Annotated in this window: 53 protein-coding genes and 3 pseudogenes (2 of these 56 cut by a window edge); 15 read left to right on the top strand and 41 right to left on the bottom strand. The window is 28.7% G+C overall.

Translation table 11 applies throughout. The features are described 5' to 3' along the window. From NNC19_RS06220 to NNC19_RS06180, 9 genes are all read right to left on the bottom strand, one after another. Positions 1-637, bottom strand: the 5' portion of a protein-coding gene (locus NNC19_RS06220) for a WYL domain-containing protein (RefSeq protein WP_310937761.1). The gene continues 353 nt to the left of window position 1, outside the view; the window shows 637 of its 990 coding nt (coding positions 1-637); its start codon is at positions 635-637; its stop codon lies off the left edge, out of view. Next, the gene (locus NNC19_RS06215; protein WP_310937760.1) at positions 621-1,907 is read right to left on the bottom strand and encodes a WYL domain-containing protein; all 1,287 of its coding nucleotides are present in this window, start codon (positions 1,905-1,907) and stop codon (positions 621-623) included. Before NNC19_RS06215 ends, NNC19_RS06220 begins: the two co-directional genes overlap by 17 nt. 19 nt (positions 1,908-1,926) lie before the next feature. Then, positions 1,927-3,150 (bottom strand): RtcB family protein, encoded by a 1,224-nt coding sequence (locus NNC19_RS06210; protein ID WP_310937759.1) that lies wholly within the window; start codon positions 3,148-3,150, stop codon positions 1,927-1,929. Positions 3,151-3,193: 43 nt separating this feature from the next. Then, on the bottom strand, positions 3,194-4,654 hold the full coding sequence (locus tag NNC19_RS06205) for a TROVE domain-containing protein (RefSeq protein ID WP_310937758.1): 1,461 nt from the start codon (positions 4,652-4,654) through the stop codon (positions 3,194-3,196). A 390-nt stretch (positions 4,655-5,044) separates the two neighbouring features. Further along, on the bottom strand, positions 5,045-5,758 hold the full coding sequence (locus NNC19_RS06200; RefSeq protein ID WP_310937757.1) for a 4Fe-4S double cluster binding domain-containing protein: 714 nt from the start codon (positions 5,756-5,758) through the stop codon (positions 5,045-5,047). A 17-nt stretch (positions 5,759-5,775) separates the two neighbouring features. Continuing rightward, entirely contained in the window at positions 5,776-6,162 is a 387-nt protein-coding gene (locus tag NNC19_RS06195) for a VOC family protein (protein WP_310937756.1), read from the bottom strand. 29 nt (positions 6,163-6,191) lie between these two features. Further along, complete coding sequence (locus NNC19_RS06190; RefSeq protein ID WP_310937755.1) at positions 6,192-6,830, bottom strand: hypothetical protein; 639 nt, start codon at positions 6,828-6,830, stop codon at positions 6,192-6,194. A 339-nt stretch (positions 6,831-7,169) separates the two neighbouring features. Continuing rightward, on the bottom strand, positions 7,170-8,807 hold the full coding sequence (locus tag NNC19_RS06185) for a hypothetical protein (protein ID WP_310937754.1): 1,638 nt from the start codon (positions 8,805-8,807) through the stop codon (positions 7,170-7,172). Positions 8,808-9,323: 516 nt separating this feature from the next. After that, a complete protein-coding gene (locus NNC19_RS06180; RefSeq protein ID WP_310937753.1) occupies positions 9,324-10,229 on the bottom strand; it encodes an AraC family transcriptional regulator in 906 nt (301 codons plus the stop codon). A gap of 146 nt (positions 10,230-10,375) precedes the next feature. Between NNC19_RS06180 and NNC19_RS06175 the strand changes: the two genes are divergently transcribed. Next, a complete protein-coding gene (locus NNC19_RS06175; RefSeq protein ID WP_310937779.1) occupies positions 10,376-11,278 on the top strand; it encodes an EamA family transporter in 903 nt (300 codons plus the stop codon). Positions 11,279-11,325: 47 nt separating this feature from the next. On the opposite strand, the gene NNC19_RS06170 is transcribed toward NNC19_RS06175, so the two are convergent. From NNC19_RS06170 to NNC19_RS06150, 5 genes are all read right to left on the bottom strand, one after another. Continuing rightward, positions 11,326-11,880: a MarR family transcriptional regulator gene (locus NNC19_RS06170; protein ID WP_310937752.1), complete on the bottom strand. Its 555-nt coding sequence runs from the start codon at positions 11,878-11,880 to the stop codon at positions 11,326-11,328. Between the two features lie 96 nt (positions 11,881-11,976). Further along, positions 11,977-13,260 (bottom strand): acyl-CoA thioester hydrolase/BAAT C-terminal domain-containing protein, encoded by a 1,284-nt coding sequence (locus NNC19_RS06165; RefSeq protein WP_310937751.1) that lies wholly within the window; start codon positions 13,258-13,260, stop codon positions 11,977-11,979. Positions 13,261-13,457: 197 nt separating this feature from the next. Then, a complete protein-coding gene (locus tag NNC19_RS06160; protein ID WP_310937750.1) occupies positions 13,458-14,087 on the bottom strand; it encodes a DedA family protein in 630 nt (209 codons plus the stop codon). A gap of 166 nt (positions 14,088-14,253) precedes the next feature. Next, the gene (locus NNC19_RS06155; protein ID WP_310937749.1) at positions 14,254-14,760 is read right to left on the bottom strand and encodes a GNAT family N-acetyltransferase; all 507 of its coding nucleotides are present in this window, start codon (positions 14,758-14,760) and stop codon (positions 14,254-14,256) included. A gap of 662 nt (positions 14,761-15,422) precedes the next feature. Continuing rightward, positions 15,423-16,463 carry an aminotransferase class I/II-fold pyridoxal phosphate-dependent enzyme gene (locus NNC19_RS06150; protein WP_310937748.1) on the bottom strand — a complete coding sequence of 347 codons (1,041 nt, stop codon included), beginning with the start codon at positions 16,461-16,463 and terminating at the stop codon, positions 15,423-15,425. A 187-nt stretch (positions 16,464-16,650) separates the two neighbouring features. On the opposite strand from NNC19_RS06150, the gene NNC19_RS06145 reads away from it, so the two are divergent. From NNC19_RS06145 to NNC19_RS23495, 5 genes and pseudogenes are all read left to right on the top strand, one after another. Beyond that, a complete protein-coding gene (locus NNC19_RS06145) occupies positions 16,651-17,202 on the top strand; it encodes an XRE family transcriptional regulator (RefSeq protein ID WP_310937747.1) in 552 nt (183 codons plus the stop codon). A 724-nt stretch (positions 17,203-17,926) separates the two neighbouring features. Further along, a pseudogene (locus NNC19_RS06140) lies at positions 17,927-18,223 on the top strand (transposase); the annotation flags it as partial. A 53-nt stretch (positions 18,224-18,276) separates the two neighbouring features. Next, a complete protein-coding gene (locus NNC19_RS06135; protein WP_310937746.1) occupies positions 18,277-18,405 on the top strand; it encodes a hypothetical protein in 129 nt (42 codons plus the stop codon). Beyond that, positions 18,395-19,228: a hypothetical protein gene (locus tag NNC19_RS06130; protein WP_310937745.1), complete on the top strand. Its 834-nt coding sequence runs from the start codon at positions 18,395-18,397 to the stop codon at positions 19,226-19,228. Before NNC19_RS06135 ends, NNC19_RS06130 begins: the two co-directional genes overlap by 11 nt. Positions 19,229-19,272: 44 nt before the next feature. Next, positions 19,273-19,374 carry a putative holin-like toxin gene (locus NNC19_RS23495; RefSeq protein ID WP_396136400.1) on the top strand — a complete coding sequence of 34 codons (102 nt, stop codon included), beginning with the start codon at positions 19,273-19,275 and terminating at the stop codon, positions 19,372-19,374. Between the two features lie 189 nt (positions 19,375-19,563). On the opposite strand, the gene NNC19_RS06125 is transcribed toward NNC19_RS23495, so the two are convergent. The 6 genes and pseudogenes from NNC19_RS06125 to NNC19_RS06100 form a co-directional block, all read right to left on the bottom strand. Then, positions 19,564-20,604 (bottom strand): LD-carboxypeptidase, encoded by a 1,041-nt coding sequence (locus NNC19_RS06125; protein ID WP_310937744.1) that lies wholly within the window; start codon positions 20,602-20,604, stop codon positions 19,564-19,566. 131 nt (positions 20,605-20,735) lie between these two features. Then, positions 20,736-21,422 (bottom strand): thioesterase domain-containing protein, encoded by a 687-nt coding sequence (locus tag NNC19_RS06120; RefSeq protein WP_310937743.1) that lies wholly within the window; start codon positions 21,420-21,422, stop codon positions 20,736-20,738. Positions 21,423-21,527: 105 nt separating this feature from the next. Further along, positions 21,528-21,856: pseudogene (locus NNC19_RS06115) on the bottom strand (GNAT family N-acetyltransferase); the annotation flags it as partial. A 76-nt stretch (positions 21,857-21,932) separates the two neighbouring features. Continuing rightward, entirely contained in the window at positions 21,933-22,172 is a 240-nt protein-coding gene (locus NNC19_RS06110; protein WP_310937742.1) for a CDGSH iron-sulfur domain-containing protein, read from the bottom strand. Between the two features lie 138 nt (positions 22,173-22,310). Further along, a complete protein-coding gene (locus NNC19_RS06105) occupies positions 22,311-23,165 on the bottom strand; it encodes a transporter substrate-binding domain-containing protein (RefSeq protein WP_310937741.1) in 855 nt (284 codons plus the stop codon). A gap of 274 nt (positions 23,166-23,439) precedes the next feature. Beyond that, positions 23,440-23,763 (bottom strand): thioredoxin family protein, encoded by a 324-nt coding sequence (locus NNC19_RS06100; protein ID WP_310937740.1) that lies wholly within the window; start codon positions 23,761-23,763, stop codon positions 23,440-23,442. A gap of 226 nt (positions 23,764-23,989) precedes the next feature. Between NNC19_RS06100 and NNC19_RS06095 the strand changes: the two genes are divergently transcribed. After that, on the top strand, positions 23,990-24,766 hold the full coding sequence (locus tag NNC19_RS06095) for an MBL fold metallo-hydrolase (RefSeq protein ID WP_310937739.1): 777 nt from the start codon (positions 23,990-23,992) through the stop codon (positions 24,764-24,766). Positions 24,767-24,885: 119 nt separating this feature from the next. Next, positions 24,886-25,776 (top strand): phosphatidylserine decarboxylase, encoded by an 891-nt coding sequence (locus NNC19_RS06090; protein ID WP_310937738.1) that lies wholly within the window; start codon positions 24,886-24,888, stop codon positions 25,774-25,776. 222 nt (positions 25,777-25,998) lie between these two features. Here the strand turns inward: NNC19_RS06090 and NNC19_RS06085 are convergent, their stop codons facing one another. Then, on the bottom strand, positions 25,999-27,318 hold the full coding sequence (locus NNC19_RS06085; RefSeq protein WP_310937737.1) for a 6-phospho-alpha-glucosidase: 1,320 nt from the start codon (positions 27,316-27,318) through the stop codon (positions 25,999-26,001). Between the two features lie 60 nt (positions 27,319-27,378). Further along, complete coding sequence (locus tag NNC19_RS06080; RefSeq protein ID WP_310937736.1) at positions 27,379-28,098, bottom strand: GntR family transcriptional regulator; 720 nt, start codon at positions 28,096-28,098, stop codon at positions 27,379-27,381. A gap of 240 nt (positions 28,099-28,338) precedes the next feature. Between NNC19_RS06080 and NNC19_RS06075 the strand changes: the two genes are divergently transcribed. Further along, entirely contained in the window at positions 28,339-29,115 is a 777-nt protein-coding gene (locus NNC19_RS06075; protein ID WP_310937735.1) for an MBL fold metallo-hydrolase, read from the top strand. A gap of 51 nt (positions 29,116-29,166) precedes the next feature. On the opposite strand, the gene NNC19_RS06070 is transcribed toward NNC19_RS06075, so the two are convergent. The 4 genes from NNC19_RS06070 to NNC19_RS06055 all read right to left on the bottom strand — a co-directional run bounded on the left by NNC19_RS06070 (position 29,167) and on the right by NNC19_RS06055 (position 32,343). Continuing rightward, positions 29,167-29,586: an Lrp/AsnC family transcriptional regulator gene (locus NNC19_RS06070; RefSeq protein WP_310937734.1), complete on the bottom strand. Its 420-nt coding sequence runs from the start codon at positions 29,584-29,586 to the stop codon at positions 29,167-29,169. A gap of 133 nt (positions 29,587-29,719) precedes the next feature. Further along, positions 29,720-30,451 (bottom strand): GTP pyrophosphokinase family protein, encoded by a 732-nt coding sequence (locus tag NNC19_RS06065; RefSeq protein WP_310937733.1) that lies wholly within the window; start codon positions 30,449-30,451, stop codon positions 29,720-29,722. Positions 30,452-30,643: 192 nt separating this feature from the next. After that, positions 30,644-31,672, bottom strand: a complete 1,029-nt coding sequence (locus NNC19_RS06060) for a HAMP domain-containing sensor histidine kinase (RefSeq protein WP_310937732.1) — start codon at positions 31,670-31,672, stop codon at positions 30,644-30,646. Then, positions 31,669-32,343 (bottom strand): response regulator transcription factor, encoded by a 675-nt coding sequence (locus NNC19_RS06055; RefSeq protein ID WP_310937731.1) that lies wholly within the window; start codon positions 32,341-32,343, stop codon positions 31,669-31,671. The genes NNC19_RS06060 and NNC19_RS06055 overlap by 4 nt, the downstream gene beginning before the upstream one ends. Positions 32,344-32,510: 167 nt before the next feature. Between NNC19_RS06055 and NNC19_RS06050 the strand changes: the two genes are divergently transcribed. The 3 genes from NNC19_RS06050 (at position 32,511) to NNC19_RS06040 (ending at position 39,912) form a co-directional block, all read left to right on the top strand. Continuing rightward, positions 32,511-34,874: an ATP-binding cassette domain-containing protein gene (locus NNC19_RS06050; protein ID WP_310937730.1), complete on the top strand. Its 2,364-nt coding sequence runs from the start codon at positions 32,511-32,513 to the stop codon at positions 34,872-34,874. A gap of 166 nt (positions 34,875-35,040) precedes the next feature. Then, entirely contained in the window at positions 35,041-37,401 is a 2,361-nt protein-coding gene (locus NNC19_RS06045) for an ATP-binding cassette domain-containing protein (RefSeq protein ID WP_310937729.1), read from the top strand. A gap of 171 nt (positions 37,402-37,572) precedes the next feature. Next, on the top strand, positions 37,573-39,912 hold the full coding sequence (locus NNC19_RS06040; RefSeq protein WP_310937728.1) for an ATP-binding cassette domain-containing protein: 2,340 nt from the start codon (positions 37,573-37,575) through the stop codon (positions 39,910-39,912). A 52-nt stretch (positions 39,913-39,964) separates the two neighbouring features. On the opposite strand, the gene NNC19_RS06035 is transcribed toward NNC19_RS06040, so the two are convergent. From NNC19_RS06035 to NNC19_RS06025, 3 genes are all read right to left on the bottom strand, one after another. Further along, on the bottom strand, positions 39,965-41,728 hold the full coding sequence (locus NNC19_RS06035) for an ABC transporter ATP-binding protein (protein WP_310937727.1): 1,764 nt from the start codon (positions 41,726-41,728) through the stop codon (positions 39,965-39,967). After that, positions 41,721-43,454, bottom strand: a complete 1,734-nt coding sequence (locus NNC19_RS06030) for an ABC transporter ATP-binding protein (RefSeq protein ID WP_310937726.1) — start codon at positions 43,452-43,454, stop codon at positions 41,721-41,723. Before NNC19_RS06030 ends, NNC19_RS06035 begins: the two co-directional genes overlap by 8 nt. A gap of 94 nt (positions 43,455-43,548) precedes the next feature. Next, positions 43,549-44,991, bottom strand: coding sequence for an FAD-dependent oxidoreductase (locus NNC19_RS06025; protein WP_310937725.1), 1,443 nt, complete (start codon positions 44,989-44,991; stop codon positions 43,549-43,551). 154 nt (positions 44,992-45,145) lie between these two features. Between NNC19_RS06025 and NNC19_RS06020 the strand changes: the two genes are divergently transcribed. Continuing rightward, on the top strand, positions 45,146-45,712 hold the full coding sequence (locus NNC19_RS06020; RefSeq protein ID WP_310937724.1) for a DUF6512 family protein: 567 nt from the start codon (positions 45,146-45,148) through the stop codon (positions 45,710-45,712). Between the two features lie 60 nt (positions 45,713-45,772). On the opposite strand, the gene NNC19_RS06015 is transcribed toward NNC19_RS06020, so the two are convergent. The 3 genes from NNC19_RS06015 to NNC19_RS06005 all read right to left on the bottom strand — a co-directional run bounded on the left by NNC19_RS06015 (position 45,773) and on the right by NNC19_RS06005 (position 47,526). Continuing rightward, the gene (locus NNC19_RS06015) at positions 45,773-46,453 is read right to left on the bottom strand and encodes a LiaF transmembrane domain-containing protein (protein ID WP_310937723.1); all 681 of its coding nucleotides are present in this window, start codon (positions 46,451-46,453) and stop codon (positions 45,773-45,775) included. Positions 46,454-46,508: 55 nt separating this feature from the next. Continuing rightward, positions 46,509-47,114 (bottom strand): hypothetical protein, encoded by a 606-nt coding sequence (locus NNC19_RS06010; RefSeq protein ID WP_310937722.1) that lies wholly within the window; start codon positions 47,112-47,114, stop codon positions 46,509-46,511. 214 nt (positions 47,115-47,328) lie between these two features. Beyond that, on the bottom strand, positions 47,329-47,526 hold the full coding sequence (locus NNC19_RS06005) for a hypothetical protein (RefSeq protein ID WP_310937721.1): 198 nt from the start codon (positions 47,524-47,526) through the stop codon (positions 47,329-47,331). A 274-nt stretch (positions 47,527-47,800) separates the two neighbouring features. Here NNC19_RS06005 and NNC19_RS06000 point away from each other — a divergent pair, with 274 nt between their 5' ends. Further along, positions 47,801-47,977 (top strand): DUF6440 family protein, encoded by a 177-nt coding sequence (locus tag NNC19_RS06000; RefSeq protein ID WP_310937720.1) that lies wholly within the window; start codon positions 47,801-47,803, stop codon positions 47,975-47,977. A 72-nt stretch (positions 47,978-48,049) separates the two neighbouring features. Here NNC19_RS06000 and NNC19_RS05995 read toward each other — a convergent pair whose 3' ends face one another. The 5 genes from NNC19_RS05995 to NNC19_RS05975 form a co-directional block, all read right to left on the bottom strand. Then, the gene (locus NNC19_RS05995; RefSeq protein ID WP_310937719.1) at positions 48,050-48,517 is read right to left on the bottom strand and encodes a glyoxalase superfamily protein; all 468 of its coding nucleotides are present in this window, start codon (positions 48,515-48,517) and stop codon (positions 48,050-48,052) included. Between the two features lie 208 nt (positions 48,518-48,725). Then, the gene (locus tag NNC19_RS05990; protein WP_310937718.1) at positions 48,726-50,438 is read right to left on the bottom strand and encodes an NADH-dependent [FeFe] hydrogenase, group A6; all 1,713 of its coding nucleotides are present in this window, start codon (positions 50,436-50,438) and stop codon (positions 48,726-48,728) included. 9 nt (positions 50,439-50,447) lie between these two features. Further along, positions 50,448-52,325, bottom strand: a complete 1,878-nt coding sequence (locus NNC19_RS05985) for an NADH-ubiquinone oxidoreductase-F iron-sulfur binding region domain-containing protein (RefSeq protein ID WP_310937717.1) — start codon at positions 52,323-52,325, stop codon at positions 50,448-50,450. Beyond that, positions 52,312-52,800: an NADH-quinone oxidoreductase subunit NuoE gene (gene nuoE / locus NNC19_RS05980; RefSeq protein WP_310937716.1), complete on the bottom strand. Its 489-nt coding sequence runs from the start codon at positions 52,798-52,800 to the stop codon at positions 52,312-52,314. Before nuoE ends, NNC19_RS05985 begins: the two co-directional genes overlap by 14 nt. A gap of 136 nt (positions 52,801-52,936) precedes the next feature. Next, the gene (locus NNC19_RS05975; protein WP_310937715.1) at positions 52,937-53,872 is read right to left on the bottom strand and encodes a LysR family transcriptional regulator; all 936 of its coding nucleotides are present in this window, start codon (positions 53,870-53,872) and stop codon (positions 52,937-52,939) included. Positions 53,873-54,036: 164 nt separating this feature from the next. On the opposite strand from NNC19_RS05975, the gene ilvD reads away from it, so the two are divergent. Continuing rightward, positions 54,037-55,731, top strand: coding sequence for a dihydroxy-acid dehydratase (gene ilvD / locus NNC19_RS05970; protein WP_310937714.1), 1,695 nt, complete (start codon positions 54,037-54,039; stop codon positions 55,729-55,731). Positions 55,732-55,765: 34 nt separating this feature from the next. Here the strand turns inward: ilvD and NNC19_RS05965 are convergent, their stop codons facing one another. The 4 genes and pseudogenes from NNC19_RS05965 to NNC19_RS05950 form a co-directional block, all read right to left on the bottom strand. Further along, the gene (locus NNC19_RS05965) at positions 55,766-55,993 is read right to left on the bottom strand and encodes a hypothetical protein (protein ID WP_310937713.1); all 228 of its coding nucleotides are present in this window, start codon (positions 55,991-55,993) and stop codon (positions 55,766-55,768) included. Positions 55,994-56,069: 76 nt separating this feature from the next. Then, positions 56,070-56,834 (bottom strand): annotated as a pseudogene (locus NNC19_RS05960) (ATP-binding cassette domain-containing protein); the annotation flags it as partial. Next, a complete protein-coding gene (locus NNC19_RS05955) occupies positions 56,835-57,530 on the bottom strand; it encodes a GTP-binding protein (protein WP_310937711.1) in 696 nt (231 codons plus the stop codon). A gap of 91 nt (positions 57,531-57,621) precedes the next feature. Next, positions 57,622-57,671 carry the end of a polysaccharide deacetylase family protein gene (locus NNC19_RS05950; protein WP_310937710.1) on the bottom strand. Its footprint extends 925 nt past the window's final position, so only the last 50 of its 975 coding nucleotides appear in the window; its start codon lies off the right edge, out of view; its stop codon occupies positions 57,622-57,624.

Raw genomic sequence — 57,671 nt, 5'->3', positions numbered from 1 at the left:
TTGGTCTATCTTCATCTATAGAATATACAGATAACCTAAAACTTTCATCTCTTAAAGAATACTCAAGTCTTAAAGGTATAGCTAACTTATCCTTATATTCATTTCCATGCTTATCTTTATTGGTATATCTTATTGGACAATCATTTATGATGCCTTGAACAACTTTAAAAAATAATTCTTTAATATTCTTAAAATCCTCTTCTTCATTTACAAACCTATTAGTTCTTTCTATAGTTTCATTTTTTACAGCTTGTACATCAGCTAACTCTTTTTCTAGTTTTAATACTAAATCTTCTCCTAAAAACTCTCTTGTCATCTTTTCTTGTAGCATTCCTTTTAACCATTGTTTTTCTAAATTCGAAAACCTTACTGCTAAAGGGATTTCTTTATTTTCATTTAAAACTGGATAATACTTTTCATTTATCTTCTTAAGGATATTTAGATTTTCTTCACTACTATACTGATTTAAGATTAATCCCTCAAAAGTTATAAAATCCTTACCTATTAACTTTTCATCGTAAGCTTCCTCATCTATAATTTTTAATATTTCCTCTTGGGTTAATCCATCTTTTGATAAATTCAATAACTTAAAAACTAAATTAAAATATCTATTTTTATACTCATGAAATAACTCCATAGTTTTTAAGCATCTCCTTCCAGTCTGATTCTATTTTTCTTCTTATATAGCTTGGCTCTAAAACTTCAATTCTACCACAATAACTTCTTATCCAAGGCGTCATTTCACTACAATCATTGACTTCCTTTGAGAATATAAAACTATTCTCATCTTCCTCAAGTTTGTATTCAATAAGCTCTCTTTTTATTTTTTCTATAATATACATTTCATCTTCATTCTCTATTTTAACCTTAAACTTTAAAATTTGAGGACGGCTTTCTCCATTTAAATGAACGGAAGACCAGCTTTTTCCCATGGAAAATTTATATTTCTCTAATAGTCCATCTTTTTTATATTTTTCGTTTAAAATCTTTACATCATGTATTCTATCAAGCCTTGAAAGAAAACATCTTTTATTATGAAAAGCTACTAGATAAAATCTTCCACATTCTATGTCATAACGCAGTTTATAAGGTATAACTATCTCTTGGTTATACCTTATTTTTCTATTTTTAGGCTGATTATACTCTATTTTTACTTTTTTATTTTCATTTATGGCTTTCATAAGTTTCCATAGTATTTCTTCTTCTATAATTGGGTGAAAATGAAGCTTTTGATATTGAAAAACATCATCATAATTTTCCTTTATATCTCTGTGAAATTTCATATATTGCTTTAGAGTATCCTCAAAATAATATCCGCTAACATTAGGAAAAAGTATATTTTTATATAAAGAAGTAATTAAGTATAGCTTTTTTATTTCCTCTTCATTTAAATCTTTTAAAATATCCTTAGATATTGTATATTCCTTTGATCTCCCTTTTTTTTCAAAGGCGACAAGTCCCATAGAATCTGAAAGTTCTTTTAATTTTCTCTCTATGGTCTTGCTGCTTATTTGGTCATAATCTAAAACTCCATTCTCCACCAAAAATTCTTCTAATTCATTAAAACTTATTTTCTTATCATGATAATTTAAGGCTAAAAGTATGTAATAATAAAGTTTAAAATCAGTTTTTGTGAAGCTCTTATTTAAATAGGTGCTAATTAAAAAGTTATTAGTATTTGAAATAGAATCATAACTTAAACTTAAAAGTTTAGTCTTTCCTTCCCTGTCAAATTTAATAAAATCCTTTTCTATGTACTGCTGTATTCTTCTTATCTCATAGCTTACTTTTCTTGAACTTCCTCGATTTTTGTTTTCATAATCCTCTCTTGAAAAGCATCCATATAAAAATACATCTCTTAATATAGATCTTATAAGATCGTAATGCTTTATAAAATCTGCAAACAAATTAGCACCTCCATTAAATTTATCCTTGAGCTTTAAAATTATATATTGGTTTTATTATACCAAGAATTTCGACAGAATCCTTAATATTTTCTATAATTTCTTCAATTGGTTTATAAACCATAGGTGCTTCATCTAACGTATCCTCAGTAACTGATGTAGAATAGATACCTTCCATAGACTTTTTGAATTCTTCATAATTTATATTTTTCTTAGCTTTCGTTCTACTCATTAATCTTCCAGCCCCATGAGGTGCAGAATAATTCCAATCTTCATTACCTTTTCCTATGCAGACAAGACTTCCATCTCTCATATTTATAGGAATAAGTAATTTCTCTCCTTCATAAGCTGAAACGCTACCTTTTCTTATAATGTTATCATCAAAATTAATATAATTATGTATTGTATTAAACCATTCAAAATCTTTTACACTTTTACCTAATAGTTTATTTAAAATAATATCTGCCATAACACTTCTATTTAAAGTGGCATACTCTTGGCATATATTCATATCATGAAGATAATCTTCTCTATACTTTCCAGTTAAGAAACATAATGATCTTGGATATGATGGCATTAATTCATCATATTGCTGTTTTAAATTCTTTAATTCTTTTTCTATTTCTTTTCTTCTTCCTTGAGATTTAAATTCCTTAATAATTTCTTCTCTTTTAATGTAGTATTCCTCTTTACCTGAACATAAATCTATAGCTAAATTTTGATACAAATCTGCAACTTGTGTTCCTAAATTTCTGCTTCCAGAATGGATTACTAAGTACAAATTTTCCTCTTCATCTTTGTCTACTTCAATAAAATGATTTCCTCCACCTAATGTTCCTATGCTCTTTTCAATTCTTTTCGTATTTTTTAAGCTTCTAAAACATCTTAATTCTTGTAATTTTTCAAATTTAACTTTTCTTCCTTCATGTGTGTTTTTGCCTGAAGGTATGTACTTATTTATAATTTTATCTAAATATTCTAAATCTATTTGGATTTTACCAATATTTATAGTTAACATTCCACACCCTATATCTACACCAACTATATTTGGTATTACCTTATCTCCTAAATCTGCTGTAAATCCAATAACACAACCTGACCCTTTATGTGTATCTGGCATTATTCTTACCTTTGCACCTTCTACAAAAGGTTGATTGCAAAGCTCTAGTAATTGGTCAATTGCTTCTCCTTCTATATTATCTGTAAATACTTTTGCTGTATTATATTTTCCTTGTATTATTTTCATTTGTATCCCTCCATAAGTGAAAATCCTAATCCATGATTTGAACTTACTCAGCCAGTGAACATGAGTCAAGTTCTCTAAAATAGTAATTTTCTATTGTATTTCTTAAATTACCTACACCATCTTCAACTATAGATATAAATTCTAATATTTTTTCATTCCAACCTGCTATTATATTAACTCTATCTCCAGCAAATTGTTGTGTTCCATATCCTTGCATATCTATTGCATGTACCCAAACATTTGAATTTATCTTCTTTTTATATTCTTCAATATAACTTTGACAAGTTCTCTTATATCCATAATTTATTTCATTGTCTGATAATAGTATTATTCTATCTACATATATATTGTTACTTAGTAAATATCTTATTGGTAGTGTTATATCTGTACCACCACCAGTAATAGGTATGGATAAAGCATTTGATATAATACCATTTCTGCTAGCCATTGGTCTTAGTTTAAATCTAGTATCAAAGGTACTTGTTACAGCATCTTCACATATATAATTAGCTATTGCCATCATAAGTACTGCAATACTTGCTGAAGTAACATCACTCTTAGCACTTATTGGCATCATCATAGAACCTGAAACATCTGCTGAGATAAATGTTTTTCCTTTAAGCTTTGTAATATTTTCAGTTGAATACTTTATTGCATTTTCTAAAGCATTATACACTTTTGAAGTGCCTAAACCTTCTCTTTGTAGAGTATTAAATGCTGTATAAAATCTAAATGGCAACTGTTTACTTTTTAAAACGTGCTCTTTATTTGATAGCATCTCATATACTTTATCTATATTATTAGGGCTACTTTTAATTATATTTCTTAAATTTCTTAACAAGGCCATATATCCAAGGTTATTTGTTTCAATAAGCTCTTCCCAAGATTCCTTTGTATTTCCTTTTGCTGATAACTTTGTTTGCCATGTAGTTGGTGTGCTTAAATTTCCTTCTATTAGCCTTTTAAACATATTACTTTGCTCTTCATTTTTTGCTTTAGGATGGACCAAACATAATATATCTTTAAGTTTTACTTGCTTATCTCCATTATACTTAGCCAAACTGTATTCATTAAATGTTATAAATTTATCTGCTAAACCTTTTTTCATGGAGTTTGGTATTGGCTTTCCAAATTGATTTAAGTGATATGATAGAATTTCTGACATATCATCAACTCTCTCAACTGCTTCATTTATAGCTTTTCTTGTATAAATTTTCCCTTTAGTTGAATTTGAAAGCTCTGAAACTAAAACATGAGATATACTTCTAAGATGCATCTCTCTTCTAGTATAAATAGCTAAATTTGCAATAAATGTTGGGGCTATTTCACATAATTCTCTTATGTCCCTAATAATTTGATTTGAATTATCTCCATAAAATTTATCTTCTCCAAAGAAACTGGTTAAAACTTCTATTATTAGTCTATCTATCAGAGTCATTTTATAAGCTATATGACCTTCATGATTCTTAGTTAATCTATTTAAATCTTTGTTAAACTTACTCATATCCTTGCTCCTTTACTTTTGTATAAATATTTTAGGGAGAAAATCGAAAAGTGTTTTGCTTAAATCTAAGCATATAATCTAAAAACCAATATAGAAGTAACACTTTTCTTCACTACCCTTTTTTATTGCAAGGAGAAAATCTATTTGAGTAATAGTGCTCTACCACCTGAGCTATCTATATTATCATAGACAATATAGAACAGGACTCGAACCTGTGACACCTTAAAATCATAAATAGAAGTAACTCAAATATGCACTGCCTTGCACTTGACTTCTATTTCATTATATTTATTCACACTTAGTTTTTACAGACAAAAACTTTGCAAATTAAAAACCAGCAAACTTAATTGCTGGTCTTATATTTCAATATTTAAATTATAGCTTTTTCTTTTATAAATATTGCTTTTTACCATATGGACACACATACAAACACATGCCACATGCATCAATTTTTCTTTCTTCCTTAAGTCTGTTAAAGTGTCCTTCACATTTTCTCACATCAAGCCTTAATTCACGTGGTTCATTTTCTACATAATTCCTTCCCAGTATAGCTTTTGAAGGACATATTTCTGTGCACTTAGTACAACTACCACATTTACTTTCTAATATTTCCTCATTCTCCTGAAAAGGTGCATCAGTCAATATGGTTGTCCATCTTACACGTGGCCCAAACTTTGGATTGATTAAAAGACAGCTTTTCCCTATCCACCCAAAACCAGCTAATCTAGCTGTTAGTTTATGTGATAAAGAAGCATAAATTCTATTGCTATCTATACGTTCTGCTGCTGGTAATGGCATTACTCTGTAACCATTTCGTTGAATTACTGAACTTATTATAGAAGCAAAATTATCTAATCTACTATTAATTATTTCATATGCATGTATTCTATACTGAAGTTGATTTTCATATGAATCACCATGCTCAATAAGATCAACTATGCTATTTTGCAATGCTATCCCTATGGATATTGCTCTTGGATAATCATAGATTATAGAACCACTAATTTCTTTTATTTCATTTTTCACTTGGCTTAGTCCTGCTACACCAATTAAGTCAATTCCATGTATGTCACCTAATTCTTTTATAGTTTCAAAAAGCTCCAAACATTTATACCTCCTATTTATTCAATTTCCGAAAAAATCTCATGTATATTTCCATCTGGATCTGCAAATAATGCTGTTCTTTGATTCCAAGGCATGTTCTTTGGTTCTTGAATAGCTTTTGCTCCCATTTCAATTAGTTTTTTATAAGATTTATTTACATCACTAGGATTTTCACATGGAAATGCTAATTCAAAAGCTTGCCCAGATACTTTCTTTTTATATTCTTCACTATACTCATACATAGTTTCTCTTGTACAAATAGCAAATCTTACTCCTGTATTTTCAAATTCAACATAACCTCCAAGATCATTTTCAATCTTAAATCCTAAAACTTTGTTATAAAAATCCTTCATCTTCTTAATATCTTCTGTCCAAATTGTAATAAGATTAATTTCAGCTTTCATAATATTTTCCTCCTCAAAAATCATTATTTTTATTCATAATCATATAGCCCTGTAGTATTTTTATCTTTATAACTATCTGGTGTAAATTTATATACTATATCATTGCCTTTTGCATCAAATTCTATATCACCACCAACTGCATCATCCCCAACTAATCTTACATAATATGTTCCATCCTCAGTAATAGGTACATCAGTTGAAGCTTGGCCATTCAAATCAATTGAGGATACAATTTTTAATGATGGCGATATAATTATTAATTTACATTTTCCACTTTTAAATACACCTTTATAGTTAAATGTAATATGGTCTGTAGTTTGCTTATATCTATAAAAATATGCTTTTGTTTGGTATCCTCTAAAATATTTAAAATTTAAACCAATTCTACTTTTAATAGGTGAGTATTGTGTCAATGTAATAAAATAATCATCATCTTGTGATAGAAGAATATTTTCATCATTATATATATCATTGTATAAATTATCATATTTTTTATCTTTTAAATTCTTTAAATCTTCAACACTTTCTACCTCCCCAGCGGCTTTCATTTTATCTACATTAATTATTGATTTTAAATCTTTTATCTTAAAAGAAAAACTAACAGTACAACCTGTTAAGTTTAAAGTTGTTAAAGAAATTATTATTATAATACTAATTAATTTTTTCATTTTATCCCCCTATTGTCATTCTAGTTAATTATACATTATACGGAAAATAATTACACTAGATATAGAGTTTAATAAAATTATATTTTTATATTATCATCAATAAATTTATTAAAAGCCTTTTCACTAAATATTTGATTTGTTATATACTGTCCTTTAAAATTTAATAGAACCATCCATTGCAATTACTTTTCCATTTAAAGCATTAACCTCCAATTTATATTGCTTCATGAAATGTACTCCCTTCAAATTTCAATAAAAAAGAGGATCCAAATTTATGAATCCTCTTTCTTGTTAACTAATATCTAAATTTATTTTGACATAGTTGTTTAAAATTATATTTTATTCACCACCTACCCACTGATTTAATTGTTCCGAATAAATAAATGATTTAATAAGCATTCTTCCAGTATAAAAATCAGTATGAACATAAACTGGAGTATTAAGCATTTTATCTGAAGTTATAACACTTACAGTAGAAGGTTCCATGAAACTTGTAGATAAATTACCATAGAATACATACTTTGTATTCTTCTTTGTAAACTCACTCATAGATGAAGTTATTTTCTTTAAATCAAAATATACACTAAAATTACCATTAGCATCAGAAGTTACTTTTTCTTTATACAAAGTACCAAATAAATCAAAAGCAACTGCCAAAGGTGTATTAGGTTTATTTATTGTTCCTTTAACTGTGAAACCATTTTCAACAACTTTTCTATGCTCTGGTTCTATAGCAAAACGTTTTACTATTTCTTCAGGGGCCATTCCATAAGTGCTGAAAGTTTGGTCACTTGATGAATACTCAGAATATGGCTTAAAGGTTGATTTATAATACATTCTTTTTTTACTTGTATAATTATCATAGGCAACTTTTTCATCTAACCAAATTCCACTTGTAATACCATAGATATATCCATTTGTACTTGTATTAGTATAAAAATATTTATAATCATCATCTGAATCTGATATTATTTTTACATTTGTAATCTGTGTCTCAGGAATCTTAGTAACAACAACATCTAAAGCAGTCCAGTTAGACCAAGCACCATGAGTATCACTTACTCTAAACATAAGCGTATATGTGCCAGCTTCTTTAAATTTCATTGTACATCCATCTTTATCTTGATTAGTAATATAATTAGATAATGATGTCTCTACCCCATCCTTCATTGCTACACCTTGTACATCCTTAATTGAATCATTTGCATCATTATCCTTAGAATTAAACCATCCAAAAGCAAATTGTGTATTTGTATCTCCACTTAATGTAGAATAATTAATAATACATTGTGGTCTAGTATTATTATCTGTTGGTTCAACAGGAATAGAAATACTCCATTCATCAGACCATACATTCTTTTCATTCATACACTTAAATTTCATTATATATTGCCCTGCAGTTTTAAATTGAGTAGCAAATCCAATATTCCCTGTTAAAGTCCCTATAATAGAGTCCTTAACGCCATCTGTCCCAGTAATATTCATATTAGTTATTTTATAGCCATCTGGATCATATGTATAATTCTCTCCATTATATGACCATAACCATGCAATTTGAGTATTTGTAGTAATTTGTCCATTTTTTAAGCTATCTGGATTCATAATAACATATTTTAAATTAGCAATTGGCTTATGAGTTGTATTATCTATAGCTTGGACACCTCTAATTAATCCTAAATTTGACTTGCTTTTAGTTGACTTCTGTAAACTATTTAATAAAGCATTATCTACATCATTTTCAATAGGCTCTATCTTATTTAAATCATCCTCTACAGATTTTTCAGATTTTTTTAAATCATTTGAATCAATTTGATATACCTTTTTTGAATTACTTAGAAACTCTTTATAATTATTATTACCTTCTGATGAAGCAACATTTACTTTTGTTGACAAAGAATTATTACTATTAGCTGATGCTATGCTAGGAGATAGACTTATCATTACAGCTAATGTAATTCCTAAAAGCTTTTTAACCATTAAAAATCCCCCTTTTTATTGAATAAACAGGCGTTTATTCTCTAATTTTTAATAATCTTACATTAATGCAATATTTACTATTAAGTGGTAATAAATTTATTTCCAATATCAATATAAATCAAATAATGTGTAAAATCAAAGTACTAACCCATAGTTTAGACATAATTTCATTGACTTTTCTTACATTTAATGATTATTTCTCCAATATATTCCTAATATCATTTTTGAAAATTTGTTTTTCTGACAAACAAAAAAAGTAAAGATACCATTTTTTTATGTATAAACCCCTTGTATTCTTGTATTAACAGGAAAGTTCATTCCTACAATCTTATGAGGAAGTGAATATGTCCTTAAAAAATTTGACCACCATATAGTGAGCTAATATTTCATCCTCATTAAAAGTTGATATGTCCATGCTTTCTACTTAAAATATATCTAAATAATTGTTATCTTTTAACCTAAAAGTGTTAAATTTAGTTATATCTAATATCTTAACACTTTCAAGCTTATTATATTTTATCTTTCTTCATAATATTTATTTCTATATTCAGAAGGTGTACATTTCATGTATTTTTTAAATATTTTCCCAAAATAACTCATACCATTAAACCCTACATCAATAGCAATATTAGAAATGGATTCTTTACTTTTTAGCAACATATCTGAGGCTTTTGAAATCCTATATTCCATTAAATATTCAAAAGGTGTTACCTTTAATGTTCTTTTAAAATTACGACAACATTCACTTTTGCTTATATTTGCTGCCATTGCAATATTCCTCAACGTTATGTTTTCTTTATAATATTTGTGTATGTATTGTATAGCTAATTTTACTCTTTCTTCATCAGGTGAACCTTCTATTACATAATCTTTAATATCATCTTTCACTTCTCTAACTAAACTCAACCAAACATTACTTAGATGATTTCTCATCTCCAACTCATAAGCATATGTTTTTTTATTAGATAAAGAGAAAATTTCTTTTAACTCATTTAATATATTTTTTTGCCACTCAATATCTTGTTTAAAAGAAATAAATTTCAAATTACTATTTTTAATAATCGGACTTATATATTTTCTTTGAATTGATGACTGCTCTGTACCTCCAATTAAAATTGCATCAAATACTATAGAAAACATAATACAATTAATATTGTTATAGGGCTTAATTTGATGAAGTACATTTGAATTCACAAAAATCCCTTCACCAGGTTCTAGAATTATTTGTTGATTCTCTATATAAAAAATCACCTTATCATAAAGGGAATATGAAAACTGCAACTCCTTATGCCAATGCCATCTAATATGTTTATCTTCAAAGAGGTTAAATTTATCTGTGTAAATTGCTATAGGAAAATCATAGGAACCATGTTCTGCTATTTCCTTTAAACTATTATCTACTTCTATTTTTGTTGATTGCATTTTTATCATCTCGCTAATATAGTTTTATTTTCTATCAATATATTAATTGTTATATACTGAAAATAGTAATAAAATTATTACAGATTTAATTATATAAATCAATATATTTGCAATAAAAAAATATACAGAAAGTGAGTGGAAATTTAGTGAAATCTCAATCTAGAATAAAAGGAATACTTCTTGTGATGATAGGTTCAATGCTATGGGGAGTATCAGGTACTGTAGCCCAATATTTATTTCAAGAAAAAGGTTTTAGCCCAGAATGGCTTGTTGTTATTCGATTATTAATTTCAGGAATAATTTTATTATCATATGGTCAATTAAAAGGTAATCAAAATGTATGGGTAATCTTAAAGTGTAAAAAGAGCCTATTAAATCTTTTGTTTTTTAGTGTTATAGGAATGTTAGGTGTGCAATATACATATTTTGCTGCTATTAAATATGGAAATGCAGCTACAGCTACAATACTTCAATATCTATCTCCTGTTATAATAACTTGCTATATAGCTATTAGAACTAAAAAAATCCCTACTTTTAATGAAGTACTAGCAGTTATTTTAGCTATGATTGGTACATTTTTTATAATCACAAAAGGTAATATTCATAGTTTATCTATTTCTAAACTTGCTCTTTTCTGGGGAATTAGTTCTGCTTTTGCTGCAGCTTTCTATACATTACAACCTCACTATCTCCTTAATAAATGGGGATCTACAATAGTTGTTGGCTGGGGTATGCTTATTGGTGGACTTGCCTTTAGTTTTATACATAAGCCTTGGGATTTTATAGGTGAATGGTCAACAACGGCTTTCTTTGCAGTTATATTTGTAGTTCTTTTTGGAACATTAATTGCCTTCCATTGTTATTTAGAAAGTTTAAAATATATAAAGCCAACTGAAGCAAGTGTACTTTCCTCTGTAGAACCATTATCAGCAGCCTTTTTATCGATTATTTGGTTAAATGTTAGCTTAGGTCTATTTCAATGGTTAGGAACAGCTTGTATTATAGTTACTATTGTAATTTTATCTAGAACAAAGAAAGTTGATGTATAAAAAATAAACTCCTGAAATAATTATTTATTGACTTCAGGAGTTTATTTCTATTCTCTATTACTTTCTTTAAAACATTTTTCTAAAATTTCACTTGACTCATCTTTTAAGTTAAAATCGAGAACCTGTACATTCTCCTCAAATCCATCCATCTCCACACCATCAAAACGATAAAGCTTAACTAATAGTTTCCAAAGAGTTTCTATTTCTTCTTTAGAAAACTCCTTAAAAAGATCTACCACAAATTTAAGCCCAGTATCCTTTCCACACTGAATTACAGCCTCCATGCCTTCATCAGTTAAAGACACATTAACTGCTCGTTTGTCCTTTATACTTGGTATTACAGATACAAATTTTTTCTTTTCAAGACTTTTAATTAGTTGAGTTACGTTTTGTTTTGTTGTACCTAATTTCTTTGCTATATTAATAAAACTTCTTTCATCTTCAGATAGATGTAGAACTGCTAGCATAGTCATATATTGTCTTGATGTTAATGATTCACAATACTGATCTCCTAACACTTGTATCTTATTTGAAACTGAAAAAAGACTTGAAAATGTTTGCTGCATTATATGTAATAATTCTAATTTTTCATTGTAATCCATATTGAAAATCCCCTTAAATAAAAAATCAATAGACAATATATTTAGTCAATACATTGTCTATTGATTATATAACTTTATTATGGAAATATCAAGAATTTATATAGTTTCATTGAAAAATTCAATCATCCTTTTCCATGATTTATATTGTCCCTCTGCGTTACCTTCTATTGTTCCACCTGAAGTAAATACTCCACCCATCATATGCCTAAATAAATTTTCACTTATAGGAATAATGTATGGAATTGGCATTGGATGCCCCATTTTTTTACAAGTTACTAATTCCACTTTATGCTTATAGTTGCTATTTTTTAATTTATCTAATATCTCTAGGCACCCATCATAACTGTTCCACATATTATCATCTGCTCCTGCAATCATGAGAATGTCTGATTCTGAATTCTCTAGCTTAATTCTTGCCTCTTCCTTATTTTCTGCTTTTTCAACACTTTTTTTATAGGCATTTGCAAAACCAAATGTTGTACCTTCTTTTTGAGATTTTTTTAAGTCTTGAAATGCTATACTATCATCTATTTTGATATACGGAATTGATTCACCTTTATATTCCCATGAAGAAACATTCTTACCAGTATTCATTCTATCAAGAGCTTGAAAACAGTATGCATGAGGTTCTACTGCAACAACTTTTTTAACTTCCTTATATCTTGAAGCAAGTAAAAGTGCTAATTCTCCTCCTTTTGAAGTTCCATGAATAAATATATATTCTGACTTTGTAATTTCATTATTCTTAATCCATTCAAATATTTTTTCAAAATACTCTAGTGGAATTTTTTCTAATCTCTCATGAAGTCCCTCATAATTAAAGTATGGAACCACAAGAACATTAAATCCTCTTGAAGCTAAAGGAGCTGCCATAAGAGTTACTGCATTTATATTACCATCAGATCCACCTAACATTAAAATTGTTTTTTGCTTAGACTTTTTTTTATAGAACAACTTTCCTGAAAAATCTTTTTCACAAATATCTTTAATAATAACATCTTCTGTTTTAAATAATCTCTTTAAAGTAATTTCTTCTTTTTCATCAGAAGATTCAAATAACATATTAATAATAATTGGTTTTTCAATAGATATATTTTCCGAAATATTTTTGCCTTCACTTTTTGATTTTTTCATAGAATAGATTAACCCCATAGAATTATTACTTTCATAAGTTCCTTCTATAGGCTTAGCTAAATTTAGGTCTACTTCACCTTTTTCATCTGAAAGAAATATTCCATAAGAGGAATATTCTTCACCTATGCACCATGGCAATTCCATCTTCATGCTTATCCTTAGTTTACTATTTGATTTTAATTCTGTTATTCTAATTTTTAATTTTTCATCTGCAAGTGCTTCTTTTTTAGATATTTCTATTTTCATAATTAAATTCTCCCTGCACATTATATTAGATATAGTAATTACTAAGATTTTTAAATTGACAATATATTGACTATTTAAGTATATTCCTAAAAAACATATTAGTCAATATATTGTCTATTTATATAATAAAACTTTAGCTGATAAATTCAGAAAGTGTACAAAAATAATCTTGTACACTTTCAAATGATAAATATCTATTAATTTTGATTTTCTACTTTAGCTTTTTTACTCTTTTTAACTAAAATAAATATGATTAAGCCTACAACTCCAGCTACAACTATATAGTCTGCTATATGAAGCCATTCACGTATTAATGTCCAATTTTCTCCCATAGCATAGCCTGCATAACCTAATAATATACTCCATAATAAAGATCCTATGAATGTATAAAAAACAAACTTCTTAAAATCCATTTTACTAATTCCTGCTGGTAGTGAAATAAATGTCCTTATAATAGGAAGTAATCTTGAAAAGAATGCTATTTTTTCACCATATTTATTAAAATATTTATAACTCATCTCTATGTGAGACTTATTAAGTCTAAGTTTTGCAGCATATTTATCAACTAAAGGTCTTCCGCCTTTAGCTCCTATAAGATATGTAATTACTGATCCTAAAGTACCACCTATAGTCCCCCATAAAATTACAAATACTAAGTTAAGCTGTGTCCCTGTATTAGCTGGTGATGCTAAATATCCTCCAAATGGTAGTATAGCCTCACTAGGAATAGGTATACATGCACTCTCTAAGCCCATTAAAGTAAATACTCCAAAGTAACCTACCTTATCCAATAGAGCTATAACCCAATTTACTAGAGTTTCTAACATATTATCCTCCTTCTATTTACTTACTTTTATTTTTTATAGAAATATTATAAAAGTTATATTTCCATTTTTAACTATAACAACATATTTATAATACCATAAATTTTTAATATAATCCTTATTTATGTGATAGATAACATAATTGATTTTAGATATTATACTTTGCTATTTAGTATAGTATTTTCTCAAAAGCTATTCTTTTACTCCCGTCTTCCAAATAAATTATTCCACAATACTGAAATTTATTTTTCTTAAGTAACTTTTGCATAGATACATTTTCTTTATGTGTGTCCACTTTTATACTATACACACCTTTTTCTAAACAAAGTTTCTCTACATTTTTAATAATTTGTGATGATAATCCCAAACCTTTACAATTGTTATCAACTGCAATTCTATGAATAACTGCATATTCATCATTACTAAACCATTGGCCTTCATAAATAGAATCATATGTTTTTTCTTCATCAAAAGAAACTGCTGCAGTAGCAACAATATTTTCATCTTTTAGAAGTACATAACTATTATTATTTTCAATATCATTATTTATTATTTCAACATTAGGATAATTGTCCTGCCATTGATTAATTCCTTGTTCTTTAAAATAAGCTTGTGCTTGGCCAATGATACCTATTATATTGTTGATGTCTGTTTCAATTGCTTTTCTAAATTTCATTTAATTCCTCCTCAATTATCTATATATTAGTTAATTTATTTTTTATAATACAAATTTTTATGATTTTTACTTATTATACAGTATTTTCGCTTATAAATATAGCCTTAACCAAGGTATACATGGTTAAATCTATAGATCTGGTATGTCCATAAAAGCAGTCAAGGATTATGTAAATCTATGTTTGGAAGGTGAATCCACTTTAAAAATAAGATATGAAATTATTTTAGACCAAAAGAAATAATTAGAGGAAATGAATGAAAGATATCACTATATTGAGCATAAAACCAAATGGTATGATGACATTATGAATCATCGTATACCAGATAACAGCAATCCAGAAGCTTGGAATATTTCCAACTTAGAATCAAAAGAAGAAGATTCTTTCCCTCAAATTCCAGGTAAAAATGGAGCTTCATAAAATTTCATAGTGATACTAATAAAAAATATAGTAACCCCAAATTTGCAGTTATCAAAAATAAGATAAATAATCACTTTCCACATATTGCAAGTGTATTTTATGCGGAAAGTTTTTCATAACATGAGTATTCATATACTAGAGATGTAGCTGACATACATGTAAAAAAGCAGTCCCATCATTACATTAATAACCAATAGTGAATAGAATTCTTTAAAAATCTATATGTTGCAACAAATTTATATAATTATGAAATATATTTAACTTGTAAGATTTTTAAGTCATTAATGAAATTTTCTACTGCCTCCTTACTAGTAGCCCAGGAGGTTACAAGACGAATAGAAGAATTATTATCATCAACCTTTTCCCATATATAGAATAAATACTTTTCTTGAAGTTCTTTAATTACTTCGTTTGGAAGAATGGGGAAAATCTGATTTGTTGGAGAGTAACTTAAAAATTTATACCCCATTGAACTAATCTCCTTGCTAAGTAAACTAGCCATATTATTAGCATGAATTGCAAGTTCAAAGTAAAGATTGTCCTTAAAAAGTTCAAGAAACTGCATACCTAAAATTCTTCCTTTAGCCATAAGCGCACCTTTTTGTTTCATATTAAATCTAAAATCATCTTTTAATGAATCTTTACAAATCACAAGTGCTTCACCAAGTAATGCACCATTTTTTGTACCTCCAATATAGAATGCATCAGCTAATCTTCCTAAATCAGAAAGTTCTATATCATTTTCATTAGAACACAAAGCTGACCCCAATCTTGCTCCATCAATAAATAAAATTAGGTTATTTTCTCTGCAGAAATTGCTTATTTGTTCAAGCTCATTTTTTGTATATATTGAACCAACTTCTGTAGGATTTGATATATAAACTAGTTTAGGTTTTACCATATGTTCATCGGTATGAATATCTAATACTGACTTTATATGCCGAGTATTAAGTTTTCCATCCATTACTTCAACAGAGATTACTTTATGACCTGTAGCTTCAATAGCACCTGTTTCATGAACAAAAATATGCCCTGTATTTGCTGCTATTACTGCCTCATGAGATCTTAAAAAGGCTGAGATTGAAGTAAGATTAGTTGAAGTACCACCAGTAAAAAAATGAATATGGATATTATTGTTTTTAATTTTACTCTTTAAAAATTCAATAGCTTTAATTGTATAATAATCTTCTCCGTAGCCTTCAGTTTGTTCAAAATTAGATCCTATTAAAGCATTTAATATTCTTGGATGAGCTCCTTCACTATAATCATTTTTAAAACTATACATTTATTTAACGACCTCCTTAAAAAATAACATCATAAATTTTTGTTGATTAAAGTATATAATTTGATTTAATATAAAAAAAGAAAACAATTAATTCGATATACCGATTTAATAATCTGTATATCGAAATTATATACAAATGTGCTTGTTTTTACAAGCCTTTTTTATAATTAAGAAAGAGGTGCTTTTAATGAAAGATATCAATATAAATATTGGGGAAAATTTAAAAAAAATAAGAAAATCAAGATTTTTAACAATAGATGCATTATCTGCTAATTCAGGTGTAAGTAAAAGTATGATAAGTGAAATAGAAAGGGGAATTAGAAATCCATCTATAAACATATTATGGAATCTTGCAAATGCTTTAAAGATCCCCTTAAATTCTTTTCTAAAAGATAATACATTAAATTCGCCAATGATATATAAAATGGGAGATTATGCTAGTATAGAGGGAAATAACTATACATTTCATCCCTTGATGGATTTTGATGAAGATAAAAAATTTGAAATATATTTTAATGAATATATGCCTAAGTCACAGACTGAAGACTCATTTCACTACGAAGGTGTAGAAGAGTATCTTTTAGTAACTTCAGGAAGTTTAATATTGAGTTTGGAAGATACCAAATATACAGTTAATGAAGGAGAAGTAATACACTTTAAGGCTGATAGACAGCATCATTATTGTAATGAAACTAAGATTGTAGCTAAAGCTTTTATATTAATGTTTTACACTAAATAATTTGGAATAAAGGCTGCATATTGGATTATAATTACAGCATATAGATGGTTTTTAGGTAAGTAGAGAGTAACTCTCACGAGTCCTCTTAATGTTGTTAACTTAAGCATTAAGCAGAAAATATAAAAAACACTTTACAATAGAAGAAAAATTTGTAGCCTTCTAGTGAAATTACATTTGCTAGGAGGCTTTTTCATGAATCATATTAAAATTTTATCAATCATTTTGAAACGCACTAATACTAGGAAAATCACTTTCTTCTGATTTAAATGTTATATTGTATTTTAAACAACTTTACGTTGTTTCGCTGATTAAAAAATTTTCTCTGTATCCACAATATTGGGCTAATTCATAGTCAACATAGATTGAAGATTTTTTTCCAGCTTCTAGCATCCTATAATCCCTTGTCTTTTATATTGTTTGTAACTTCTGGCTAAGAAAAAAATTCTTTTTTTCTTGAAACTAAAATTTTATTTTTCACGCTCTCATTTTCAACCTTAATTTACCTGTAAATACAAAAAAAATTTTTTTTGTTGTATTTATTCATTTTTTCAACTTTTAGTTGTAAAATTATAATATAATCCTTTAGGAGGTGAAGTTTACAATGCTAAAAGACAGATTAAAAATTCTTCGGATAGAACATAGATTATTTCAAAAAGACATAGCAAAGATTTTAAATATTACATCAAGTGCATATGGCTATTATGAGCAAGGGAAACGTATTCCAAAAAAATATCCAAAAGGGAAAATAGTCATGATCTTAGATAACGCTAGAATACATCATGCAAAACTGATACAACCTTTTTTAGATGAAGTTAAAGATAGATTTGAATTAATGTTCTTGCCACCATATAGTCCTGAATTTAATCTAATAGAGGGGTTATGGGGATGGCTAAAATCTTCTGTTATTAATAATGTGTTTTATTCTTCTTTATCAAGAGTTAGAATTTCAGTCCAAAAGTTTATTAAATCTATAAATATGGCTCCTACTCAGACAATAGACAGGCTATGTGTCCGAATGTAGAAACCAATTTGCAACATATATATTATAAAATTTAAATTTAAGGAGAACTTATAATGGAAATTAAAGAAAAACTTTATACTTTATTAGAAAAAGGTGAAAAAGTTGATTATGCAATTATAATTGATGGAAAGCCTACAATTGTTGAAAAATTTAAAGCAGGGGGTATTGGATATGGGGTTTAGATTTAGAAAAGCCAAAAGCTTTAGACCTTTGAGAATTAATCATTCAAAATCAAAAGATGTAGAAGAAAATAGCAAAACAGATGATACTCTAATTCAAATTAATTATAATTCTTATAATAAAAAAAATAATAATAAACCAAAAGAACCTTTCTATAATAAGACATGGTTTCTTTGGTTATCATTAATATTTTTCCCACCATTAGGAATGTTTCTCCTATGGAAAAATAAAAAATATACTACTAAAACAAGATATACTTTATATGCAGTATTTTCTGTTTATACATTATTATTAATTATAAATCCAGAATCTAATCAATCTACTAAAACAAAAAATTATATAACTCAAGGACAATCATCTAATATATATAATAATGACTCTTCAGAAGATACTCAAGCTAAAGAGGATGAAAAAAAAGCTCAAGAACAGGCTACTGCCCAAGAAGCTGAAAAACAAAAAGTTGCCCAGGAGCAAGCTGCTGCTCAAGAAGCCGAAAAACAAAAAGTTGCCCAAGAGCAAGCTGCTATTCAAGAGGCTGAAAAACAAAAAGTTGCCCAACAACAAGCTGCTATTCAAGAGACTGAAAAACAGAAAGCTGCTCAACAACAAGCTGCTATTCAAGAGGCTGAAAAACAGAAAGCTATTCAGCAACAAAACACTACCACTACACAACAAAATAATGGACAAGCAGTTTATGTAGCCACCTCTGGTGAAGGGCACAAATATCATTCAAATCCTAATTGTAGCCATATGAATGGTACACGAACTTTATCTAAAAGCGAAGCTGAAAAAGAGGGTTATACAGCTTGCAAAAAATGTTATTAGGTTAAATATATTAATTTTTATCTAGCTAATTAGAGATAATACATATGAATAACGATGTTTTAATGTTGCTATTTCAAAGTGGTTTATTCTTAATGACACTATTAACATTTATAGTGCTACTGATGGAAAAAATCTCAAAAAAATAGTAGCCCCAATGGATAGCTACTATTTTTAAATCAAATATTAAATAGTGATACCAGTTGCCTAAACAACTAGAATTGTATATAAGTAGGGTGTGAAAATATATTACCAATATATTTTCCATTCTACTTTTTTATTATCTGCATCTCTTGTTTATATTATATCAAATTTTTATAGAAATAAACATTTCCAACTTATATTACACCAGATTCTAATATATAAAATTTATTATTATCACAATCAATTTCAGCTAAAGCCCCATATGGAATTACCATCATTGGAGCTGTATGCCCAAAATTCATATTATACATTATTGGCAACTCTTTTAGATTTAGTTCATCTCTAATAACCTTATTAATTACATTCTTATATTCTTCATAATATTTATTGTCATATGGCTTACCAAATATTATTCCATTTACCTTTTGTAAAATACCTTGAGAACCATAATTTCTAAGCCAATATTCAATATATGTAGGATTGGTTGTATCCTCTGAAGTTTCAAAAAATAGTATTGAGTCATTCCACATATTTTCTTCTGGCCAAATTTTTGTACCTTTAATCATTTCTAAGACTTCAATACATCCACCAATTAATCGACCTCTTACATTCCCATTCCCTTGTAAAAGTTCTACTCCTTCAAATATTTGAGTATTTCTAGCTATCTTCTTATTTCTTTCAACCCATGGTAAGTATTCACTAGTCCATATATCTGATGAATATATTTCTCCTATTTCTTCTGTATTAAATAACACCTTATCAATCCAATGTTTTGTATAATCAAACATATTAATATTTTCAGCAAACTCTGATAAGATTGCAGGTCCATAAAAACTAGATAACCCCGCCTTTAAACACATGAAATGTGCTACTGTTGTATCTGAATAACCAATAAATATTTTTGGATTTTTCTTAATAACATCAAAATCTATAAATGGAAGCATCCTTATACTTTCATCTCCACCTATACATGAGAAAATTCCTTTAATTGAACTATCCCTAAAAGCGTTCATAAAATCTTCTGCTCTTTTTTCAGGATGATTATATAAATACTCACTTCCCTTTAATGTATTCTCCATTTCAACAACTTCTAAACCAAATTCTTCTCGTAATCTTTTCTTTCCTTGATTATATCTCCATAGTATTTCCTTATCTCCAGCGCCACCCCAAGATAAACTTACTGTTGCTATTTTATCTCCTTTTTTAAGAGCTAGTGATTTTATTAAATTTAACATACTTATCGCCCCCTTTTATCAAATATAATACCATAAATTAAATTTAATTTACTTGTTTTTTCTAGAAGTTAAAAACAAATATAAAAGTGCCTTCCATTTAAGGTTAGCACTTATTCCTAAAAAACTACTTCTTATAAAACTTTATCCTCAATTAAATTAATTATCTTTTTATATTCATCATTTATAAAAAAGTGATTCCCCTCAAAAGAATAGATGCTTATTTCCTTTTCTACCAACTCACCCCATGCATTTGCATCTTTTAAAGTTATTTCATCTTTTTCTCCTATTAATACTGATACATCACTTCTAATTAACTCCTCTTTTTCTTCATATATATATTCTTCTAAGATTTTAAAATCACTTCTAAGTATAGGAGTTACAAAGTCTAATAATTCCTTGCTTTCTACTACTTCTTTTGGAGTTCCACCTAAATCTATTACCTTCTTTATAAATTCTCCATCTGGTAATGCATGTATTTTCCCTTTTTTCTTGAAAGTAGGTGCTCTATGAGCAGAAAAGAATATATGCTTTGGTTTAGGTTTTCCTTCTTTTATAATTTTATAATATAGTTCATATGCTAAAATACTTCCCATACTATGTCCAAATATTGCATAGTTGCCTTCAGTTATTTTATCCTTAATCATATTATAAATATCCTCTACAGCTTCATTTAAATCATTATAGAAACCTTCTCCAAATCTTGACCCTCTACCTTTTAATTCTACTATTTGCAACTGAATATTATGGCTAATTATTTTTTTCCATTTATAATATATAACACTTGAGCCCCCTGCATATGGCAAACAAAATAATTTCATCTCTCTCATCCTAACTTTATTTAAATTACATATATTATATAATATTCCATATTGAATGTAAATTAATGTTATATTTACATATTGCTATTCTTAATTCAAGCTCCATTAATACTTTGTTATTTCATATGCTACATACTCTTTATCAAAATGATATCCAAGTTTTTCTGCTAAGGCTACAGAATCCTTGTTTTGCGCATCCCAACTTGGATATAGGCCTTTGTTCAAACATTCCAAAATCAATTTGGCCCCACAAACTAATGCCAATCTTTTTCTTCTATAATCTTTTCTAGTATCAATTTCTATCTCTATTCCTTTATTGTAAACAGTATATGAATATGCTCCTGAAACAACAATTCCATCTTTCATTACTACAGCTCCAATGCCTCTTTTTTATAATTATCATAATCATTAAATTGCGAATATAAATCCTTTGACTAGGAGTTGAATATTTCTATTTTAAAAAAATTGCACCTCCTTTAATTCAGTGGTGCAATTTTTTAATTCTTTAAGTTATAGATTTTTATGTGATCCATCACAGTATGGAGGCTTTTTAGTTTTCTTGCATGCACATAAATAAGCAGTTCCATCTTTTTCAGCAGTAAACTTCATAGGTGTAAATGAAGTGCCCTTATGTGCTCCATTACAAAATGGCTGGTTATCACTTTTTCCACATGTACAATAATAATAAGTTTCACCCTTCTTAAGCTCCACAGGAATAGGACCTTTTCCTGCTACTATAGGTTCATCCATATTCATCTCTCCTTATTACTTATAATCTTTTTATTTTATTCAGTAATCTATACTTTATTCATTAAAACTAATATCTTTGTATATAATAAAAGATAATTATCTTACATATATTTTTGAAACTTTCTATAAAAAATAACCTTACTGTAAAACATATTTCTCCGTTAACCCATATTTAGAAAATATTTGATACATAGTTCCATCTTTTTTCATCTCTTGTAAATTTTCATTAATTGCATTTAATAATGTAATATCCTCTTTCTTTAATGGATATCCAGCATTAAAATATGCCTCTGATTTATATTGCTCTGGTGATAATAATATAAAATCTGATTTAGATTTAGATTGAAGTATGTTTTCTCCTATTGAGTGCTCTGTTATCATAACATCTATTGTCTTATTCTCTAATGCTACTATTAAAGACCTATTATCATAAAAAGTTATATAATCTTTAATTGCTCCTTTCTTTTTCCAATTTCCAGCTATAGATTCATGCACTGTACCTGCAAGTACTCCAATGATTCTATTTTTTAAGCCTTCTTTGCTATTAATATTAGATTTCTTTCTGGTCACAACGACCTCATTTTGAGTATAAATAGGATTTGTAAAAGCTGCTAATTTTTTACGTTCATCTGTTATACTGATTGCCTGTGCTACTAAATCAATATTTGGGTCATTAGCAAGTTCTTGTAACGCATTAGAAAGGGAAATATATTTTACCACCACTTTTTGAACTCCCAGACGTTTAGATAACTCTTTTATAATCTCAGAATCAACTCCACTGAACTCACCTGTTTTAGGATCTCTATAAGAATATGGTTCAATATTAAATGATAATACTGTTATCTCCCCTTTCTCTTTTATCTTCTGTAATCTATCTATTGTTTGTATTGATTTATTATTTTCATTAGGTACTTCAATTGCAAAACATGTCATATTAGTAACTAAGTTTAGTATAACAACAAAAAACACTAGATATTTGAAAAAACTTTTCACTTAAACTCCTCCTCGGTACAAATATGTTTAAATTTGTAAGTTATCAATATAAAAAATACTATTTATATATTCCTATATTTCCTCTTGCCTAACCTGAATATTCTTTTGAAGTGTATTTTTATAAAAAAGAAGGTACCAAATAAGATTTTATTCTTACTTGATACCAAAAAAAATTAAACATATAAACACTACTAAAAACCAAAAATTCTATATTTTCTTATATATAAAGCTCAAAAGTTTTTTATAAAAAATTTTAAATTAGAATTTTCATTTTCTAAAACAACATATCATAATATCTCTTAATTATATTTTCTAATTCTAACAAATTCACATTTCTTCCCAATCTAATTACTTCTTTCCCATCAACATAAAGTATCAGCAATGGAAAAGAAAAAACATTATTTAGTGCTGCTAATTCCACTTGTTCTTCTCCATCTATCTCAATAAACTTTACTTTAGAGTAAAGTTTTAATATATTTTGGACTTTATTTTTAATAACTTCACAAGCCCCACAAACCTTATTACTAAAATATAAAATCACCATTTCATTGTTACTAATGATATCTTTAAGTTCTTCATTACTAGTTGTTTTTAACATCAAATCTCACTTCCTAAAAATTATATTTGTACTAGCCACCTAGTTCCCTTATTATTAATTTAATCTTAACATAAATATTCTCTTTCCTTGATATATTAATTTATTTTTTAGACAAATACTTTGATTATTCAAGTGAAACTGTAAAAAGACTTGATTTATCTTATGTATCTGTGATTGGTAATGCTATAAGATATACATATACTAAAAAACAAAGGAGTTATGAAATATGAATATTAGACAAATTAGAAATGCTACAATAGTAGTTCAATATGCAGGAAAGAATTTTTTAATAGATCCTGTTCTAGCAGATAAGGGTACTTATCCACCTTTTGGGCCACGTCTTGGTTATCCAGATGCACCAAGACAAGATCAAAATAATCCTTTAATAAATTTACCAGCATCTTTAGAAGAAATCATTAATGTAGATGCTGTAATTGCTACTCATTTACATTTAGATCATTTTGACCCTGCTGCAAAGGAAATTTTACCAAAAGATATAAAGATGTTTGTACAAGATGAAAAAGATGCTAAAGAATTACAAGATACTGGATTCATAAATGTGGAAATATTAAATGAAAATACACATTTTGAAGGCATAAAGCTATCAAAAACAAAAGGTCAACATGGAAGTGGAGAAATATTAAAAATGGCTGGTAACGTATGTGGTATTATTTTTAATCATTCAAGTGAAAAAACTTTATATGTTGCTGGAGATACTATCTGGTATGAAGGCATAAAAGAAGTAATTGAGACTCAAGCACCAGAAGTTATTGTTCTAAATGCTGGCAGAAATAAGTTTCTTGACACTAATCCTTTAATTATGGGAAAAGAAGATGTCTATGAAGTATATAAGGCTGCTCCTAATGCAAAAATAATTGCTAGTCATATGGAAGCTGTGAATCACTGGACTTTATCAAGAGAAGAATTAAAAAACTTTATTAATGAAAAAAATATATCTTCAAATGTTTTAGTTCCAGATGATGGGGAATCATATACATTTTAGTCTAAAAAGTTATATATAGAAACAAGATAAGAAATGGAGGCTATTAGCCATATCTTTTAAATTTTGAGTTATTAATTTCAATTTAATATTTAGTTAATAAGTTATGGATAATTATATTTATGATAAAAGTATACAATAGAATTACTAAATCTTATGAAGAAGAGCTTGTTGCTGGAAAAGAATATCTGAAATGGATATATAGTTCTCCTATTGGCAAAAGCTTTACTGAACTTTTTATTAAAAGAAAATTATTTTCTAAAATATATGGTATGTTTTGTGATACCAAATTAAGTTCTAATAAAATTAAATCCTTTGTTGAAAATTTCAATATAGATATGACTTTATCTAAAAAAGAAATTGATGAATTTACTTCCTTTAATGATTTTTTCACAAGAGAGTTGAATCCTATATCACGACCAATAAATGAAGATAAAAACATTCTAATCTCTCCTGGTGATGGAAGACTTATAGTTCATGAAAATATTGATTTAGATAATATAGTTCAAATTAAAGGATTCTCATATAGTTTAAAGGAATTAATCAACAATGATGATATAGCAAAAAATTACAAAGATGGGGCATGCATTATTCTAAGACTAGCCCCTACTGACTATCATAGATTTCATTTTGTAGATTCAGGTATTCCTTATGAAAGTACCTTTATTAATGGACACTATTATTCTGTAAATCCAATAGCTCTAAAATCTATACCAAAGCTATTTTGCCAGAATAAAAGAGAATGGTCATTATTCAAATCTGATAATTTCGATGATATATTATATATAGAAGTTGGTGCAACTTGTGTTGGTTCAATCATTCAAAATTACAAACCTAATATTAGGGTAAACAAAGGTTCTGAGAAAGGTTATTTTAAATTTGGTGGTTCTACATTAATACTATTCTTTAAGAAAGATTGCATAAAAATAGATAATGATATTTTAGAACAATCTAAACTAGGACTTGAATCTAAGGTTGCATTAGGGGAACAAATTGCATCTAGAATATTATAAAAATCAAAAAATGAGTCAATATATAAATTAATATTGGCTCATTTTTTATATAATCTTCTAAAACAACATATCATAATATCTCTTAATTATATTTTCTAATGTTTCCTTCACCCTAATTTTAAAATTTAATTTTAACATAAATATAATCTTTTATTATATATTAATTTGCTTTATAAATAGAAACTCCTATTTATAGATTTGTAGTATAAATAAGATTTTTAACTATTTTAATTCTGGAAAATATCCTTTATTAGCTACTATAAGTGCATCTAAAATTTCTTTTGCCTTTTCAACTGAAGGAACAGTAGAATTTAATGTTAATGCTTTAAGTGCTTTATCATATGAACCTTCAAGAGCAGCCTCAACAGTTAACTTTTCATAAGTATTTTGATTTACCATCATTGCTCTATAAAATTCAGGTATTTCTATTGATTTATGAACTTTTGCACCATCTCTCCCTATTGTTCCAAAAGTCTCTATAACAACATCCTTATCCATATTAGAAAAAGCTCCATTATTAACTACATTAACCATAAATCTCTCATTAGTATCATTAGCTATAGCAACAGCTTGATCTACAATAAAATCTCCATGAGCATCTAGAGAATGTTCAAAACCTTTTATTGATTTAGCAGCTATAACAGCATTACATTCTTCAAAAATTCTTTTTCTTCTTCCATCCATAACTTGATTTGCTCTTGTATAGTTTTTATCTGATTTTTTAACCATTGCTTCTGGAAAGTAATAATATTGCATATATGTTAGTGGTATATAATCTGGGAAAGCCTTAACCCCTTTTGCAATATTGGCAAATGTTTTTATCCAACTATCATCTAAGTGTCCAAAATCAACCATTTTCATTTCTTCACCATTTACAAGAATTCCTTTTAGCTTTTCAATAAGCTCTTCTCCATCTTTATTCTTAATTGAAGTAAACCAACCAAAGTGATTTAATCCAAAGTATTCAAATGTTAAATCTTTTTCTTTGTATCCAAGAGTTGCAGCCATGGCCATTTGTTGAACTATTGGCATATCACATATAAATAATGATTTAGATTCTGGAACTTCTCTTCTTATGGCTTCAGCTAAAATTGGAAGTGGATTTGAATAGTTTATAATCCATGCATTAGGAGCATATTTTACAACAGATTTTGTTATTTCAATCATAGGCTTAATACTTCTCATTGCAAAGGCAAATCCACCTGGTCCACAGGTTTCTTGCCCAACTAATCCATGAGCTAATGACACTTTTTCATCTTGTTCACGCATTTCTAAACCACCAGTTCTGATTTGTGTAAACACAAAGTCTGCACCTGTAAATGCTTCTTCATAAGATGTACTCCACTTAACATCTGATTGAAAATTTTCATCTCTGAATAAAATTTGAAGATATTTTCCCATAACTTCTAAGTTTTTTTCGTCAATATCATGTAAAACTAATTCTTCAATAGGCATCCTTTCATAAGCATTCATAATACTTCTTACTATTCCTGGTGTGTAGCTGCTTGCTCCTCCAACAATTACAATTTTGTACTTTTTCATTATTCGTCTCTCCTTTTATATTATTATTTTAAAATTTATAGTGAAAATCTATATAATATATTAGTTATCTATTGTCATGACCATTGTATAAACATCACCCCTATAATAATTAATGGTGTATTCAATAGGGATATCTTTTGAGTAACTTACTCTTTTACGTTTCAAAATAGCCTCATTAATATTTATTTTTAATAATTTACTAAGTTCATCATCTGACAAAATGGCTTGAACTTCTTGCTTTGCTCTTGAAGGTTTATACCCTGTATTTGTTAACATTTTGTATATTGAATTTCTAGATAAGTCAACTTCTAATAATTGTGGACATAGTGAATATGTAACATAAGATTTCTCTAAATTAATTATCTCATCATCTGCTAACCTCAATCTTTGTGTAAATATAACTTTTTCACTTCCTAAAATTTGAAGTTTTTCACATAAATGTTCATCTGGGATTATTATGTCTTGTGATATCATCACACTTGAAGGTTTCATTCCTTTACTTTCAATAATTTCAGTAAACCCCATAAGCCCTGGGAAAAAATCTATCTTATTTTTAGACACAAATGTTCCTTGCCCTCTTTTTCTATATAAAATACCTTCTTCAACTAAATTATTAATTGCTTTACTTATAGTCATTCTGCTTATATTTAGCTCTTCACTTAAAATTCTTTCTGATGGAACCTTTTCATCTACCTTATATGTACCCTCTTCAATCCTCTTTCTGATTATATTTTCCAATTGGTAATATAAAGGAATTGGACTATTCTCATCTAATTTCATCTAAATTACCACTCCTTTCTTTATACTTGTGGTAATGTGGACTATACCACCCTTATTAATTATAAATTATCATATTTTTTTGCTTTTTTCAACATTATTTTTTTAATTAAATATAGTAATTTTAGACAAATACTTTCATTATTCAAGTAAAACTGTAAAAAGACTTGATTTATCTTATGTATCTGTGATTGGTAATGCTATAAGATATACATATACTAAAAAACAAAGGAGTTATGAAATATGAATATTAGACAAATTAGAAATGCTACAATAGTAGTTCAATATGCAGGAAAGAAATTTCTAGTAGATCCAGTTTTATCAGAAAAAGGTGGCTTTCCGCCTATTGGACCCAAGACAGGCTTTCCTGATTCAATAAGGCAAGATCAAAGAAATCCTCTAGTTAGCTTACCAACATCATTAGATGAAATCATTAATGTAGATGCTGTAATTGCTACTCACTTACATATAGATCACTTTGATGATGCTGCTAAGGAAATCTTACCAAAAGATATAAAATTATTTGTTCAAGATGAGACAGATGCCAAAGATTTAAAAGATATTGGCTTTAAAAATATAGAGATTTTAACTGAAAATACTGTTTTTGAAGGAATAAGCTTAACTAAGACAAATGGTCAACATGGAAGTGGAAAAGTTCTAGAAATTGCTGGTAATGTATGTGGGGTTGTATTCGGTCACTCAACTGAAAAAGCTTTATATGTTGCTGGGGATACTATCTGGTATGAAGGAGTAAAAGAAGTAATTGAAACTCATAAACCAGAAGTTATTGTTCTAAATTCTGGTAGAAATAAATTTCTTGACACAAATCCTTTAATAATGGGAAAAGATGATGTATATGAAGTATATACGGCTGCTCCTAATGCAAAAATTATTGCTAGTCATATGGAAGCTATAAATCACTGGACTTTATCAAGAGAAGAATTAAAAAACTTTATTAATGAAAAAAATATATCTTCAAATGTTTTAGTTCCAGATGATGGTGAATCATATACATTATAAAATAAAAACATAGATTAATTAAAGTAAGACAATGTGTGTACAAGCATTGTCTTATTTTATTGTATCTTTAATTATGAATGTCAATTTATAATTTACATGCATATTTAAGTCTACTAGAAATTTATCTAATATCTCATTAGATGGAAATTTACACTCAAGAAGATAACATCCATCTCCGCTAACTTTATAGTTATGCAGAATATATTCTTCTTGTGAGTTTATAAATAATAAATAAGCTTGATGATGGATACTTTTTGTATATATATTTAACATTACATGAATGCAATTTCCTAAATTTTCATGATTAACTTTAATGGTATACCCCTCAATAATACCATTATCCTCTAACTTGAAAACTCTAGATGCTGCTGCTTGTCCAGTCAAATGAACATTTTCACCTAGTTCCTTCATAGTAATACGACTATTTTTAGATAAGTTCTCTAAAATGAGCTTATCAGTATCATCTAACATCTAATAAATCCCTTTCTTGCACCAATTACGGTATACTACTTTCTTTTGTATTTTTATGCTATCATTTCATATTTTCTTTGTCAATCATATAAGCTTCATTAAAATAAAAGCCACCTATTCTGGTGACTTTTTATTACTCTAAGTTTAAAAGACTGTTTGGAAAATAACTATTTGAATTACTCATGAATTCACCAATCAGATTTTCCTCAGACTTATCTTCTAATTTATATTTTTTCACTTCTTTATTCAAATTCTCCATCTTTCTATCTAACTGTGATACAAATAAAGCAGCATCTCTTAACTCATCCTTTAAGCTTTGAGGAACTTCCTTATTATATTTATAATAAATTTTATGCTCAAGACTTGCCCAAAAATCCATGCCAATGGTTCTTATTTGAACCTCAACACAGGCATCTTCCACTCTATCTGACATAAAAACAGGCACCTGCAAAATCAAGTGCAAACTTTGATATCCATTTGGTTTGGGACTTTTTATATAGTCTTTATATTTTATAGTTTTCACATCTTTTTGTTTTTGAATCATTTCACTTAGATTATATATATCAGAAGTAAATGAACAAACAATCCTAATACCTGCTATATCTTTGATATTTTCTTTGATAGAAGATACTGAAAATTCTCCACCCTTTCTATGGATTTTTTTCATAATACTTTCAGGGGTTTTTATCCTAGATTTTACATGTTCTATTGGATTATAGTCATGTGCATATTGAAATTCTTGCTTTAATATATTGATTTTTGTATTTAATTCATCTAAACCAAATTTATAGGACATTAAAAACCTTTTTAAATCCTTTTCAAGTTCTTTTACTTTTTTCAACTCTTCTATCATTTCCATATCCATATCTTATGTACTCCCTTTATTCCTTTTTCTTCATTTGCTTTATGTAAATTTATCATCCCTACTTTTATATCGTATCTTTTCTATGTTAACTGAATGTAAATAGATTTATATATTATAAACAATTGCATGAATTTTAATTATCATTTTACAAGGTACTATTTATTGGATTATAATCATTTCTTTATTAATTTTCTACTTTGGAAGCCTTATAATAAATTCAGTTCCTTTTCCAAACTGGCTTTTCACCACAACCTTCCCTCCACACAAATCTACAATTCGCTTTACAAGTGAAAGTCCTAATCCATTCCCCTCAGATTTATGTGCTAAATCTCCTTGATAAAACTTTTCAAATATATGATGTATTGTATCATCATCCATTCCTATGCCATTATCAGATATTTTAACCTTAATATTAGAGCCTTCATCCTGACATTGAACATTGATTTCTCCATGTTCTTTACTAAATTTAATAGCATTGTTTAATAAATTAACCCATATCTGAGACAGCATTTCTTCATTACTAAAATATTCAACAGAATCTAACTCCAAATTAAAATCAATATTTTTCTTTTCCCATTGCATCTGCAAAAGCAATATACAGTTTCTAATCTGTTCATCTAAGGAAAAGAATTTTTTCTCTGTAATAATTTCTTGATTTTCAAGTTTTGTTAAAATCAAAATGTTTGAGGACATATTAGATAACCTTTCTGATTCTCTAATGATAATATCTGTGAATTCTAACCTTTCATCATCTGTTAAAGAAGTTTTTTGTAGTTGCCTTGCAAAACCTCTTATGGATACAATGGGAGTTCTAAATTCATGAGAAAAATTATTAATAAAATCCTTATTGAACATTTCCTTATTATTAAGTTCATTTGTCATAATATTAAAGTTTTTTATAAGTTCTCCAAGTTCACGCTCATAGTTCAAATTGCTAACCTTTATATTAAAATTTCCTTTTGCTATTTCCTTAGTTGCTTTAATTAATTCATTCATAGGTTTTAATACATAGTTTCCTACAAAAAAAGTTAATATAGTTCCAATAATTGTACTTACAATAAATCCTATTATTAAAACTGCTAATGGATTTTTTTCTGTTGTTGAAATAATATTGTATCTAACTAATATAAATAGTAAAATACCTGATAATATACTTGCACATATCATCATTATAAATACGGCCAAAACAAGCTTAACATTTAGGCTTCGTAGTTTATTCATTCTGTCCCCACCGCCTTATATCCAAGACCCCGTACTGTAACTATTTGAAAATCTTTACTTTCTTTAAAACGATCTCTTAATCTATTAATATGTACATCTACTGTCCGCCCATCTGTATCACTGTCTATTCCCCATATTTCATCCATTATCTGTCTTCTAGTAAATATTTTATTTTGATAAGATAATAATTTGAATAGTAGCATAAACTCTTTTTGAGGTAATTCTTCTACTTTTCCATTTTGTTTTACTGTTAGCTCATCATAATATAATTCTGTTCTTCCAATTATTAGTCTGTGATCACTAGCAATTTTAGAACGTCTTAATAATGCTGCTATTCTTAAAATCATCTCTTCCTCATCTACAGGTTTCACCATATAATCATCCGTTCCAAGGATAAACCCTTTCTTTTTATCAGAAGGCAGCTCTTTTGCTGTTACCATAAGAATAGGAAGATTATAATTTGCTTCTCTTAACTCCTTTGTAAGCTCATATCCATCCATATTTGGCATCATAATATCTAGTACTATTAAATCTACATGTTGCTTATCTAATATATCTAAAGCCTCTAGACCATCTTTTGCCAAAATAGGTTTATAACTATTTTCTAAAAGTACAGTTTTCATTAATTTTCTAGTATTAGCATTATCCTCAACAACCATTATGTTAAACAACTTAACAACCTCCTAAATAACTTAAATCTACTTTTTTATCATATCTAATTAATATTAACTGAACATAAACAAACATTCTACTCTAAAATATATTTTTTAGTTTACATTCAGTTTATATTTCTATAATATACTTCATCTACAGACCAAAGACAAAGGAGAGGAAAAAAATGCTTCAATTAAAAGGAATTAAAAAAAGTTATACAACAGGAGACTTTACACAAGTTGCATTAAATAATGTTAGCTTAAACTTTAGAAAAAGTGAGTTTGTTGCAATTTTAGGACAAAGTGGTTCTGGCAAAACCACTTGCTTAAATATAATAGGTGGTTTAGATAAGTATGATAATGGTGATTTAATCATTAATGGCAAATCTACAAAAGAATTTAAAGATTCTGACTGGGATGCTTATCGTAATAACAGCATAGGTTATATTTTTCAAAGTTATAACTTAATTACTCATTTAAGTATTGTAGATAATGTAGAGATGGGAATGACTTTAAGTGGTGTTTCTGCTAATGAGAAACATAAAAAGGCACTTGAAGTTTTAGAGAAAGTTGGATTAAAAGAGCACATTCATAAAAAACCTAACCAACTTTCTGGAGGTCAGATGCAAAGAGTTGCCATAGCTCGTGCTCTTGCTAATGATCCAGATATAATCTTGGCAGATGAGCCAACAGGTGCGCTAGACACTACTACTAGTGAGCAAATAATGGAACTAATTAAAGAAATTGCTGATGATAAACTAGTTATTATGGTTACTCATAACCCAGAGTTAGCTGAAAGTTATGCAGATCGTATCGTTGAATTTAAAGATGGTAATATTGTCTCTGACTCTAATCCATATAAAAATGTAAAAGTAGAAAAAGAATATAAACTTAAAAAGACTAGTATGAGCTTTTTTACTGCACTAAAATTATCGGCTAAAAATATCTCCACAAAAAAATGGAGAACTGCTTTAACTGCTTTTGCTTCAAGTATAGGGTTAATTGGTATAGCTTTAATACTTAGTCTTTCCTCAGGTTTTCAGATTCAAATTGATAAATTTCAAAGAGACGCTCTTTCTGAATTCCCAATCACTGTATCTCAAACTGCTATGAATACAGATGAAGAAAGCATGGAAGAAATGCGTGGTGAAATGACAAATAGTAAAAAAGAGACTATTTCTATTGAGGATTCAGATAAGGTTTTTCTTTATGATCCTGCAAAAAGTGCATTAACACATACAAATATTATTACAGAAGATTATGTTAAATATATTAATAATGCTGACCCTAAAATTTTAAGCAGTGTTGGATATCTAAGAACAACTGGTATGAATGTACTTCGTGATAAAGATGGTAAAATATCACCTATATCCTTATCTTCTAGTATGAGCACAGGAAATAGTCAATCTCAAACTATGGCTCCACCTACTATGAGTGCAATGGGACTATCAACTTATCCTGAACCATTAGATAATTCTACAGAGCCTTACTTAAAGAAAAATTATGATCTCCTTTTTGGAGAATATCCTCAAGATGAAACTGGATTAGTATTAGTTTTAGACTCAAAAAATAGAGTAAACTTCGCTGCTTTAAAAAATCTTGGATTTAACACTGATAATGTTGAAGATATAAATTTTAAAGATATAGTTGGTACAGAATTTAAATTAATCACTAATAATGATTTCTATACAAAAACTCAAATGAACACTTTCCTTCCAGGTACTGATTATACTTCTATGTATAATTCTAAAAATAGTGTAACTTTAAAGATATCTGGTGTTGTTAGATTAAAGGAAGATGTTCCCTATGGAATTGTATCTAGTGGAGTTGCTTATAGTGACAAGCTTGTGCAACGTGTACTAGATTCTTCTAAAGATTCTGAAATAGTAAAAGCTCAAAAACAAGTAGATTATAACATCATTAATATGGAGAAGTTTGATTCAAAAGGTAAAACTAATTTTCTAGCCTACCTTGGTGGAGAATCTATTCCATATACAATTTATCTATACCCTACTGATTTTGATTCCAAGGATGCTGTTTTAAATTATCTTGATGATTATAACCAAGGAAAATCTAAGGACGATACTATTGTTTATACTGACCTTGCAAGCTCTATGACAGAGATGACAGGTGGAATCATGAATGCTATAACACTTGTGCTTATTGCCTTTGCTGGAATTTCTCTTGTGGTTTCCTTGATTATGATTGGTATAATAACCTATATCTCTGTTCTAGAGAGGACTAAAGAAATAGGAGTATTACGTGCATTAGGTGCAAGAAAGAAAGATATTACCCGTGTGTTTAATGCCGAAACATTTATTATAGGTGCATCATCTGGTATCTTAAGCATAGTTATAACATACTTACTTACGATCCCAGTAAATAAAATAATAGAGAATTTAACTGATCTTGCAAATGTTGCTAAGCTTAACCCACTTCATGCTATTGGATTGATTATAATTAGTGTAGCTCTTACATTGCTTGGAGGATTACTTCCTGCGAGAATGGCAGCTAAAAAAGATCCAGTTGAAGCTTTAAGAACAGAGTAAAATATTATAACTGTATCTTAGTGTATAAAAGCACTAGGATACAGTATTTTTATTTTCTATATAAGTTTTCTCTTCTAAAACTACAGAAAAACACTTTATATTACATTTAGTTTCCACTATAATCACATACTATATTTAAATTTACTAAAAAGGAGCAGAAGAGCAAATGTTACAATTAAAAGAAATCAAGAAAAGTTATACAACAGGAGATTTTACACAAGTTGCATTAAATAATGTTAGCTTAAATTTTAGAAAGAATGAATTTGTTGCGATTTTAGGGCAAAGTGGTTCTGGAAAAACTACTTGCTTAAATATAATTGGTGGATTAGATAAGTATGATAGTGGTGACTTAATTATAAATGGTAAATCTACAAAACAGTTTAAAGATTCAGATTGGGATGCTTATCGTAATAACAGTATAGGTTTTATATTTCAAAGTTATAACTTAATTACTCACTTAAGCATTATGGATAATGTAGAGATGGGAATGACATTAAGTGGCATTTCTGCTGAAACGAAACATAAAAAAGCTTTAGAAGTATTAGAAAAAGTTGGTCTTAAAGATCATATACATAAGAAACCAAATCAACTTTCTGGAGGGCAGATGCAAAGAGTGGCTATAGCTCGTGCACTTGCCAATGATCCTGATATAATTTTAGCAGATGAGCCAACAGGAGCTTTAGATACTACAACAAGCAAACAAATTATGGAACTTATCAAAGAAATTGCTAATGATAAACTGGTAGTTATGGTTACTCATAATCCAGAGCTTGCTAAAGGATATGCTGATCGTATAGTTGAATTTAAGGATGGTCATATAATCTCTGACTCTAATCCTTATAACAATATAAAAACTGAAAAAGAATATTCATTAAAAAAGACTAGTATGAGCTTTTTCACTGCATTAAAATTATCTGGTAAAAATATATCAACTAAAAAATGGAGAACTACTTTAACAGCTTTTGCTTCAAGTATAGGTCTTATAGGGATAGCTTTAATACTTAGTTTATCCTCAGGTTTCCAAATCCAAATTGATAAATTCCAAAAGAATGCTTTATCTGAATTTCCTGTTACTATTTCCCAAACCGCCATGAATACAGATGAAGAAAGTATGCAGAAAATGCGTGGAGAAATGATGAGAGGTAAAAAAGATACTATTCCTATAGCAGAATCAGATAAAGCCATTCTTTATGATCCAGCAAAAAATGCATTCATACATACAAATATTATTACAGAAGATTATATTAAATATATTAATAATATTGATCCTAAAATTTTAAGTAGCATAGGATATACAAGAATGACTGGTATGAATATTCTTCGTGATAAAAACGGTTCAATATCACCTGTATCATTATCTTCTGGTATAAATGTAACCAACAACCCAAATAGACCAATGGAATCAACTATGAATGGCTCTGGATTATCCACCTATCCCGAACCTTTAACCCCTTCATCAGTGATTTACTTAGAAAAAAATTATGATCTTCTTTATGGAGAATATCCAAAAGATGAAACAAACTTGGTATTAGTTGTAGATTCACAAAATCGTATTAACTACTCTACTTTAAAAAACCTTGGATTTGATACTGATAATGTTGAGAATATATCTTTTAAAGATATAGTTGGTACAGAATTCAAATTAATTACTAATAATGATTTCTATATTAAAACTCAAATGGGTACTTTCCTTCCAGGAACTGATTATTCTTCTATGTATAATTCAAAAAATAGTGTTCCTTTAAAGATATCTGGAGTAGTTAGACTAAAAGAAGATGTTCCTTTTGGAATTGTTGGTACTGGAGTTGCTTATAGTGATAAACTTATTCAACGTGTAATAGATTTATCTAAGGACTCTGAAATAGTAAAAGCTCAACGTGAAATAAATTACAATATTATAAATATGGCAAAACTTAATGATGCAAGTAAAAGTAATTTACTAGCATCATTAGGTGGAGAATCTATTCCTTATATGATTTATCTATACCCTACTGATTTTCAATCTAAAGAATCTGTTTTAAGCTATCTTGATGATTATAACAAAGGAAAACCTAAAGAGGATGCAATTATCTATACTGACCTTGCAAGTTCTATGACTGATATGACTGGCGGAATTATGAATGCTATAACACTTGTACTTATTGCCTTTGCTGGAATTTCTCTTGTGGTTTCATTGATTATGATTGGTATAATAACTTATATCTCTGTTTTAGAAAGAACTAAAGAAATAGGTGTACTACGTGCATTAGGTGCAAGAAAGAAAGATATTACTCGTGTGTTTAATGCTGAAACATTTATTATAGGGGCATCATCTGGTATCTTAAGCATAGTTATAGCATACTTACTTACCATCCCAGTAAATAGAATAATTGAGAATAAGACAGAGCTTGTAAATGTTGCTAAGCTTAATCCACTTCATGCTATTGGATTGATTGTACTTAGTATGTCACTTACATTACTTGGAGGTTTAATTCCTTCAAAAATGGCAGCTAAAAAAGATCCTGTTGAAGCTTTAAGAACAGAATAAAATAGTTCTATAATTTAAAAATGAAAGCCACCAATAGGTGGTTTTTGTTTATTCTATACAATCATATTTAAATCCATGTTATCCTAAGTAGCAAAAAAACACTACATCTTACATTTAGTTTGCAATAACTTCATATACTATAATTGCATTAATAAAAAGGGAGAAGATAAAGTGCTCCAATTAAAAGATATTAAAAAAAGTTATACAACAGGAGATTTTACACAAGTTGCATTAAATAATGTTAGCCTAAACTTTAGAAAAAATGAATTCGTTGCAATCTTAGGTCTAAGTGGCTCTGGAAAAACCACTTGCTTAAATATAATAGGTGGTCTTGATAAATATGATAGTGGTGACTTAATTATTAATGATACATCAACAAAAGCATTTAAAGATTCAGATTGGGATGCTTATCGCAATAATAGTATAGGCTTTATTTTTCAAAGCTATAACTTAATTACTCATTTAAGCATTATAGATAATGTAGAAATTGGAATGGCTTTAAGTGGTGTTTCTGCCTCTAAGAAACATAAAAAAGCGCTAAAAGTTTTGGAGGAAGTTGGATTAAAGGACCATATACAAAAAAAACCAAATCAGCTTTCTGGAGGACAGATGCAAAGAGTTGCTATAGCTCGTGCTCTTGCAAATGACCCTGATATTATTTTAGCGGATGAACCAACAGGAGCCTTAGATACCACGACTAGTGAACAAATTATGGAACTTATTAAGAAAATCGCTCATGATAAACTAGTTATTATGGTTACTCACAATTCTGAACTTGCAGAAAATTATGCAGACCGTATAGTTAACTTTAAAGATGGTAATATAATCTCTGACTCTAATCCTTATAAAGATGCAAAAGTTGAAAAAAAATATTCACTAAAAAAGACTAGTATGAATTTTTTTACTGCGCTAAAATTATCCGGTAAAAATATATCAACTAAAAAATGTAGAACTGCTCTAACGGCCTTTGCTTCAAGCATTGGTTTAATTGCTATAGCTTTAATACTTAGCCTATCATCAGGGCTTCAGATTCAAATTGATAAATACCAAAAGAATGCTTTATCTGAATTCCCTATTACTATTTCTCGGACTGCTATTAATACTAATGAGGAAAGCATCCAAAAAATGCCTGGAGAAATGATGAATAAAAAAAAAGATACCATTCCTGCTAATGAATCTAATAAATTACATCTTTTTAATCCTATAAAAAACTTATTAAGTCATACAAATATTATTACAGAGGATTATATTAAGTATATTAATAATATAAATCCTAAAATTCTAAACAGTATTGGATATGCTAGAATGACTGGCATGAACATACTTCGTAAAAAAAAGGGAGTAATATCACAAGTCTCCTTACCTGTTGGTATAAATAGAGAAAATGCTAACAGTGAATCTATGGGATTATCAACTTATCCTGAGCCACTAGATCCTTCATCTACATCATACTTAGAAAAAAATTATGATCTTCTTGCAGGAAAATTTCCTGAAAATGAAACAAATTTAATGATAGTTGTAGATTCTCAAAATCGTATAAATTTATCTACTCTAAAAAATCTCGGATTTAGTATAAATAATGTTGAAAATATTGATTTTAACAATATAGTTGGTACAGAATTTAAACTTATTACTAATAATGACTTTTATGTTAAAACTGAAATGGATACCTTTCTTCCAAATACTGATTATAATGCAATGTATAATTCAAAAAATAGTATTACTTTAAAAATCTCTGGAGTAGTTAGATTAAAAGAAGATGTTCCTTATGGAATTCTAGGTAATGGAGTTACTTATAGTGACAAACTTGTTCAACGAGTAATAGATTCTGCTAAAAATTCTGAAATTGTAAAGGCACAACGTGATTCAAAATACAATGTTATTACTATGGAAAATTTAGATTCTGGAGCTAAAGCTAATTTACTATCACATCTAGGTGGAGAATCTGTTCCATATATGATTTATTTATATCCTACAAACTTTCAATCTAAAGATGCTGTCTTAAAATATCTTGATGAATATAATCAAGGAAAATCTAAAGAAAACTCAATAATTTATACTGACCTTGCAAGTTCTATTACCAAACTAACTGAAGGAATAATGAATGCTATAACTTTAGTTCTTATTACTTTTACTGCAATTTCTCTTGTAGTTTCATTGATTATGATTGGAATTATAACCTATATTTCTGTTTTAGAAAGAACTAAAGAAATAGGGGTTTTACGTGCATTAGGCGCAAGAAAAAAAGATATTACTCGTGTATTTAATGCTGAAACCTTTATTATTGGTGCATCATCTGGTATCTTAAGCATAGTTGTAGCATACTTGATTACTATTCCTGTAAATAAAATACTAGAGAATTTAACTACTCTTGCAAATGTTGCTAAGCTTAATCCACTTCATGCCATTGGATTAATTATACTTAGTGTGTCACTTACATTACTTGGAGGTTTAATTCCTTCAAAAATGGCAGCAAAAAAAGATCCTGTTGAAGCCTTAAGAACAGAATAAATGATAAAAGAGCTATAATTAATGAATTTTCCATTAATTATAACTCTCTATATTAATTTTCTATAGAATCAGCAAATTGACTATTATATAAGTTTTCATAGAATCCCTTCATTTTCATTAGTTCTTCATGGGTTCCTTGCTCTATTATGTTTCCATCATTTATTACAAGAATCAAATCAGCACTGCGTATAGTTGAAAGTCTATGAGCGATTACAAAGCTTGTTCTACCCTTCATAACATTTTTCATGGCCTTTTGTAGTAATAATTCTAACCTTGTATCAACTGAACTTGTAGCTTCATCTAGTATTAATATGGCTGGATCTGAAATTATAGCCCTTGCTATTGTAAGTAGTTGCTTCTCTCCTTGAGATATATTTGATGCTTCTTCATTTAAAAACATATTATATCCATCAGGCAAAGTTTTTATAAAATGATGTACATTTGCTATTTTTGCAGCTTCTATAATCTCTTCCTTACTAACTCCAAATCTACCATACTCTATATTTTCAAAAATAGTTCCATTAAATAGCCAAGTATCTTGTAGAACCATTCCAAATAAGGCACGTAAATCTTCACGTTTCATATCTTGTGTATCTACACCATCTATTTTTATAGCTCCACCTTGAATTTCGTAAAATCGCATAAGCAAATTAATAAGTGTAGTTTTCCCTGCTCCTGTTGGTCCAACTATAGCTACCATCTGTCCACTCTTTACCTCTGCATTTAAATCATGAATCAATGTTTTATCTTCACTATAGCCAAACTTCACATGTTCAAAAGTAACATTTCCCTTTGGGTTATCTAGCTTAGAAGAATTTTCTTTATCTAAAGATTGCTCTTCTTCTTCAAGTATTTCAAAAACACGTTCAACTGCAGCAAAGGCTGATTGAATTGCTGATGAAAGTTGTGTCACCTGTGTAAGTGGTTGATTTATTTGCCATATATAACGAATAAACGCTTGTAAATTACCTACTGTTATACCTCCACTTATGGATTTTATTGCTCCAACCATACCAATAACTGCTATTCCAAGATAACAAACTAATGAAACTAGTGGAGACATAGTACCAGAAATAAATTGAGCTTTGAATCCTGAGTTTGTTAGTTCTTCATTTATAAATTTAAACTCTTTAATAGCATCTTCTTCTTTTCCATAAAGTTTTATTTCATTAAAACCAGTGTACATCTCTTGAACTTTTCCATTAAGTTCACCTAAAGCTTTTTGTTGTCTATAGAAAAGATTTTGAGATATTTTCACTATAAATCTAGATATAATTATACTTATTGGAATAATCAATGTAGCTAAAAGAGCCATTTCTAAATTTATACTATACATCATAGCTAAAGCTAAAATAACTGAAAGTATTGCATTTAGAACCTGATTAAAACTTTGTTGAAGAGCATTTGATATAGTATCAACATCATTGGTTATACGACTTAATACATCTCCATAACTATTTTTATCAAAATAACTAACTGGCAGTCTTCTTATTTTATCCTGAAGAGCATTCCTCAAATCTTTCATAGTATTTTGAATTGCATTGGTAATTAGAAAACTTGTTAAATAAGTTGATAAAGTACTTCCAATATATATAAAGGCTAGTAGGATTAATATTTTAAATATGTAATGAAAATTTACTGGCAGACCTGAAAATACATCTTCCGTAAGACGTGTTATAATAAGTCCTTCTACTCTTGGGGATAAAGCATTAAATATAGCTGCTGATATTATACAGATTATAGCACCAATGAATGGCCACTTATATGGTTTTACAAATGGAGAAATTTTATTTATTGTATTTTTTAATTTATGCATTTCTTAATTCCTCCTCTGTAAGCTGAGATGCTGCTATCTCTTTGTAAATTTCGCAACTCTTTAATAATTCTTTATGTGTTCCAGTGCCAACTATTTCACCTTCATTTAACACTATTATTTTATCCGCATTAAGTATTGAACCTATCCTTTGAGCCACTATTAAAACTATAGATTCCGTTGTTACTTCCTTTAATCTTCCTCTAAGGATTGCATCTGTCTTAAAATCTAATGCAGAAAAACTATCATCAAAAATATAAATTTCTGGTTTTCTAACTATTGCTCTAGCTATGGACAACCTTTGCTTTTGTCCTCCTGATACATTTGAGCCACCTTCACTTATCTCTTCATCAAACTTTCCAGGTTTACGTGAAATAAAATCATAAGCTTGAGATATCTTAGCTGAATGTTTTACCTCTTCATATGTAGCATTTCTTTTGCCAAATTTTATATTAGTAGATATACTTCCTTTAAATAGTAATGTCCGCTGTGGAATAAATCCCATTCTTTTTCTTAAAACTTTTAAATCATATTCTCTTATATCTATTCCATCTATTTTTATACTACCTTCAGTAACATCATAAAATCTTGGGACTAAATTGATTAATGTACTTTTCCCACTTCCAGTACTTCCTATAAATGCGATAGTTTCTCCTTTTTTTGCTTTAAATGAAATATCCTTTAAAGTTGATTCTTCTCCATTTGGATATTTAAATGTCACATGATCAAATTCAATTGTTTCTATTCTTTTAGCTTCCTTAATTCCATTCTTAGGATTTTTTATTAGTGGATGTTCATTTAATATTTCCCCTATTCTATTTGCAGAAACCTGTGCTTTTGGATACATAACAAACACAGTTGAAAATAACATTATAGAAAACATAGCATGAAATAAGTATTCTATAAAAGCAACTAATTGTCCAACTTGGAGATTTCCTGCATTTATCATATTACTTGAAATCCAAAAAATAGCCAAAATAGCTATGTTAAGAAGCAAGAAGAAGCTTGGTTGTGAAATAGCCATAAGTTTAAATAGCTTCTTAGATACATCTGCATAGTCACCATTTGTTTTAGCAAATCTCTCTTTTTCATATTTATCATTTCCAAAAGCCCTTATAACTCTAATTCCAGTTAGATTTTCTCTAGAAATTCTATTTAGTTTATCTAACCTCTTTTGCTGTGTTTCTGATAATGGATGTGATATTTTAGCTATTACAATTACACTTACTATAATAAAAGGTATAGTCACAGCTAATACCACTGTTAATGGCAAGCTTGTTTTAACTATCATAATTAAACTTATAATAAACATTAATGGAGTTATTAATGCCATTCTAAGAAGTGTGTTCATAAATTGTAAAAGCTGAAAAGCATCATTTGTTGTTCTTGTTATCATAGAAGATATTCCAAATTTATTATATTCACTATGAGAAAATCCTTGAACTTTAGTGAATATATCATTTCTAATATCTCTAGTTACATTTGTTGAGATTTTTGCTGAGCAATATCCTAAAAGAATTGTTCCTAGTGAACCAAGAATTGATATTGCAATTATTATAATTCCCATTCTTTTGATATACACTATATCTTTATTAGCTATTCCTCTATCAATAACCTTTGCCATAATAGTTGGTATTCCTAGTTCAACCAGTGCAAAACCAAATATTGAAAATACATTAAAGATAGCCAATAACTTATACTTTTTTATGTACTTTAAAATTAACTTCATTCCTTCTCTCCTATTCTAAATTTATGCTCTATCTATTATAAACTTAAGTCTATTATTTTCCAAGAAAAAAGTCGTACTTTGTACGACTTTTTCTCTATTTATCATTCTCTATATTATGAATACTTGGTCCTTCAATCCAATTGCCATTATAATCATATCTTGATCCATGACAAGGGCACTCCCAAGTTAAATCATCTGCATTCCATTGAAGTTGACAACCTAAATGGGAACACTTTGTAGACACCATATGATATTTTTCTTCAGAATCTCTATATACACCAACCTTCCTACCTTCATACTCAACTATATCTGCTTCTCCCACTTTAATATGTCTTCTATTCTCAAGTGGAATATAAATCTTTTGCATAGTAAAGTTTTTTACTGTCTCTGCTCCATCCTTAACCAATTGGTTAATATATGCTGAAAAATCAAATCTATGAGGAGAAAATATATGACTAAGTTCATTTTCTTTACCAAGAATCATATCTGAGATTATTTGTGCTGATACCATAGAACTTGTCATTCCCCACTTATTAAATCCTGTTGCAACATAAAGATTAGGTGTATTTGATGCATATTGACCAATATAAGGTATTCCATCTGGAGTAATACAATCTTGTGCAGCCCAATGATATACTTCTTTAGCATCAGGGAAAAGTTCCCAAGCTTTTTTTCTAATCTTTGCATAAGCTCCTCCATTTTTATTTTCACCAGTTCTTACAGAACCTCCACCAATTAACAATAGATTTTCATAATTTCTAAAAGAGAATCCCTTTTCATTTAAATCTATATACATACCATTTACATTGCTTGCATTTTCTAATGCTATTACATAACTTCTTTCTTGGTGCATCCTTAAAAAATAATAACCAGGTGCATTAATAAATGGATAATGTGTTGCTACAACTATATGATTAGCTTTAATTTTTCCTTTGTCAGTTGTCACCACATCATCTTTAATCTCTTGAGCCATTGTATTTTCATAAATATCTAAATCATTTGAAATAGCCTTTAAGAATTTTAATGGATTAAATTGTGCTTGATTTTCAAACATTAAAGCCTCATTTACTTCAAATGGTAAGTCAGTTTCATAAACTATTTTAGCTTTAATTCCAGCCTTTAATGCTGCATCAAGTTCTTTTTGTAACCTATCATCTTTTTCAAAAGAATATATGTAAGCATCCTTTTCTTCAAAATTGCAATCTATATAATTTTTTTCAATAATTTCTTTATATTTTTTTATAGCAGCCTCATTAGCCTCTGCATATTGTTTAGCTCTATCTTCTCCATATTCTTTTATTATTTTATCATAAATCAAATCGTGCTGAGAAGTTATCTTTGCAGTGGTATTTTTAGTATTGCCACTACATATTTTTTTAGCATCTATTATCATAGCATTAATTCCTTGTTCTTTTAATAAATACCCAGTAAGAAGCCCTACAATCCCAGCTCCAATTATTAATACATCTGTTTCTATATCTTTATCTAATGAATTTCTTTTTTCAAATTTACAGCTTTCATTCCACACTGAATTCATGATATCACCTCAATTCTATTGTTTCTCAATTAAGGGTTTTTTATTTATCCAAATGTGCATATTATATATAAAACACTAAATATTTGATTATTAATAGTCAAAATTTAAAACTTCTTCATATATTTTAATAAGAAGTTTTTTAAGGAGTGGTAACTTGAATCATAAATTTTTCAATAACGATACAAAAGCTATAAAAAACATAATATTATTAGGAATCCTTTTTATATTTTTAATGGCTTGCTTGTTTCATTTTTTATATGTTGCTACAGGCAAAACTTTAATTTCTGCTGTTCTTTTTCCTACTAATGAAAGTATTTTTGAACATCTAAAGTTATTGCTTTACCCAACCATAGTTTATTGGTTAATTGCATATATTGTATCTTCTAAAGATTATAATATTGACTCTTGCAAATGGTTAATTTGTTGTATAACATCATCTATTTTGAGCATTATATTTGTATTATCATGGCATTATATTTTGAAAGGAGCCTTTAATTTTTCCTCAACAATTACTGATATCTTATCAGTTTTAATTGCAACTACAGTTGGTCAGCTTGTTTCACTACATATATATAAGTATCTTAAATGCACTAAAGTTAAATTATTAATATCTATTTTAGTTCTAGTATGTATAATTATTTTATTTACTTATTTAACATTTAAACCTATTGAACTTCCATTATTTCTAGATTCAACTACTGGATTATATGGAATTAAGTAGAAACAAAAATGCTAATAAGAGATTTTTCCTCTTATTAGCATTTTTATAACTCATAATTTTTTACTTAATATCTACTCCACCAAAAATGCAAGTAGCATTTATATATATTACTGGACAACTATCCAAATTATTTTGAAGTGTTCTATTACTTATACTACCAAATCCAAATATAGGTGTACTAGATACTTTAACATTAACATTTGATGGTACAAAAATATCTACCTTACCCATTATTGATGTTACATTAATCTTTATATTTTCTTCTATAATGGAACTTCTTAAATCTAATTGTATATTCCCAAATACTGCTGAAATTGCTCCTCCTCTTATAACTTCATTAGAAGGTCTTACTTCATGATTAGAACAAACTGAAGATAAAGATAAATATCCATCTTTCCCAACGTTATTTTCTTTTATGTCTATTTTAGAATTATTCTTAAAAATTATACTAAGTCCTATTAGTATTAATATTCCTGGGAAAATTAATTTTCTAATAAAATAACCTAATAAAAATCCATTTGCATCAATAAATAGAAGAATTCCTATAATAAGTCCTATTAAATTTCTAGTTTTAACACCATTCTTTACCATAGAAATAATAGAAGGAATTATTATAAATAAAGTCCACCATCCATGAAAGAACAATCTAAAGTCCCATAAATGAAATATATTTCCTATAAGTCCAATTCCCACAGCTATAAATGCTAATCCCCACAAAGAATCACCTAATTTTTCTCGCATAATCCCACCTCCATATCCATTTTATTACATATGAATAGTTTATGACAATAGTTTATTATAAATGCTCAACTTTAAATATATCTTTCTTTGTAGTTATTTTTATCCCCAATTCTCTATTTAAAGTTTCTAAACTTCTTACATCATTAATATCTTTAACTCTTTTTCTTGATACCAGTCTCTCAACTTCTTTTATTATATCCTTTTTCTCTTCTTCAGTTAACTTTGTACCTTTTAATAAGGAGAAGTTTATATACTTTAATGTAGTTAATATTTGCTCATTTGAAATTCTTTCTAAATCCATCAAAACCCAAGTAAAATCTTTTCTTCTCATTTTTATTGGATAAGCTTCATGGAAGAAGTCAAGAAAATGATTTCCTTCATTTAGATCTTTTTCAAATACATATTTCCCTATTTGCTTTTTAAGCTCATTCTTTAAAAACATTGCAGTATTTGGTTTTATTGAAGCTTTCATTTCATTTATTTTTTCAAATACAAAATCATATACACTTTGCATTTGATCATAATCAGTTTCTTCTTTTTTCTTCAATACCTTTAGCAAATCTATGTACTCTAACACATTCTTCTTTGTTGTCAATTCTTTGTTATATAATTTTTCCCAAACTTCTTCTCCATTTAATCCTTGTAAGTTTATCTCTTCCATTTTTCTACCTCGTTTAAATTTATTTTCTTATAAAGTATATCAATATTTATAGTTATTATAAATATTTTTTCATTAACTAATCTAGATTCTTTTTATTTTGGACCTGTTTTAAACCAATATTGAATAAATTAACAAAATAAAAGTGGACACTTAATTTGTCCACTTTTAGTTCATATCACCAGATATAAAATAAGCTTTACTTAACAATTACTTACTATTTACCAATACTTTGAGTTCCGTCTATCATACCTTCCATAAATCCACTTACAAAATCAGGTATTGCTACAGCTATACACACTAAAATTACTAAAACTCCTAACCATTTTATAAGGTTTTTCTTTTCTGTATTTTTACTAAAACGAATAATTAGAATACCAATTATTATTCCTACAATTGTAATTATGCCTTTCATTTAATTTTCAACTCCTCAAATACTTAATCTATTATGTAAATTATACCACTAGTTGTATTTTATTCAATAACTTAAGTTTATATCCTTATGTAAATATTTCCCAAGAAATGTTTTATGATTTGACTTTTTAAATTTTTAGAAATTTATATTGTTACGAAAATTTAATGTTAATATTTAGTATTAGTTGAATTAATGTTTATATAATTGAATATACAAATAATAGATATTTATTAAGTTTTAAATTAAAACATACTATGATATTGGGGGTGAATTTATGGTAAAGGAAAAAAGATTTGAAACTGTATATACACAGGGGGCTTTAGAATCATGTAGGATAATTATTGATAAAAAAACTGGCATAAACTATTTATATATTAGTAATGGTGCCTCTGGTGGATTAACTGTATTGTTAGATTCAGAAGGCAGACCTGTTATCACAAAAGAAAACTAGTTACTTAAGGTAAAGAAATTCGTTAAATGATACTTCTTTACCTTAATCAAATCTATCTTGTATATTTTTAATTTATTCTATGCAGGACTTAACATAATCAACTGGTACATCCATTCTTTTTGCTGTTTCCTCAATGGATAACCCACTATTTAAAAATCTTCTAACAACTATAACTATATTTTCTCCAACCTCAATTATATGCATATCAGGATCATAGAAACGAATAACACGTTGTCCCCATGAATGTTCTATTATAGGATGAAGGTATTCTACATCCTTTTTGCTACTAATTTTATTAATAAACTCATCAAAATTATCTTCTTCAAAATATAATTCTCCTGTATTACTATCAAAATGGATGTCATCATCTTGTTTATTAATAAAGCCTATCCAACTATCTTTTGTTTGTAAACAAATTCCACCTGTTAAAGTTACATTTGCACCAAAATCAACTATAACCTCTAATCCAAGTACATCCTTATAGAATTTCTTTGATTTTTCCATATCTGAAACTGCTATAAGTGGACTCATAAACTTCACAATATCACCCCTTTTAAAAATTAATAATAAACCTTCACTAAATCTATCTTTAATAATTTTACTACTTTTATTATAATTTCACTACCTATTATTAACTTCATTTAAATCTTCTGCCAAAGGAAATTTATTGTAAAACTTTTCAATTAGGCTATCATCTTTACTAATTATTAAAGTAAGTGAGCTATCTCAAGCCCTCCATTTTCATCTATCAATTGTTTCCATACTTAGTATGAAGTATTTCATGAGCTACTCTGCTATTAGGCTTACCTAAATACTCCTCATAAACCTCTTTAATCTCAGGATTTTCATGGCACTTTCTTATTTCAGTATTCTCATCTATCTCATGTACTGACTTCATCCTCTTCTCAATCTTTATCCTATCTGATTGAATATAAGGCTGTCCACCTCCATTTATACATCCTCCTGGACATGCCATTACTTCAATGAAATCGTAAGTTTTTTCTCCATTAATAACACTCTCTATAATCTTCTGAGCATTTTTAAGCGAACTTACTGCTGCTACCTTTAATTCCTTGTCTTCTATCTTTATTGTGGCTTCTTTTATCCCTTTAAGACCCCTTATTTCTAAAAAATCAAGTTTTTCAAGAGGTTTTCCACTTAACTTTTCATAAGCTGTTCTAAGGGCAGCCTCCATAACGCCTCCACTAGACCCAAATAACATTCCAGCCCCAGAGCTTTTACCTAATGGACTATCAAATTCACTTTCATCTAAGTCAAGTATATCAATAGAGTACTTCCTTATAAGTTTAGCTAATTCTCTTGTAGTAATTACTACATCCACATCATCTTTCATCTCTTCTCTTTCTGCTTCATATTTCTTAGCTGTACAAGGCATTACAGATGAAATTATTAAGTTTTCAGTATCTATTTGCAATTTTTGAGGAAGATATGCTTTTGCTATTGCTCCAAACATCTGTTGTGGAGATTTACAGCTTGAAAGTAAATTTGTATATTTAGTATATTTTGTTTCTACTAACCTAACCCAAGCTGGACAACAACTTGTAAACATAGGTAAATTTTCTTTGCATTTTATTCTTTCTATAAGCTCCTCCGCCTCTTCCATTATAGTTAAGTCTGCTCCAAAATTAGTATCAAATACTTTATTAAAACCTAAATACCTTAATGCAGTTACTATTTTTTTTGTTGTTAGCACTTCTTTTGTAACTCCAAACTCTTCACATAAGGCTATCCTAACTGATGGAGCAATCTGTACAGCCACATATTTATTCTTGTCTTTTAAATAGTTTTCTAAATTGTTATAATCCATTCTTTCTGTTAAGGCCCCTGTTGGACATACTGCAACACATTGGCCACAATAAGTACATTCACTTTTATCCAGAAGTTTTTCATTAAAGGTTGATATAAAACTGTTAAATCCTCTTTCTGCTGGAGTTAAAATATTTACATTTTGTACTTCTGAACATGCTGTTACACATCTTCTGCATAATATACATTTCTCTTCATCACGAATTACTGGAGTGCTTCTATCAAGTTTTCTTCTTATCTCTTCACCTTTTATTTTTACACCCTTAATACCATAAAAACTGGCTATCTTTTGAAGCTCACAATTAAGATTTTTAGCACAATTTAAGCAATCATTTGGATGATTAGATAAAAGTAATTTTATAATTGTTTTTCTTGCATTAACTGCTTTTTCTGAATTTGTGAATATGTTCATTCCTTCCTTTATTTGAAATGAACATGCAGGTTTTAAGTCCTTATAACCTTCTATTTCAACCATACAAACTCTACAAGTTCCTTTGCAATTTATAGATTCACCATCACTCATATTCATATAACAAAGGGTTGGAATATTTATATGGATTATTTTTGCTGCATCCAGAATAGTTGCCCCTTCTGGAGCTGTAACACTTATTCCATTTATATTTACTTTAACCATAAACCCCTCCTATTTAGATACAACAGCTTTAATTGGACAAACTGAGTAACATGCACCACATTTAATACACTTTGATTTATCTATTTCATGTTTGCTTTTAACTTTTCCATGGATACAGGAAACTGGACAAGCTCTAGCACACTTTGTACATCCTATACATTTATCTGAAATCTCATAAACTACAAGCTTTCTACAAGCTCTGCTCCTGCACTTTTTCTCTACAACATGTTCCAAATATTCATCACCAAAATATCTTAAAGAACTTAATACAGGGTTAGTAGCTGATTCACCAAGTCCACAAAGAGAAGTTGATTTTATTACTTCTGATAACTCTTTTAGTTTAACTAAATCTTCCTCTGTTCCTTGTCCTAAAGTAATCTTTTCTAAAATCTCTAAAACCCTCTTGTTCCCTATCCTGCATGGGGTACATTTACCACAGGATTCATCTACAGTAAACTCCATATAATACTTTGATATATCAACCATGCAGTTATCTTCATCCATTACAATCATTCCACCAGATCCCATCATAGAACCAATGGATTTTAAACTATCATATTCTATAGAAATATCTATAAGCTCCTTTGGAATACATCCACCAGATGGGCCACCTGTTTGTACAGCTTTTAAAGCTTTACCATCCTTTACCCCTCCACCTATATCTTCAATTATCTCTCTTAAACTTATTCCCATTGGCACCTCAACAAGTCCAACATTTTCAATCTTACCAGCTAAAGCAAATACCTTTGTGCCTGTACTTTTATGAGTTCCTATAGAACTATACCAATTAGCTCCTTTATTTATTATTGGATTTATGTTGGCAAAGGTTTCAACATTATTAACACAAGTTGGTTTATCCCAAAGTCCATGCTCTGCTGTCCTTGGAGGCTTCATTGTAGGTTCACCCCGAAGTCCTTCAATAGAATGAATTAGAGCAGTAGCTTCCCCACAAACAAAGGCCCCAGCACCATATCTTATCTCTATGTCAAAACTAAAGCTTGTTCCTAAAATACTTGCACCAAGTAATCCTTTTTCTCTAGCTTCACTTATAGCTATCTTCAATCTATTAACTGCCAAAGGATATTCTGCCCTTATATAAATATATCCTTGATTAGAACCAATGGCATATCCACAAATAGCCATAGCTTCTAAGACTGAATGAGGGTCTCCTTCTAATATTGCCCTGTCCATAAATGCTCCTGGGTCCCCTTCATCAGCATTACAAATTACATATTTAACTGGATCAGAATACTTAGCTGCTGCTTCCCACTTTCTACCTGTTGGAAAACCTCCTCCACCTCTTCCTCGAAGTCCTGACTCTTTTACTATTTCTACTACTTCTTCTTTAGTTTTAGATGTTAATACCTTTCCCAAAGCTGTATATGAGCCGCTTCCAATTGCTTCTTCTATGGATTCAGAGTCAATTATTCCACAATTTCTTAGAGCAATTCTGCTTTGCTTTTTATAAAAAGGGATATCTTCTTTTTTTTGAATCTTTTTATTTGTTTTCAAATCACTATAAAGCAATCTATCTATAACTTTATTTTTAATTATATGCTCATCTATTATTTCAGATACATCCTCTTCATTTACTTTTATATAAAATGTGTTATCTGGCATGATATTTATAATTGGACCTTGTGCACAAAAGCCAAAACAGCCTGTCATTATTACCTTTACTTTATCTTGTAAACCTCTTAACTTAATTTCTTTTTCCAAGGCTTTTTTAATCACATCTGATGTGGAAGCCTTACAACCTGTCCCTCCACAAATTAATATATGTTTTTCTTGCACTTTCACTTTGTTTGGATTATTTCTAATTTCTAATTTCTTACTGAAGTTTTTCTCTAATTCTAATAATTTATCAAAATCCTTAATTCTTCCCATGATGAGCCTCACTATAATCTATTATTATTTTATCAACATCTTCTTTCTTAAACTTTCCATATAACTTATCTCCAACACTAACTACAGGTGCTAGTCCACAAGCACCAACACACCTTAAAGTATTAAGTGTAAATTTCCCATCAGCTGTTGTTTCTCCTGGACTTATTTTTAGTTTCTTTTTGAATTCTTCAAGTATTTCATCTGCTCCCCTAACAAAACATGCTGTACCTGTACAAACACTTATAACATGTTCACCCTTTGGTTCAGTTGAAAAATAAGAATAAAATGATATTACTCCATATATTTTTGCTTTTGGTATGTGCATGGCTTTAGCTATATATTCTTGAACTTCTTCATCAATATAGCCATAAATTTCTTGAGCATAATGCAAAACTTCAATTAAAGCGCCTTCTTTTACTTTCAGGTTTTTAATATAATCTTCTAAAGGTTTGAATCTACTACAAGGTTCTCCCATATTCCCCCCTATATAAAATCTTTTTTCATAATTTAGAATATGTTTTTGATTTGCAGAATATTATAATTTTTAATAATAAAAAACTATAGATATGTAAATTACATCTATAGTCTTCTAACAAGTGTACATCATTCTTCTACAAATTAATTAAATCTAAAAATTGCTTTTGCAAAAGTTCAATAAACTCTTTCATATATCTAGGCAGATATATATTTTTATTATATATTAATTCAATATTATCAACTTGATTCATACCTTCTATTTGAAAATACTTTAACTTATTATTACTAAACTGTGTTTCATTCAATAATTGAATGCGTTTTAACATTATTTCATTACAAAAACATGCTCCACAATTTTTTGCTGTTAATAGTATTTGAGTATCTGTATCACTGATAGTAAGTGCATGCTTTAAATTTAACCCTCTGTCATCGAGAAAATGCTTAACTGTCCTATAAAGACGACTTATATCAGGGCTAAATATAAATGGAACAGTAGAAAACTCATGAAGAGCCACCTCACCTATAGAATTATTACTATTTATAAAATACTCATTCATTAAGTTAGTTGATATTACTAAATATATTTTCGCATCCATTAAATGAATTTTTTCTAATTCATTTGATGGTTTCACATTCACTCCTAGAAACATATCAATACTTCCATCTAAAAGTTTCTTTTCCAAATTATCTGACTCATCATGAATAACAGTAAGAGAAACATTAGGAAACCTTCTTTGATACTCAACTAATAAATCAGGCATAATAATTTTTGCTCTAGTTGAATGCATACCTACACGAATTTGTCCACGATTACCTTCTTTTGATTCTAAAAGTTCTGATTTCATTATATTCTCAATACTTTTCATCTGTTGAAGTCTGTGAACCATAATTTCTCCAGCCTTTGTTAAGGATAATTGTGGCTTTCTATGAAATAACTTAACACCATGTTCTTGTTCTAACCTTTTAATTTGATCACTAAAGGCTTGTTGTGTAATAAAAACTTTTCTTGCTGCCTGACTAAAACTTTTTTCTTCTGCTGCTATCAAAAAATATTCCCAACTACTTTTCATATAATCTTCACCTCAAATTATCTCTAAAACTCCTTATAAAGTAATTATAATTCTAACATGAATTCTTATACAATATTTTTCTTGTGTATATATGTATTTTTAATTGTTTTACATGATTCTTTACAATATTTATACTGTGATTATAAACTTAAGGAGGTCAATATATGAAGCAAGATAATGAATTTGATCAGATAAAAGACACTAAATATAGAAGTAGTATTCTAACAAATGGACTAGAAAGAACTGGTCAACGTGCACTTTTATATTCAGTTGGACTAGATGAGGAGGATATGAAAAAACCATTAATTGCAGTTGTAAGTTCTTTTAATGAAATTGTAGCTGGACATATTCATATGCATGAGTTAGCTGACTATGTAAAGCAAGGAATTCGTGATGCTGGTGGTGTCCCAAGAGAATTAGAAACCATAGCTATTTGTGATGGTTTATGTCAAGGTCATTCTGGTATGCGCTATCCCCTTCCAAGCCGTGAACTAATTGCAGACTCTATTGAAATGATGGTAGAATCTCATCAGTTTGATGCTATGGTACTTATTCCTGGATGTGATAAGATTGTGCCAGGAATGGTTATGGCTGCAGCTCGTTTAGATATTCCCACCATTGTTGTTACAAGTGGACCTATGCTTCCAGGTAATTTTAAAGGTAATAATAATTTCTGTTCAAGTGAACTTCGTGAATATTCAGGACAAGTCCAAGTTGGAAAAATGACTTTAGAAGAACTTCATGCTGCTGAAAGAGCAGCCTTACCAACAGCTGGTACATGTGCCCATATGGGAACTGCTAATTCCATGGCTTGTATAGTTGAAGCATTAGGACTTACTTTGCCTGGTTGTGGCAGCTCTGCTGCTGTTTCTAATAATAAACGTCTTCTTGCAAAACAATCTGGTCGTAGAATCGTAAAAATGCTAGAAGAAGAATTAACTGCAAGAAAAATAATTACAAGAGAAGCTTTATTGAATGCTATTTCCGCAACAATGGCTACTGGTGCATCTAGTAATGCAGTATTACATCTAATGGCTATAGCCAAAGAGGCTGAAGTTGAGTTATCACTAAATGATTTTGATGATTTAAGCAGAAAAGTTCCTTTTATCTGTAATCTACAGCCATCTGGAAAATACCCCCTTGTTGCCCTTGATTCTTGTGGTGGTGTCTCTGCTGTATTAAAAGCCATAGAAAATAAATTAGAAGCAAATCACTTAACTGTAACTGGACAAACTATTATAGAAAATATTAAAAGCACTCCTTTAGTGGAAAATGATATTTTATATCCTCTATCTGCTCCTAAGAATAAAGAAGGTGGACTTGCTGTTCTTTATGGAAATTTAGCTCCTAAAGGTGCTGTAGTAAAACAATCTGGTGTTAAAAAAAGTATGCATTACTTTAAAGGAATTGCAAAAGTATTTAACTCTATGGAAGAAGCTAATGAAGCTGTTAGAAGTGATCTAATTAAAAAAGGTGATGTTTTAGTAATTAGATATGAAGGACCTAAAGGTGGTCCTGGTATGCGTGAAATGCTTATGACAACTGCTATGATCATGGGACGTGGACTTGGAGAAAGCTGTGCTCTTATCACAGATGGTCGTTTCTCTGGAGCAACACACGGTCCATGTATTGGCCATATTTCGCCTGAAGCTGCTGCAGGAGGCATTATTGCATTTGTAGAAGATGGTGATTCAATTATTATTGATATTCCTAATCGTTCTCTTATACTTGAAGTGTCTGAAGAAGAACTTTCAAAACGTAAAAAGAATTGGAAACCTATTGAAAAGCCATTAAAACCAGCTTTAGCAAAATATGCTTCAAGAGTTTCATCAGCTGATACAGGCGCTGTAATGTTTTAAAATTAATTAAGGGGAGTAATAATGCTCCCCTTAATTAATTTAATAATGTAAAAAGTTCTTGAACAATACTCTTAGCTCTACTTGGTAATTTATCTACAGCTTTTTTTCTTTTTTTCTCATCACTAATTTTTACTATATTCATTACCTCTTGTTGAAGTCCTGGCATACTATTAAGCTCAGCTACAAGAGCATTAAACCTTTGAGCAAAAACTGGATCTTTCATTCTTGATTGAATTTTCATTATTAGCTCATAGCCGTTCATTAACTTAAAGCCTCCTAATAGCTTATCTTTTTATACTTTATACTATTCCCTTTAAGCTAAAAGGTTCAACTCATTCCTATATTTCAACACAAAAATCTATATGTTCACCACTTCTTAATTTATTTCTAATTTCCATCATCTTTAAATCAATTTTATAAAGCACCTCTAAATTTTCTCTTTCTCTCTCACTTGTTTCAATTATAGAGGCTATTCCACCATTTTTTATAACAACTCTTTTATCCGCCATTAACGCTAAAATAGGATCATGAGTAGACATAAGTACTATCTTATCATTTTTAATAAGAAGGTCTAATGCTTTTCTTCTATCTACTCCTGCATTTTCTATTTCATCTATTAATACAATTGGAGAAGCACTAAGCAGTGCAGTATCAGCTATCATTAAAGCTCTAGACTGTCCTCCACTAAGCTGTGTTACTGGCACATCTAACGAAAAAGCTTCTCCTGCTAATTCATTTGCACATTTTATGATATTTCCAACTAATTCCCTTGGCTCTTCTATCATTCTACTTTCAGCATGCATAAAAATAAAATCTTCAACTGAAAGGTCCATTACAAAATTCATGTTTTGAGAAAGTTGTGCTACTAGTTTATTTTCAATGGAGAATCTACTTTCTTCCTCTGGCTCATTTCCATCTACAAGAATTTTTCTACCCGTTTGAGTATCTCTTTGGGCTAGACATTCTATATCAGCAAGTAATCTACTTTTACCTGAACCTGTAGGTCCAACAATTGATATAACTTCTCCTGGAAGAAGAGTTAAATTAACATTTTCATCTACTCCACTTTTATTATGTCCACCTAAAATAGTTATAGATTTCATTTATTCATTCTCCTTCCAATCCATCTTTTTAACATATCCCCTTTGATATTCTTCACCTATTTTTCTTTCTCCTAAACAGTAAGAACATGTTCCATTAGGTAAAGTAAATCTTAGACTATTTCCTTCTAATGTATCTACATCATTAGCTTTCTTAAAGAAAACACCTAAATCATAAGAACCTTGACCTGTTATTCCATTTATAAAAGTAATTTTAGCCCTAGGATTACTCTTTCTTACCTTAAAAGCAAAAACTTCACGCTCTGCTTGAGATACTATATCTCCCTTTGTTACAACTACTATGTCTGCCATTCTAAGCATTGGTCCAATTTTCTCTGGAGTATTAACCCCTGATAAATTATCTATAACACATATTCCAAGGACATCTTTAATATGTGGAGAACATCTGTTACAAAGTCCTGCACTTTCACTTATTAAAATATCTATATTATTGCTCTTAGCCCACTTAACTCCATCATCTATATTACTTATGAAAAAATGATCTGGACATAATCCAGCTGATAAACCCACTTTAACTTTAACACCTAATTTTTTATATATTTCATCATCTCTAGTTGAAAGACAATCAAATTTTATTATTCCTATTTTTAGACCTTCTTCTATTAGTCTTTCTATTGTTTTTATAATTATAGATGTCTTTCCTGATGAAGGTGGACCTGATACTGTAATTAACTTCATATCTTTTCCTCCTAATATATTTCATTCTCTAACATTGTATCATAAAAAACAATCATTATCTGTAACACAAGTTACAAATGTGAATAGTCTATTATTTTATTGTTCTAAATTCAAATCCCTTTTCTCTAAAAATATTTATTA

The sequence above is a fragment of the Clostridium sp. SHJSY1 genome, assembly GCF_031626875.1.
GTDB lineage: Bacteria > Bacillota > Clostridia > Clostridiales > Clostridiaceae > Clostridium.
This window is presented reverse-complemented; position numbering and strand designations above follow the sequence as displayed.

Excerpts from the sequence above, each read along its gene's own strand:
- NNC19_RS06195 (WP_310937756.1), bottom strand. The coding sequence starts at position 6,162 with ATGAAAGCTGAAATTAATCTTATTACAATTTGGACAGAAGATATTAAG.
- NNC19_RS06170 (WP_310937752.1), bottom strand. The coding sequence starts at position 11,880 with ATGGATTACAATGAAAAATTAGAATTATTACATATAATGCAGCAAACA.
- NNC19_RS06150 (WP_310937748.1), bottom strand. The coding sequence starts at position 16,463 with ATGTATAGTTTTAAAAATGATTATAGTGAAGGAGCTCATCCAAGAATA.
- NNC19_RS06180 (WP_310937753.1), bottom strand. The coding sequence starts at position 10,229 with ATGCAATCAACAAAAATAGAAGTAGATAATAGTTTAAAGGAAATAGCA.
- NNC19_RS06050 (WP_310937730.1), top strand. The coding sequence starts at position 32,511 with ATGCTTCAATTAAAAGGAATTAAAAAAAGTTATACAACAGGAGACTTT.
- NNC19_RS23495 (WP_396136400.1), top strand. The coding sequence starts at position 19,273 with ATGAATAACGATGTTTTAATGTTGCTATTTCAAAGTGGTTTATTCTTA.
- NNC19_RS06145 (WP_310937747.1), top strand. The coding sequence starts at position 16,651 with ATGAAAGATATCAATATAAATATTGGGGAAAATTTAAAAAAAATAAGA.
- NNC19_RS06070 (WP_310937734.1), bottom strand. The coding sequence starts at position 29,586 with ATGTTAGATGATACTGATAAGCTCATTTTAGAGAACTTATCTAAAAAT.
- NNC19_RS06075 (WP_310937735.1), top strand. The coding sequence starts at position 28,339 with ATGAATATTAGACAAATTAGAAATGCTACAATAGTAGTTCAATATGCA.
- NNC19_RS06120 (WP_310937743.1), bottom strand. The coding sequence starts at position 21,422 with ATGAAATTATTTTGTTTGCCATATGCAGGGGGCTCAAGTGTTATATAT.
- NNC19_RS06090 (WP_310937738.1), top strand. The coding sequence starts at position 24,886 with ATGATAAAAGTATACAATAGAATTACTAAATCTTATGAAGAAGAGCTT.
- NNC19_RS06190 (WP_310937755.1), bottom strand. The coding sequence starts at position 6,830 with ATGAAAAAATTAATTAGTATTATAATAATAATTTCTTTAACAACTTTA.
- NNC19_RS05955 (WP_310937711.1), bottom strand. The coding sequence starts at position 57,530 with ATGAAGTTAATTACAGTATCAGGTCCACCTTCATCAGGAAAGACATCT.
- NNC19_RS05965 (WP_310937713.1), bottom strand. The coding sequence starts at position 55,993 with ATGAACGGCTATGAGCTAATAATGAAAATTCAATCAAGAATGAAAGAT.
- NNC19_RS05975 (WP_310937715.1), bottom strand. The coding sequence starts at position 53,872 with ATGAAAAGTAGTTGGGAATATTTTTTGATAGCAGCAGAAGAAAAAAGT.
- NNC19_RS06165 (WP_310937751.1), bottom strand. The coding sequence starts at position 13,260 with ATGAAAATAGAAATATCTAAAAAAGAAGCACTTGCAGATGAAAAATTA.
- NNC19_RS06095 (WP_310937739.1), top strand. The coding sequence starts at position 23,990 with ATGAATATTAGACAAATTAGAAATGCTACAATAGTAGTTCAATATGCA.
- NNC19_RS06035 (WP_310937727.1), bottom strand. The coding sequence starts at position 41,728 with ATGCATAAATTAAAAAATACAATAAATAAAATTTCTCCATTTGTAAAA.
- NNC19_RS06060 (WP_310937732.1), bottom strand. The coding sequence starts at position 31,672 with ATGAATAAACTACGAAGCCTAAATGTTAAGCTTGTTTTGGCCGTATTT.
- NNC19_RS06135 (WP_310937746.1), top strand. The coding sequence starts at position 18,277 with ATGGAAATTAAAGAAAAACTTTATACTTTATTAGAAAAAGGTGAAAAA.
- ilvD (WP_310937714.1), top strand. The coding sequence starts at position 54,037 with ATGAAGCAAGATAATGAATTTGATCAGATAAAAGACACTAAATATAGA.
- NNC19_RS06015 (WP_310937723.1), bottom strand. The coding sequence starts at position 46,453 with ATGCGAGAAAAATTAGGTGATTCTTTGTGGGGATTAGCATTTATAGCT.
- NNC19_RS06155 (WP_310937749.1), bottom strand. The coding sequence starts at position 14,760 with ATGAAATTTAGAAAAGCAATTGAAACAGACATCAACAATATAATAGGT.
- NNC19_RS06025 (WP_310937725.1), bottom strand. The coding sequence starts at position 44,991 with ATGAATTCAGTGTGGAATGAAAGCTGTAAATTTGAAAAAAGAAATTCA.
- NNC19_RS06005 (WP_310937721.1), bottom strand. The coding sequence starts at position 47,526 with ATGAAAGGCATAATTACAATTGTAGGAATAATAATTGGTATTCTAATT.
- NNC19_RS06085 (WP_310937737.1), bottom strand. The coding sequence starts at position 27,318 with ATGAAAAAGTACAAAATTGTAATTGTTGGAGGAGCAAGCAGCTACACA.
- NNC19_RS06210 (WP_310937759.1), bottom strand. The coding sequence starts at position 3,150 with ATGAAAATAATACAAGGAAAATATAATACAGCAAAAGTATTTACAGAT.
- NNC19_RS06185 (WP_310937754.1), bottom strand. The coding sequence starts at position 8,807 with ATGGTTAAAAAGCTTTTAGGAATTACATTAGCTGTAATGATAAGTCTA.
- NNC19_RS06100 (WP_310937740.1), bottom strand. The coding sequence starts at position 23,763 with ATGTTAAAAACAACTAGTAATGAAGAACTTAAAGATATCATTAGTAAC.
- NNC19_RS06000 (WP_310937720.1), top strand. The coding sequence starts at position 47,801 with ATGGTAAAGGAAAAAAGATTTGAAACTGTATATACACAGGGGGCTTTA.
- NNC19_RS06030 (WP_310937726.1), bottom strand. The coding sequence starts at position 43,454 with ATGAAGTTAATTTTAAAGTACATAAAAAAGTATAAGTTATTGGCTATC.
- NNC19_RS06010 (WP_310937722.1), bottom strand. The coding sequence starts at position 47,114 with ATGGAAGAGATAAACTTACAAGGATTAAATGGAGAAGAAGTTTGGGAA.
- NNC19_RS06045 (WP_310937729.1), top strand. The coding sequence starts at position 35,041 with ATGTTACAATTAAAAGAAATCAAGAAAAGTTATACAACAGGAGATTTT.
- NNC19_RS06080 (WP_310937736.1), bottom strand. The coding sequence starts at position 28,098 with ATGAAATTAGATGAGAATAGTCCAATTCCTTTATATTACCAATTGGAA.
- NNC19_RS05985 (WP_310937717.1), bottom strand. The coding sequence starts at position 52,325 with ATGGGAAGAATTAAGGATTTTGATAAATTATTAGAATTAGAGAAAAAC.
- NNC19_RS05990 (WP_310937718.1), bottom strand. The coding sequence starts at position 50,438 with ATGGTTAAAGTAAATATAAATGGAATAAGTGTTACAGCTCCAGAAGGG.
- nuoE (WP_310937716.1), bottom strand. The coding sequence starts at position 52,800 with ATGGGAGAACCTTGTAGTAGATTCAAACCTTTAGAAGATTATATTAAA.
- NNC19_RS06125 (WP_310937744.1), bottom strand. The coding sequence starts at position 20,604 with ATGTTAAATTTAATAAAATCACTAGCTCTTAAAAAAGGAGATAAAATA.
- NNC19_RS06205 (WP_310937758.1), bottom strand. The coding sequence starts at position 4,654 with ATGAGTAAGTTTAACAAAGATTTAAATAGATTAACTAAGAATCATGAA.
- NNC19_RS06160 (WP_310937750.1), bottom strand. The coding sequence starts at position 14,087 with ATGTTAGAAACTCTAGTAAATTGGGTTATAGCTCTATTGGATAAGGTA.
- NNC19_RS06110 (WP_310937742.1), bottom strand. The coding sequence starts at position 22,172 with ATGGATGAACCTATAGTAGCAGGAAAAGGTCCTATTCCTGTGGAGCTT.
- NNC19_RS06130 (WP_310937745.1), top strand. The coding sequence starts at position 18,395 with ATGGGGTTTAGATTTAGAAAAGCCAAAAGCTTTAGACCTTTGAGAATT.
- NNC19_RS06065 (WP_310937733.1), bottom strand. The coding sequence starts at position 30,451 with ATGGATATGGAAATGATAGAAGAGTTGAAAAAAGTAAAAGAACTTGAA.